General features: G+C 67.8%; 54 protein-coding genes and 1 pseudogene (2 of these 55 cut by a window edge). 28 read left to right on the top strand and 27 right to left on the bottom strand.

Annotated elements, in window-relative coordinates; genetic code table 11:
• Window positions 1-513: the 5' portion of a DUF6023 family protein gene (locus tag AC1DNG_RS09905; protein ID WP_476872256.1), read on the bottom strand. The gene continues 33 nt to the left of window position 1, outside the view; 513 of the gene's 546 nt are visible here — the first part of the coding sequence; the start codon lies at window positions 511-513; its stop codon lies beyond the left edge, outside the window.
• Window positions 514-624: 111 nt separating this feature from the next.
• Window positions 625-1,083 carry a hypothetical protein gene (locus tag AC1DNG_RS09910; protein WP_223913613.1) on the bottom strand — a complete coding sequence of 153 codons (459 nt, stop codon included), beginning with the start codon at window positions 1,081-1,083 and terminating at the stop codon, window positions 625-627.
• Between the two features lie 230 nt (window positions 1,084-1,313).
• On the opposite strand from AC1DNG_RS09910, the gene AC1DNG_RS09915 reads away from it, so the two are divergent.
• On the top strand, window positions 1,314-2,093 hold the full coding sequence (locus AC1DNG_RS09915) for a MerR family transcriptional regulator (protein ID WP_476887256.1): 780 nt from the start codon (window positions 1,314-1,316) through the stop codon (window positions 2,091-2,093).
• 91 nt (window positions 2,094-2,184) lie between these two features.
• Complete coding sequence (locus tag AC1DNG_RS09920; RefSeq protein WP_476872259.1) at window positions 2,185-3,864, top strand: DUF7059 domain-containing protein; 1,680 nt, start codon at window positions 2,185-2,187, stop codon at window positions 3,862-3,864.
• Window positions 3,865-3,978: 114 nt separating this feature from the next.
• On the opposite strand, the pseudogene AC1DNG_RS09925 reads toward AC1DNG_RS09920, so the two are convergent.
• Window positions 3,979-5,241: pseudogene (locus AC1DNG_RS09925) on the bottom strand (MFS transporter); the annotation flags it as partial.
• A gap of 79 nt (window positions 5,242-5,320) precedes the next feature.
• Here AC1DNG_RS09925 and AC1DNG_RS09930 point away from each other — a divergent pair.
• The 7 genes from AC1DNG_RS09930 (at window position 5,321) to proC (ending at window position 13,755) form a co-directional block, all read left to right on the top strand.
• Entirely contained in the window at window positions 5,321-6,022 is a 702-nt protein-coding gene (locus AC1DNG_RS09930) for an ArsR/SmtB family transcription factor (protein ID WP_476855533.1), read from the top strand.
• Window positions 6,023-6,258: 236 nt separating this feature from the next.
• Entirely contained in the window at window positions 6,259-8,997 is a 2,739-nt protein-coding gene (gene topA, locus AC1DNG_RS09935) for a type I DNA topoisomerase (protein ID WP_476855534.1), read from the top strand.
• Window positions 8,998-9,112: 115 nt separating this feature from the next.
• Window positions 9,113-9,556 carry an SseB family protein gene (locus AC1DNG_RS09940; protein WP_028277718.1) on the top strand — a complete coding sequence of 148 codons (444 nt, stop codon included), beginning with the start codon at window positions 9,113-9,115 and terminating at the stop codon, window positions 9,554-9,556.
• Between the two features lie 92 nt (window positions 9,557-9,648).
• Entirely contained in the window at window positions 9,649-10,653 is a 1,005-nt protein-coding gene (locus AC1DNG_RS09945) for a Ppx/GppA family phosphatase (protein ID WP_476850226.1), read from the top strand.
• A 114-nt stretch (window positions 10,654-10,767) separates the two neighbouring features.
• Entirely contained in the window at window positions 10,768-11,109 is a 342-nt protein-coding gene (locus AC1DNG_RS09950) for a YciI family protein (RefSeq protein WP_028277719.1), read from the top strand.
• 21 nt (window positions 11,110-11,130) lie between these two features.
• Window positions 11,131-12,432 carry an RNA polymerase sigma factor gene (locus AC1DNG_RS09955; RefSeq protein WP_476887257.1) on the top strand — a complete coding sequence of 434 codons (1,302 nt, stop codon included), beginning with the start codon at window positions 11,131-11,133 and terminating at the stop codon, window positions 12,430-12,432.
• A 489-nt stretch (window positions 12,433-12,921) separates the two neighbouring features.
• Window positions 12,922-13,755, top strand: coding sequence for a pyrroline-5-carboxylate reductase (gene proC / locus AC1DNG_RS09960; protein WP_476850224.1), 834 nt, complete (start codon window positions 12,922-12,924; stop codon window positions 13,753-13,755).
• 72 nt (window positions 13,756-13,827) lie between these two features.
• Here proC and AC1DNG_RS09965 read toward each other — a convergent pair whose 3' ends face one another.
• Window positions 13,828-14,466 carry a potassium channel family protein gene (locus tag AC1DNG_RS09965; RefSeq protein WP_374208249.1) on the bottom strand — a complete coding sequence of 213 codons (639 nt, stop codon included), beginning with the start codon at window positions 14,464-14,466 and terminating at the stop codon, window positions 13,828-13,830.
• Window positions 14,467-14,506: 40 nt separating this feature from the next.
• Window positions 14,507-15,937 carry a TrkH family potassium uptake protein gene (locus tag AC1DNG_RS09970; protein ID WP_476887258.1) on the bottom strand — a complete coding sequence of 477 codons (1,431 nt, stop codon included), beginning with the start codon at window positions 15,935-15,937 and terminating at the stop codon, window positions 14,507-14,509.
• Between the two features lie 118 nt (window positions 15,938-16,055).
• Here AC1DNG_RS09970 and AC1DNG_RS09975 point away from each other — a divergent pair, with 118 nt between their 5' ends.
• Window positions 16,056-17,279, top strand: a complete 1,224-nt coding sequence (locus AC1DNG_RS09975; RefSeq protein ID WP_476887259.1) for an acetoin utilization protein AcuC — start codon at window positions 16,056-16,058, stop codon at window positions 17,277-17,279.
• Window positions 17,280-17,360: 81 nt separating this feature from the next.
• Entirely contained in the window at window positions 17,361-17,924 is a 564-nt protein-coding gene (locus tag AC1DNG_RS09980) for an ArsR/SmtB family transcription factor (RefSeq protein WP_476887260.1), read from the top strand.
• Between the two features lie 103 nt (window positions 17,925-18,027).
• Here AC1DNG_RS09980 and AC1DNG_RS09985 read toward each other — a convergent pair whose 3' ends face one another.
• On the bottom strand, window positions 18,028-19,374 hold the full coding sequence (locus AC1DNG_RS09985; RefSeq protein WP_476887261.1) for an alpha-hydroxy acid oxidase: 1,347 nt from the start codon (window positions 19,372-19,374) through the stop codon (window positions 18,028-18,030).
• Window positions 19,375-19,771: 397 nt separating this feature from the next.
• Here AC1DNG_RS09985 and AC1DNG_RS09990 point away from each other — a divergent pair, with 397 nt between their 5' ends.
• The 3 genes from AC1DNG_RS09990 (at window position 19,772) to AC1DNG_RS10000 (ending at window position 21,612) form a co-directional block, all read left to right on the top strand.
• Window positions 19,772-20,887: a 3-deoxy-7-phosphoheptulonate synthase gene (locus tag AC1DNG_RS09990; RefSeq protein WP_476887262.1), complete on the top strand. Its 1,116-nt coding sequence runs from the start codon at window positions 19,772-19,774 to the stop codon at window positions 20,885-20,887.
• A 199-nt stretch (window positions 20,888-21,086) separates the two neighbouring features.
• Entirely contained in the window at window positions 21,087-21,308 is a 222-nt protein-coding gene (locus tag AC1DNG_RS09995) for a helix-turn-helix domain-containing protein (protein WP_018775046.1), read from the top strand.
• Window positions 21,309-21,513: 205 nt separating this feature from the next.
• A complete protein-coding gene (locus AC1DNG_RS10000) occupies window positions 21,514-21,612 on the top strand; it encodes a 30S ribosomal protein bS22 (RefSeq protein WP_003792170.1) in 99 nt (32 codons plus the stop codon).
• Between the two features lie 225 nt (window positions 21,613-21,837).
• Here the strand turns inward: AC1DNG_RS10000 and AC1DNG_RS10005 are convergent, their stop codons facing one another.
• A complete protein-coding gene (locus AC1DNG_RS10005) occupies window positions 21,838-22,656 on the bottom strand; it encodes an HAD family hydrolase (RefSeq protein WP_018775047.1) in 819 nt (272 codons plus the stop codon).
• A 131-nt stretch (window positions 22,657-22,787) separates the two neighbouring features.
• Between AC1DNG_RS10005 and AC1DNG_RS10010 the strand changes: the two genes are divergently transcribed.
• Entirely contained in the window at window positions 22,788-23,060 is a 273-nt protein-coding gene (locus tag AC1DNG_RS10010) for a glutaredoxin family protein (protein ID WP_476855540.1), read from the top strand.
• A gap of 74 nt (window positions 23,061-23,134) precedes the next feature.
• Window positions 23,135-23,830, top strand: coding sequence for a redox-sensing transcriptional repressor Rex (locus tag AC1DNG_RS10015; protein WP_079555510.1), 696 nt, complete (start codon window positions 23,135-23,137; stop codon window positions 23,828-23,830).
• 66 nt (window positions 23,831-23,896) lie between these two features.
• On the opposite strand, the gene AC1DNG_RS10020 is transcribed toward AC1DNG_RS10015, so the two are convergent.
• The 3 genes from AC1DNG_RS10020 to AC1DNG_RS10030 all read right to left on the bottom strand — a co-directional run bounded on the left by AC1DNG_RS10020 (window position 23,897) and on the right by AC1DNG_RS10030 (window position 26,372).
• Window positions 23,897-24,721: a hypothetical protein gene (locus tag AC1DNG_RS10020; RefSeq protein WP_476887263.1), complete on the bottom strand. Its 825-nt coding sequence runs from the start codon at window positions 24,719-24,721 to the stop codon at window positions 23,897-23,899.
• Window positions 24,722-24,933: 212 nt separating this feature from the next.
• Entirely contained in the window at window positions 24,934-25,608 is a 675-nt protein-coding gene (locus tag AC1DNG_RS10025) for a hypothetical protein (RefSeq protein ID WP_476887264.1), read from the bottom strand.
• A 215-nt stretch (window positions 25,609-25,823) separates the two neighbouring features.
• Window positions 25,824-26,372 carry a YceI family protein gene (locus tag AC1DNG_RS10030; protein WP_476887265.1) on the bottom strand — a complete coding sequence of 183 codons (549 nt, stop codon included), beginning with the start codon at window positions 26,370-26,372 and terminating at the stop codon, window positions 25,824-25,826.
• Window positions 26,373-26,585: 213 nt separating this feature from the next.
• On the opposite strand from AC1DNG_RS10030, the gene AC1DNG_RS10035 reads away from it, so the two are divergent.
• From AC1DNG_RS10035 to ccsB, 5 genes are read left to right on the top strand one after another with little or no spacing between them, the layout of a single operon-like run.
• The gene (locus tag AC1DNG_RS10035; RefSeq protein ID WP_230010601.1) at window positions 26,586-27,251 is read left to right on the top strand and encodes a histidine phosphatase family protein; all 666 of its coding nucleotides are present in this window, start codon (window positions 26,586-26,588) and stop codon (window positions 27,249-27,251) included.
• A gap of 2 nt (window positions 27,252-27,253) precedes the next feature.
• Window positions 27,254-27,874 carry a TlpA family protein disulfide reductase gene (locus tag AC1DNG_RS10040; protein ID WP_476850216.1) on the top strand — a complete coding sequence of 207 codons (621 nt, stop codon included), beginning with the start codon at window positions 27,254-27,256 and terminating at the stop codon, window positions 27,872-27,874.
• Between the two features lie 12 nt (window positions 27,875-27,886).
• Window positions 27,887-28,642, top strand: coding sequence for a cytochrome c biogenesis CcdA family protein (locus AC1DNG_RS10045; RefSeq protein ID WP_028278104.1), 756 nt, complete (start codon window positions 27,887-27,889; stop codon window positions 28,640-28,642).
• On the top strand, window positions 28,642-30,414 hold the full coding sequence (gene resB / locus AC1DNG_RS10050) for a cytochrome c biogenesis protein ResB (protein WP_476887266.1): 1,773 nt from the start codon (window positions 28,642-28,644) through the stop codon (window positions 30,412-30,414). The genes AC1DNG_RS10045 and resB overlap by 1 nt, the downstream gene beginning before the upstream one ends.
• Window positions 30,414-31,532 (top strand): c-type cytochrome biogenesis protein CcsB, encoded by a 1,119-nt coding sequence (ccsB, locus tag AC1DNG_RS10055; RefSeq protein ID WP_476855544.1) that lies wholly within the window; start codon window positions 30,414-30,416, stop codon window positions 31,530-31,532. Before resB ends, ccsB begins: the two co-directional genes overlap by 1 nt.
• 326 nt (window positions 31,533-31,858) lie before the next feature.
• On the opposite strand, the gene AC1DNG_RS10060 is transcribed toward ccsB, so the two are convergent.
• Window positions 31,859-32,722 (bottom strand): hypothetical protein, encoded by an 864-nt coding sequence (locus AC1DNG_RS10060; RefSeq protein ID WP_476887267.1) that lies wholly within the window; start codon window positions 32,720-32,722, stop codon window positions 31,859-31,861.
• A gap of 539 nt (window positions 32,723-33,261) precedes the next feature.
• On the bottom strand, window positions 33,262-33,690 hold the full coding sequence (locus AC1DNG_RS10065; protein ID WP_223913634.1) for a PLD nuclease N-terminal domain-containing protein: 429 nt from the start codon (window positions 33,688-33,690) through the stop codon (window positions 33,262-33,264).
• Window positions 33,691-33,819: 129 nt separating this feature from the next.
• On the opposite strand from AC1DNG_RS10065, the gene AC1DNG_RS10070 reads away from it, so the two are divergent.
• A complete protein-coding gene (locus tag AC1DNG_RS10070; protein ID WP_476887268.1) occupies window positions 33,820-34,143 on the top strand; it encodes a DUF4229 domain-containing protein in 324 nt (107 codons plus the stop codon).
• A gap of 122 nt (window positions 34,144-34,265) precedes the next feature.
• Here the strand turns inward: AC1DNG_RS10070 and AC1DNG_RS10075 are convergent, their stop codons facing one another.
• The 6 genes from AC1DNG_RS10075 to AC1DNG_RS10100 all read right to left on the bottom strand — a co-directional run bounded on the left by AC1DNG_RS10075 (window position 34,266) and on the right by AC1DNG_RS10100 (window position 40,029).
• Window positions 34,266-35,147 (bottom strand): 1,4-dihydroxy-2-naphthoate polyprenyltransferase, encoded by an 882-nt coding sequence (locus AC1DNG_RS10075; protein ID WP_028276409.1) that lies wholly within the window; start codon window positions 35,145-35,147, stop codon window positions 34,266-34,268.
• Window positions 35,148-35,220: 73 nt separating this feature from the next.
• Window positions 35,221-36,366 (bottom strand): AMP-binding protein, encoded by a 1,146-nt coding sequence (locus AC1DNG_RS10080; protein ID WP_476850271.1) that lies wholly within the window; start codon window positions 36,364-36,366, stop codon window positions 35,221-35,223.
• A 23-nt stretch (window positions 36,367-36,389) separates the two neighbouring features.
• Window positions 36,390-37,358: a 1,4-dihydroxy-2-naphthoyl-CoA synthase gene (locus AC1DNG_RS10085; protein WP_476850211.1), complete on the bottom strand. Its 969-nt coding sequence runs from the start codon at window positions 37,356-37,358 to the stop codon at window positions 36,390-36,392.
• 21 nt (window positions 37,359-37,379) lie between these two features.
• On the bottom strand, window positions 37,380-37,820 hold the full coding sequence (locus tag AC1DNG_RS10090) for a VOC family protein (protein ID WP_476850210.1): 441 nt from the start codon (window positions 37,818-37,820) through the stop codon (window positions 37,380-37,382).
• 39 nt (window positions 37,821-37,859) lie between these two features.
• Entirely contained in the window at window positions 37,860-39,089 is a 1,230-nt protein-coding gene (locus tag AC1DNG_RS10095) for a S1C family serine protease (protein WP_476887269.1), read from the bottom strand.
• A gap of 178 nt (window positions 39,090-39,267) precedes the next feature.
• A complete protein-coding gene (locus AC1DNG_RS10100; RefSeq protein WP_223913638.1) occupies window positions 39,268-40,029 on the bottom strand; it encodes a CPBP family intramembrane glutamic endopeptidase in 762 nt (253 codons plus the stop codon).
• A gap of 169 nt (window positions 40,030-40,198) precedes the next feature.
• Between AC1DNG_RS10100 and AC1DNG_RS10105 the strand changes: the two genes are divergently transcribed.
• Entirely contained in the window at window positions 40,199-41,881 is a 1,683-nt protein-coding gene (locus AC1DNG_RS10105) for an ABC-F family ATP-binding cassette domain-containing protein (RefSeq protein ID WP_476887270.1), read from the top strand.
• Window positions 41,882-42,150: 269 nt separating this feature from the next.
• On the top strand, window positions 42,151-43,608 hold the full coding sequence (locus AC1DNG_RS10110) for an amino acid permease (RefSeq protein WP_476887271.1): 1,458 nt from the start codon (window positions 42,151-42,153) through the stop codon (window positions 43,606-43,608).
• Window positions 43,609-43,710: 102 nt separating this feature from the next.
• Here AC1DNG_RS10110 and AC1DNG_RS10115 read toward each other — a convergent pair whose 3' ends face one another.
• The 6 genes from AC1DNG_RS10115 to AC1DNG_RS10140 are packed head-to-tail and all read right to left on the bottom strand — an operon-like array spanning window position 43,711 to window position 50,223.
• The gene (locus AC1DNG_RS10115) at window positions 43,711-44,544 is read right to left on the bottom strand and encodes an aldolase/citrate lyase family protein (protein ID WP_476887272.1); all 834 of its coding nucleotides are present in this window, start codon (window positions 44,542-44,544) and stop codon (window positions 43,711-43,713) included.
• Complete coding sequence (gene hpaH / locus AC1DNG_RS10120; RefSeq protein WP_476887273.1) at window positions 44,529-45,314, bottom strand: 2-oxo-hept-4-ene-1,7-dioate hydratase; 786 nt, start codon at window positions 45,312-45,314, stop codon at window positions 44,529-44,531. The genes AC1DNG_RS10115 and hpaH overlap by 16 nt, the downstream gene beginning before the upstream one ends.
• A 1-nt stretch (window position 45,315) precedes the next feature.
• Window positions 45,316-46,404, bottom strand: coding sequence for a 3,4-dihydroxyphenylacetate 2,3-dioxygenase (gene hpaD, locus AC1DNG_RS10125; RefSeq protein WP_476887274.1), 1,089 nt, complete (start codon window positions 46,402-46,404; stop codon window positions 45,316-45,318).
• A 48-nt stretch (window positions 46,405-46,452) separates the two neighbouring features.
• Window positions 46,453-47,967, bottom strand: a complete 1,515-nt coding sequence (gene hpaE, locus AC1DNG_RS10130) for a 5-carboxymethyl-2-hydroxymuconate semialdehyde dehydrogenase (protein WP_476887275.1) — start codon at window positions 47,965-47,967, stop codon at window positions 46,453-46,455.
• Window positions 47,968-48,023: 56 nt separating this feature from the next.
• Complete coding sequence (locus AC1DNG_RS10135; protein WP_476887276.1) at window positions 48,024-48,725, bottom strand: GntR family transcriptional regulator; 702 nt, start codon at window positions 48,723-48,725, stop codon at window positions 48,024-48,026.
• Window positions 48,718-50,223, bottom strand: a complete 1,506-nt coding sequence (locus AC1DNG_RS10140) for a fumarylacetoacetate hydrolase family protein (protein WP_476887277.1) — start codon at window positions 50,221-50,223, stop codon at window positions 48,718-48,720. Before AC1DNG_RS10140 ends, AC1DNG_RS10135 begins: the two co-directional genes overlap by 8 nt.
• A 248-nt stretch (window positions 50,224-50,471) precedes the next feature.
• Here AC1DNG_RS10140 and AC1DNG_RS10145 point away from each other — a divergent pair, with 248 nt between their 5' ends.
• Window positions 50,472-52,385, top strand: coding sequence for an FAD-binding monooxygenase (locus AC1DNG_RS10145; protein WP_476887278.1), 1,914 nt, complete (start codon window positions 50,472-50,474; stop codon window positions 52,383-52,385).
• Window positions 52,386-52,430: 45 nt separating this feature from the next.
• Here the strand turns inward: AC1DNG_RS10145 and AC1DNG_RS10150 are convergent, their stop codons facing one another.
• The 3 genes from AC1DNG_RS10150 to AC1DNG_RS10160 all read right to left on the bottom strand — a co-directional run bounded on the left by AC1DNG_RS10150 (window position 52,431) and on the right by AC1DNG_RS10160 (window position 54,429).
• Window positions 52,431-53,288, bottom strand: coding sequence for a prephenate dehydratase (locus AC1DNG_RS10150; RefSeq protein ID WP_223913646.1), 858 nt, complete (start codon window positions 53,286-53,288; stop codon window positions 52,431-52,433).
• A gap of 88 nt (window positions 53,289-53,376) precedes the next feature.
• Window positions 53,377-54,150 carry a dienelactone hydrolase family protein gene (locus AC1DNG_RS10155; RefSeq protein ID WP_476859286.1) on the bottom strand — a complete coding sequence of 258 codons (774 nt, stop codon included), beginning with the start codon at window positions 54,148-54,150 and terminating at the stop codon, window positions 53,377-53,379.
• A 102-nt stretch (window positions 54,151-54,252) separates the two neighbouring features.
• Entirely contained in the window at window positions 54,253-54,429 is a 177-nt protein-coding gene (locus AC1DNG_RS10160) for a CsbD family protein (RefSeq protein ID WP_043435744.1), read from the bottom strand.
• A gap of 175 nt (window positions 54,430-54,604) precedes the next feature.
• Between AC1DNG_RS10160 and AC1DNG_RS10165 the strand changes: the two genes are divergently transcribed.
• The 3 genes from AC1DNG_RS10165 to AC1DNG_RS10175 form a co-directional block, all read left to right on the top strand.
• Window positions 54,605-55,078, top strand: coding sequence for an SRPBCC family protein (locus tag AC1DNG_RS10165; protein ID WP_476887279.1), 474 nt, complete (start codon window positions 54,605-54,607; stop codon window positions 55,076-55,078).
• The gene (locus AC1DNG_RS10170) at window positions 55,078-55,755 is read left to right on the top strand and encodes a pentapeptide repeat-containing protein (RefSeq protein WP_476887280.1); all 678 of its coding nucleotides are present in this window, start codon (window positions 55,078-55,080) and stop codon (window positions 55,753-55,755) included. Before AC1DNG_RS10165 ends, AC1DNG_RS10170 begins: the two co-directional genes overlap by 1 nt.
• 109 nt (window positions 55,756-55,864) lie before the next feature.
• Window positions 55,865-56,155: the 5' end (the start) of a thiolase family protein gene (locus AC1DNG_RS10175; RefSeq protein WP_079554859.1), read on the top strand. Its footprint extends 921 nt past the window's final position; the window shows 291 of its 1,212 coding nt (coding positions 1-291); it begins with the start codon at window positions 55,865-55,867; its stop codon lies off the right edge, out of view.

The following is a 56,155-nucleotide window of genomic DNA, read 5'->3' on the forward strand; positions in this document are numbered from 1 at the left end:
CGGTGCGTTCGCATCCACTTTGATGGAGAGCGACGCATCTGCGGCCAGTTGCACCACGTTCACCCTGGACGTCCCGCACCGGAGGCTCAGGTCCACGAGTTCGTTCTCACCGTTCTCGATGGAAAAGGACACGCGGCGGGTGCTCCGGCAGGCCAGGGTCAGGGCGTAAGTACCCTTGGGCAGCTGGGCTGTAGTCTCTTTGCGCTCCTCGTCCGCCTCCAGCGTCCCGAAACCCGTCTGGAAGACCTGCCCCTCGGCGTCGGGCAGTACGGCATCGACCCAGTCATCCAGTTCCTCGCCCGTCACCGGCTCGTTGAGATGGGGGTCCTGGGGCAGGGCGGCGTCAGTGGTCGGCGGAGGGGCAGCGGAGGTCGATTCATCGTCCCAGTGGTCGGCACTGTATTCATAGGCGCAGCCGGACAGGGCTGCCCCGAGAAATACCGCAACTGAAAGCACCACGGCGGCCGCCGGGGTGCGCCGTCGCGGCACCCTGCTCGCCGGCACAGTTGGCATACCCTGAGATTAGGGCGGCCCGGAATCAAACGCCAGAGGCCAAAGGTCCGGGTCGGACAGGCCTTCAGGGGGGCGCCGGGCCGGACGCCACGAACCGGGCTGCGGCGGGTGCTACTCGGACGACGCCAGGTGGTACGCGTAGAGAAGCGGGGCATCCACACTGGACGTGCTGAGCGTGACCTTGCCCGCGGCGGGCACTTTGATGCGGGCGGTTTCGCGGCTGCCGTTGCAGGCGGCTCCGGCTTCGGCGAGCTGGCTGCCGTCCAGGCTGACGGCGAAGAACGCCTTCCCGCCGCCGTCGCAGGTCATGGTCAAGGTGTAGGTGCCGGCGGGCACGCCGGACGCGGTCCGGACGATCGGATCCCGGTTCAGGATTTTTCCGGCATCCTCCAGCACTGTTCCCGGGGCGGAGGGCAGCGCGGTGGCCTTCCACGCCGGGACATCGGCGCCCTCAATCGAACCGGCCGGGGAACATGCCGCTGCAGCCAGTACGACGACGGCGGCGGCCACGCCGCTGAGCGTCCGCCGGGCCAGACGGGCGGCCGGGACGTGGGAGGAAGGGAAAACCATGCCTCAAACTTACCGTCTCGCAGGCTCCCCTCCGGCCGCGCCGACGTCCCGGGCGCCCTCTCCCTGCGGGCCCTTGACTTTGACGCTGCGTCAAAGTTTAGAGTCGAAGCGACGGCCGGCAGCGACGGCCGGCAGCGACGGCCGGCAGCGATGGCCGGCAGCAGCCGGTCGGCACGGTAACAGCGGGGGTCCGAGGAACGCGGGCCTCGAAGGAGCAGAAGGGTGGAGGCATGGACTGGTCCGTTCAGCAGATCGCGAAATTGGCCGGCACCACCGGCCGGACTTTGCGTCACTACGACGACATTGGCCTGCTCAGGCCGAGCCGCACCGGCAACAACGGCTACCGGTACTACGGCCAGGAATCCCTGGTCCGTCTGCAACGGATCCTGCTCCTGCGCGACCTGGGGCTCGGGCTGCCGGCGATCGCGGACGTGCTCGGCAACGAGGCGGACGCGGAGCATGCACTGGGCCGGCACCTGGCGTGGCTGCTGCAGGAACAGGACAGGCTGGGGCGGCAGATTGCCGCGGTCCGTCACACCATTGAGGCATTGCAAACGGGAGGAAAGATCATGGCGGAGGAAATGTTCGACGGTTTCGACCACACCAAGTACCAGGAGGAAGTCCAGCAGCGGTGGGGCAAGGACGCCTATGCAAAGTCCGACACCTGGTGGCGCAGCATGGGGGCCGGGGAGAAGGCTGCCTGGACGGAACAGTCCCGGCAGCTCGGTGCCGAGTGGACGGCTGCTGCGGCGTCGGGAGTCCCGGCGGACAGCGCGCAGGCGCAGGACCTGGCCCGGCGCCACGTCGAATGGCTCAGGGGAATCCCCGGCACGCCGGCGTCACCCGCAGCGGGCGGCAGCCCGGCGGCAGGTGGTGGCATCAAGGGGTACGTGACGGGGCTCGGCGAGATGTACGTGGCCGATCCCAGGTTCGCCGCCAACTACGGCGGTGAGGACGGCGCCGCCTTCGTCCGGGACGCGCTGAAAATCTATGCCGAGAACGAGCTCTAGCCGGACCCGCACGCCCCAAGCCCAGCCCCGGCGCTGACGGGGCCAACCCAGGTCCCACCCCCGGGCCCGGCCCCCGGACTAAACTTGTCCGGTGACTTCCTCAGCGCAAGGCCCCGCCGCACCCTCCCGTTCAACGCAGGCTCCCGCAGCCCCGTTCACGGCCGGCAACACCCCGGACGCTCCGCGCAGCGACCTCGCCGGCCTCCTCGAGGCCCTGGCCGCGGACCTGCGTGCGATTGGCTACACCGTGGACGGGGTTGCGGAGCTGCTCGGCGAGGCCGCGCACTCGGCCCTGGGCCGGGACCAGCTCATCCCGGCCCTGATCGTCACCGGGCGTTCCCTCGGGGAGCCGGCGACGGCGGCGCTCGCCGTCGTCGTGCGTCTCTGGCTTCTGTCCGAGCCGCAGCCCGCGGCGACGCTCGACGCCGCCCTCCCCGGCATCCGTACCAAGGGGCTGGTGGAACTTGGGCTCGTGGAGCCTGCGGGCGGGGACCTGGTCCAGGCCAGGGTGGACCTCAGGCCGTACGGCTGGGACCCGACAGTGGGGGAAGACGGGACCAGCGCCGGCGGAGCAGACCTCTGGGTGGCCAGCGACCTCGCGGCCCACCAGCGCGCCGGCGTTCTTCGTCACGACCATGTCCTGGGGATTGGGCAGGCCTCCACCACCCTGGTCCAGGTCACCGCCCGCCGCCATGTTGCCAAGGCCCTCGATCTCGGCACCGGCTGCGGGATCCAGACCTTCCACCTGCTGCACCACGCCGAGCACGTGACAGCCACGGACATCTCCGAACGCGCCTTGGCGTTTACCCGGTTCAACCTGCTGCTCAACGCCGCCGAGCTGCACCTGGACCCGGCCGACCTTGACGCCCGCGTCAGCCTGAGGCTCGGATCCCTGCTGGACCCCGTCGCGGGGCAGGAGTTCGAGCTGGTGGTCTCCAACCCGCCCTTCGTCATCACCCCCCGCAGCCTGGGCGAGACCGCCACGGACCAGTTCACGTACCGCGACGGCGGCCTGCCGGGGGACGAGATTGTGTCCTCGCTGGTCCGTGTGCTGCCCTCGGTCCTTGCCCCGGGCGGAACGGCCCAGCTTCTGGGCAACTGGGAGATCACGGCCGGCGCCGGCTGGGCCGACCGGCCCCAGAGCTGGGCCGGCCCGGCCACCGACGTCTGGTTCATCCAGCGCGAGCAGGTGGGCCCCGAGCAGTACGCCGAGACCTGGCTGCAGGACGCCTCGGAAAGCCGCGACCGCCGGCTCTACGCGGACTCGTACGCGGCCTACCTGGACGACTTCGCCTCGCGCAATGTGGCCGGAATCGGCTTCGGCATGATCTGGCTGCGGAGGCCTGCCGACGGCGCGGGGCGGGTGCTGTCGCGCTTCGAGGAGATCACCTACCCGATCGAGCAGCCGGTAGGGCCACACCTGGGCGCCGCCGTCGAGCGTGCCGACTGGCTGGCCGGCCATGATCTGGCCGCCGCCCACCTGCTGGTCGCGGAGGACGTCACCGAAGAACGGCACCAGCGCCCCGGTGCGGAACACCCCGGCGTCATCCTGCTGCGGCAGGGTGCCGGGCTGCGCCGCACCAACCTGCTCAGTACCGAGCTGGCGGGCCTGGTCTCAGCGTGCGACGGCGACCTGTCCGTCGGGCAGATCATCGGCGCCCTCGAGGCGCTGCTGGGCGGCTACGAGGGGTTTGACAGCGCGGAGTTCCGTGCCGGCCTGCTCGAGGAAGTCGGGAACCTCGTCCGCGACGGCTTCCTGCTGCCTGCCTGATACCGTCGCGGCCGTGCCCGCCAACAACGGTTCGGCCGCGGCCTTGGCCGGCAACGCCGCGTACGCCGCTGCCCCGGCCGCCGCCTTGGCCGCCGCTGGAGTGTTGGCGGCGGAGTCCTCCCGGCCGAACCGCGGCAGGACGTACGCCGTGAGGGCGAGGGCCACCAGGGCCCCGACGGCGCCGGTGAGCACGAAGCTGACGCGGACCGGCACCAGGGCGCCCAGGAGACCGCCCAGGGCCAGCGCGCCAATGGAGACGGCACGCGTCATCCCGCCGACAATCGCCATCGCCTGGCCGCGCCCGCTTTCCGGAATCCGCAGGATCGCGATGGCCCCGAAACAGGCGTTCAGGACGCCGCAGGCCACTCCCGTCCCTGTGTAGGCCGCAAAAAGCAGTTCCACGCTCGGGACCATCCCGGTGAGGACCAGGCACGCCGAGGCTCCGGTCATGGCGGCCAGCAGCACGCGCAGGCGGACCCGCGGCGTCCTGATCCTGCCGGCCATCGCGGCCCCGGCCGCCATGCCGAGGCCGAAGGCTGCGGACAGGAGGCCGTACTGGATTTCGGTGGCGCCAAGCTCGTTGCGGGCCAGGAACACCTCGAGCACGTTGGTGGCTTCGCCGACGACGATGAAGAACATCGCCCCCAGGACCAGGGCCCAGACCAGGCTGTCCCGGCGGATCAGGCGCAGCCCGTCCAGCAGCGCGGGCTTCGCCTGGCCGGCACGTTCGGCCGCCGTGCCGCGCCGGGTCCGGATCAGCAGCGCGCCCAGCCCCATAGCGACGTAGCAGCCGCTGGCCACGGTGAACACCAGCCCGGTCCCGCCCCAGCCGCTGAGCAGGCCGCCCGCGGCGGGTCCTGCCATCCCCGCGATCATGATGGTCGCCTGCATGGTCCCCATGGCCCGGGGGGTGCGGTCCTCTCCGACGATCCGCGGCAGCAGGGCCTGCCAGGTGGGGCTGGCCACGGACTGGGCCGCGTCGAGCAGGAACGTCATGGCAAACAGCACGGGCAGATAGTTCTCCAGGTACTGCATGCCAAGCCCCATGCCGGCGACGGCGGCGGCGCTGACCGCCGAACTCGCCGTCGCCAGCGTGCGCGAATCCATGGTGTCGGCGAGCCGGCCGGCCCACGGGGCCAGGAGGACCAGCGGCAGCGCTGAGCACAGCAGGTACGCGGCCACGAGCCAGGGCCCGGCGACAGGAGTTTCGCCGGCGGCGGCCGCGTTCTGCAAATGCAGCATCACGCTGACGACGACGGCGCCCATCCCCGCCGTCGCCACGAACCGGGCGGTGCCGGCAATCAGGAAGTCGCGGTTGCGCCACAGGGGCGGCACGCCGGCTGCGGATGCCGGCAATTTATGAAGTGTATGTTTCATAAAAAGGAACCTAGTCCGGCGGCAAAACAAATGTCAAGCATTTCTTTCATAGTTTGGCGGGGCTGGATACACTGGAGGAGTGAACGCAGAAACCCCGACGGCGGAGTCAATGGCTCCGCCGGCCACCAGGCGCCGGCACCGTCCGGAGAAGCAAGTGGAAATCACCGACCCGAAGGCGATCCGTGCCTTGGCCCACGCCGCCCGGCTGGAGGTCATTTCCGAGCTGTATTCCACGCAGGTGAGCCGGACGGCCACCGAGCTTGCCGCGCAGACCGGGCTGACTCCCAGTGCCATGAGCTACCACCTGCGGGCACTGCAGAAGTGGGGCATCGTGATTCCCGCCGCCACCGCGGGGGATGCCCGGGAGCGGCGCTGGCAGGCCGCCGGTACAGATTTCACCATCCACTCGCTGGGGGGAGTGGCCAGCCCCGAGCTCGCCGTCCTGGACCTCGAGCTCGACGCCTACCGCCGCCGGGTCCGTGCCTACGCCACGGCCCGCAACGCCCGGCGCGAGAGCGGCGACACCGCCGACGGGCCGTCCTCGGTAGTACTGGCCAGCAATCTGCTGTACCTGACGCCGGACCAGCGGGCCGAACTGACGCGGCGGATCTTCGACCTGCTGCGGGACTACGAACTGGAGGATCCGGACCACCTGCCCGAAGGTGCCGAACGCATGGCCACGATGTGGTCGATGATTCCGGACGACCGCGGCCCGGCGGCCGCCGCAAAACCCGCCGCCGCAAAACCCGCCCCCGTCAAGCCCGCCGCCGGCAAGGGCTGAGCCGCCGCCGGGGAGGGCTGAGCCCGCCGCCGGGAAGGCCTGAACCGGTCGCGGGCACGGCGCTGAACCGCTTCCGGAGTGCGCTCAGGGGCCGGCCGGCACGTGGCCCTATTGCGGCCGGAAGCCGCATCCGCCGGGCCGTCATTTCCGGCCGGATGCGCGGGATTCTGCAAAATATGGTGAACTAGGCGGGTATGGGCGCATCTGCCCGAGCCACCTTTTTCTGTAGGAGCACCGTGCCAAGCAAGGCCAAAACCGGCAAGAAACTCGTGATTGTGGAGTCTCCCGCCAAGAGCAAGACCATCGCCAAGTACCTCGGCGAAGGCTTCATTGTGGAGGCCTCCATCGGTCACATCCGCGACCTCCCGCAGCCCTCGGAGCTCCCCGCGGAACTGAAGAAGACCCCGCTGGGCAAGTTCGCCGTCGACATCGACAACGACTTCAAGCCTTACTACGTGGTGTCCTCGGACAAGAAGAAGAAGGTCGCCGAGCTCAAGGCGCAGCTCAAAGACGCCGACGCTCTCTATCTCGCAACCGATGGGGACCGCGAGGGCGAGGCCATCGCGTGGCACCTGCTCGAAGTGCTCAAGCCCAAGGTTCCCGTCTACCGGATGACCTTCGGTGAAATCACCAAGGAAGCCATCCACCGCGCCATGGACAACCTGCGCGATGTCGACCAGGACCTGGTGGACGCCCAGGAGACCCGGCGCGTCCTGGACCGGCTCTACGGTTATGAGATCTCCCCGGTGCTGTGGCGCAAGGTGGCCCGTGGCCTCTCCGCCGGCCGTGTGCAGTCCGTTGTCACCCGCATGGTGGTGGACCGCGAACGCGAGCGGATGGCCTTCAAGGCCGCCTCCTACTGGGACCTCACCGGCCAGTTCGGCGCCGGCGCCGGCTCCTTCAAAGCCAAGCTCGCCGCCGTCGACGGCGCCAAGGTCGCCAGCGGCCGGGACTTCAACGACAACGGCGAGCTCACCTCCCGCAACGCCGTCCACCTCAACGAGGAACTCGCCACCTCGCTCGCGGCGGGGCTGCAGGACGCCGACTTCCGCGTCCGCTCCGTCGACACCAAGCCGTACACCCGCCGCCCGGCGGCACCGTTCACCACCTCCACCCTGCAGCAGGAGGCCGGCCGCAAGCTGCGCTTCTCCTCGAAGAGCACGATGCAGGTGGCCCAGCGGCTCTACGAAAACGGCTACATCACCTATATGCGTACGGACTCGTCCGCGCTGAGCAACGAGGCCGTCACGGCCGCCCGGCGCCAGGCCTCCGAGCTGTACGGCCCCGAGTACGTGCCGCAGTCGCCGCGGGTCTACAGCGGCAAGGCAGCGAACGCGCAGGAAGCCCACGAGGCCATCCGTCCCGCCGGCGACTCCTTCCGCACCCCGGCCCAGGTGGCCCAGCAGCTCTCCGGCGACGAATTCCGCCTCTATGAGCTCATCTGGAAGCGCACGGTCGCCTCGCAGATGGCTGATGCCAAGGGCTCCACCGCCACGATCCGTCTCGGCGCCGTCACCGTTGGTGACCCGGCCGACCGCCGCGACGCCGAGTTCTCGGCGTCGGGCACCGTCATCACCTTCCCCGGCTTCCTCGCCGCGTACGAAGAAGGCAAGGACGAAAGCCGCGGCGACGACGAGTCCGAGGAAGCACGCCGGCTGCCCAACGTGGCCAAGGACGACGCGCTCACTGCCAGCGACATTGTCGCCGTCGGCCACGAAACCTCGCCGCCGCCGCGCTACACCGAAGCCTCGCTGACTGCGGAGCTGGAAAAGAAGGGCATCGGCCGCCCGTCGACCTATGCCTCCACCATCTCCACGATCCAGGACCGCGGCTACGTCCGGAAGCAGGGCTCCGCGCTGGTCCCGAGCTGGATCGCGTTCTCCGTGATCCGGCTCCTCGAACAGCACTTCCACGACTACGTGGACTACGAGTTCACGGCCGACATGGAAGCGGACCTGGACAAGATCGCCAACGGCCAGGCGGCCGGACCCGCGTGGCTCAAGCACTTCTACTTCGGGGAGGACTCCGAGCCCGGCCTGCTGAGCATCGTGAACAACCTCGGCGAGATCGATGCCCGCGAGATCAACTCCATCCCCATCACGGACGCGATCACCCTCCGGGTCGGCAAGTTCGGCCCGTACCTGGAAAGCTCCACCGCGACGGTGGATCCCGAGACCGGCGAAGTGGTTGAGGCGGCCCGCGCCAACGTCCCCGAGGACCTGGCCCCGGACGAGCTCACGGCCGCCAAAGCCGTTGAACTCATGGAGACCGCTGCCCCGGAGGAGCGCGTCCTCGGCGCGGACCCGCACACCGGGCACACGATCGTGGCCAAGAATGGCCGCTACGGCGCCTACGTCACCGAGATCATCCCGGAGATGACCGAGGAACAGCTGGCCAACCAGCCCGTTGAGTACTACAAGAACGGCAAGCCCAAGCCGCCGAAGAAGCCCGTCAAGGCCAAGCCGCGCACCGGGTCCCTGTTCGCGTCCATGAGCGTGGACACCATCACGCTGGACGAGGCGTTGCAGCTCATGAGCCTGCCCCGCGTGCTTGGCCAGGACGCCGACGGCAACCCGATCACGGTGCAGAACGGCCGGTTCGGCCCGTACCTGAAGAAGGGCACGGACTCCCGCTCCATCGGCTCCGAAGAGGAGATCTTCACGATCACGCTTGAGGCGGCGCTGGAGATCTACTCGCAGCCCAAGCAGCGCGGCGCCCGTGCCGCCGTGCCGCCGCTGGCCGAATTCGGACCGGACCCGGTCTCGGAGAAGAACATCGTGGTGAAGGAAGGCCGGTTCGGCCCGTACATCACCGACGGCATCACCAACATCACCGTGCCGCGCACCACCTCGATCGAGGAGCTGACCCGGGAACGCGCCGTCGAACTCCTCGCGGAGAAGCGGGCCAAGGGCCCGGTCAAGCGCACGACGACGGCCCGCAAGGCGCCCGCACGGAAGGCCCCGGCCAAGAAGTAGGCAGCACGCCGAAATCGCCGGAAACCTGCCGATTCGCCGGAAAATACCGGCGAATCCGCAGGTTTCCGGCGATTTTGCGTTTGCGGACGGGCCGTGGACGTGATCGAGTAGGAATATGACTGAACAGCCCGCACACCTGGACAACCAGCCGCTGAACGAACTCGAGGAGCAGCTCGCCCGGGGGGAGCAGCCGGACGCCAACCCGGTGGACGTGATCCTGGCCTTCCTCAACAACGAGGTCTATGTGGTCAGCTCCGACGCCCTCGAGGGCCCCGACTCGCAGGTGGAGCCGCTGGTCCTCGCCAACTCCTCCGGCAAGCCCGTTCTGGCCGTTTTCTCGCACCCGAGCCGCGTCACCGAGCAGTATCTCGCCGCCGCCCCGAACGTGCTGGGCACGCAGGGCGCCGCGATCATCGGTAACCTCGGCGCCGAGCTCGGCATGGTGATCAACCCCGGCGCCGCCTACGGTTTTGAAATCGACCCGGAGGGCGTGGCCAACATCCGCCGCGACTTCAAGCCAACGGACGAGCCCGCTGACGGCACTGCCGACCCGGCTTAGGCCCGTCATCGGCCAGACTGCGACGGCGTTATTCTTCGCGAATACCGCCGTCGCAGCTAGGCCGGCCGCTCCGTGGGGGGAATAATGGCAGCATGCGTCTAGGCGTCCTCGACATCGGGTCCAACACTGTCCATCTCCTGCTGGTCGACGCCCATCCCGGCGCCCGCCCGGTCCCCTACGCCTCGCATAAGCGGCGGCTGTCGCTCGTGCAGTACCTCGACGACGACGGCAACATCGACGACGACGGGCAGCATGAACTGGTCGAGTTCGTCCTCGAGGCGTGGGAATTCGCGGCCAAGCACAAAGCCGACGACCTCCTCGCGTTCTGCACCTCGGCCATCCGCGAGGCCACCAACGGCGCTGACGTCCTGGCCCGCGTCAAACATGAAACCACCGTCACCCTCCGGGAACTCACGGGCAGCGAAGAGGCGTCCATGACCTTCTTCGCCGTCCGGCGCTGGTACGGCTGGGGTGCCGGGCCCATCCTGAACCTGGACATCGGCGGCGGCTCCTTCGAGATGGCCCTCGGACAGGACGAGCTGCCCGAGCTGGCGATGTCCGTTCCGCTCGGCGCCAGCCGGCTGACGCGCGACTGGCTGCCCGAGGACCCGCCCTCGGCCAAGAGCATCAAGGAGCTGCGCCGCTACATCCGCTCCACGCTCAAGCCCGCGGTGCGCAAATTCGAGAAGCTGGGCCCGCCCAACCTCGTCGCGGGCACGTCCAAGACATTCCGGTCCCTCGCCAGGATTGCCGGGGCCGCCCCCAGCGGCGCCGGGCCCTACGTCAAGCGGGAGCTGCTGGCCCTCGACCTCGGGCTCTGGGCGCAGCGGATCTCGGCCATGGAGATAGGGGACAGGCTCCACCTGCCCGGCGTCTCCGAGGCCCGCGCGCCGCAGGTCCTCGCCGGCGCCCTCGTCGCGGAAGCGGCACTGGAAATGTTCAAGTTCGACAGCATGGTGACCTGCCCGTGGGCCCTGCGTGAAGGACTCATCCTCCGCCGCCTGGACCAGCTGGTGTTTGAGGGGCCGATCGATCCCCCGCCGCATGTGGCAGAGCAACCGCCGGCGCGGCTTCAGTCGCCGGAAAAGGCTCTCTGAGACGGCTTGGGCCAGCGGCGGGTGTCGAGACTGTGTCGATCCGGAGCGTCCTCGATCGTGTAAGTGCTGAGAGGCCGGCACGGCGCCGGCCGATTCGACAAGGAGGCACCCGAAATGACGCAGTACCTGCTCAGCATTTACCAGCCGGACGGCCCTGCCCCGGACCCTGAGTTCCTCGAACCCATCATGCGTGACCTGGCGGCCCTGAACCATGAAATGCAGGCGGCGGGGGCCTGGGTGTTCGCCGCGGGTCTCCACCCGGCGGAGTCCGCGACAGTCCTGCGGCCCAACGGTGGCGAGATCCTGGTGACCGACGGGCCGTTCACCGAAGGCAAGGAGCACCTCGGCGGATTCACCGTGATCGAGGCCGAGGATCTGGACGCGGCCCTTGGCTGGGCAAGGAAGCTGGCCGGCGCCACCACACTTCCCGTCGAAGTCCGTCCGTTCCAGCACTAGCCGCCGGTCGGGGGTGCTGGTGTGGGTGAGCGCCGTGGACATGAGGCAGCGACCGAGGCGGACATCGCCCGGGTGTTCCGGCGCGAGTACGGCCGCGCCGTAGCCGTTCTGACGCGGACGTTCGGGAACATCGATATTGCCGAGGACGCCGTCCAGGATGCCTTTGCCTCGGCGGTCCAGCACTGGCCCTCGGCCGGCATCCCGCCCAGCCCGGCTGGCTGGATCATCACGACGGCACGGCACCGGGCGATTGACCGGCTGCGGCGGGAAGCCTCACGCGAGGACAAGCACGCACAGGCGGCCCTGCTCGCGGCGGTGCGGTCCGGGGCCGGACCCGCGCCGGCCGCCGAAGAGCAGTTCCTGGCGGAACAGTCAGGGGTCGAGGACGTGGACGACGATACTTTGCGGCTGATTTTCACGTGCTGCCATCCTGCCCTGGCCGGGTCCGCCCAGGTGGCGCTGACGCTGCGGCTTCTGGGTGGATTGACGACGGCGGAAATCGCCAGGGCCTTCCTGGTTCCGGAAGCGACCACGGCGCAGCGGCTGGTCCGGGCCAAAGCGAAAATCCGGGATGCCAAGGTCCCATACCGGGTCCCGCAGGGCGCCGACCTGCCCGAACGGCTGCAATCGGTGCTGGCGGTGGTCTACCTCATCTTCAACGAGGGCTACACCGCGGGCCCCGCCGACGGCCCGGAACGTACGGAGCTCTGCACGGAAGCCATCCGGCTCGGCAGGCTGTTGGCGTCGCTGATGCCGGACGAACCGGAAGCGGCGGGACTGCTGGCGCTGATGCTGCTCATCGAGTCCCGCCGCGCCGCGCGATTCACGCCCGACGGGGGACTGGTGCTGCTCGCGGCCCAGGACCGGGGGCACTGGGACAGCGCCCTGGCCGCCGAAGGCCGTGAGCTGGTGCGCCGGTGCCTGCGCCGGAACCAGCCGGGACCGTATCAGCTCCAGGCGGCGATCAACGCCGTCCACAGCGACGCCGCGGCCGCCGGGGACACCGACTGGGCGCAGATCCTGCAGTTGTATGACCAGCTTCTGGCCGTCGCGCCGGGTCCTGTCGTGGCGCTGAACCGCGCCGTGGCCCTGGCAGAGCTCCACGGGCCCGTTGCCGGGCTGGCGGCGGTCGAGGGCCTGGGACTGGACACCTACTACCTCTTCCACGCCGTCCGCGCCGACTTCCTGGTGCGTCTGCGCCGCTATCCGGAGGCCGCCGAAGGCTACAGGCGGGCGCTGGCGCTTGCCGGCAGCGCCGCGGAACGCCGGTTCCTGGAAGGCAAGCTCCGCAGCCCGGTGTTCGGCGGGGCCGCAGACGGGTAGAAAGCAGACGGTTGGAAACCTGGGCCGGGCCGCGCCCCGTGGCGGGCCCGTTCGCGCCGGTTAAAAGAGTGGGGCCGGGCGATCTGGAGCAGGACTTGGGGGAACTCTGCTGCAAATCGCCCGGCGCACCGCCGGCTCCGGGGGAACCGGCTATCATCACTCGCACCTGTTGAGGCACTTTTAAAGTTAGTGGCCGATCATGGGTGCGCAGCGAGTTTTCCCTGTGTGTTCGCTGGCAATCCGACGGCGTCCCCGGGGGTGGTGGCCGGCTCCGCCGCGGGGGCTTTTAACGGCAAAGGCACCGGCGGTCCGCCGCGGGAAAATGGGAAAACCCGCTGCAACCACCGGTGCCGTGCAGGCATCCGCATGCCTGCTGCATCACTCGCACCCTCAATGAGGTAGTTACAACGTTAGGTTCCAAAGTTGTGCGCTGACTGCGCTGAAGGTGGGAGCTGGCTGGGAATCACGTCAGACTGCAATGATGGGGACATGAGCAACCGAATCGCATTCCTGGGCTGTGGGTCAATGAACGAGGCAATTATGGCGGGGCTGATCGACGGCGGCGTCGACCCGGGCGACATTGTCGCAACCGTCCGCCGGGCCGGGCGCGCGGCCGAGCTGGCCCAGCGCCACCCCGGGATCACCGCCATCGCGGGCGAAGAAGAGCCGGACAACAATAAACAGGCCGCCACCGGCTCCGCCGTCGTGATCCTGGGCGTCAAACCCGTGGGGATCGCGGACCTGGCCCGGGAAATCAGCGGGTCCCTTTCTCCGGGCACGATCGTCATCAGCGTTGCGGCCGCCGTGTCACTGGAGCAGCTGGAGGCGGCGCTGCCGGCCGGCCAGCCCGTCATCCGCACGATGCCGAACACGCCGGCGAAGCTGGGCCGCGGCGTGGTCTCCGTCTCGCCCGGGACCAGCTGCTCCGCCGGGCAGCTCCAGCGCGCCAAGGACATCCTCGCCGCCGCCGGCACGGTCGTGGAGATCCCGGAAGAGCAGGTGGACGCCCTCTCCGCGATCAGCGGCTCGGGCCCGGCCTACGCCTTCTACCTGGCGGAGGCCATGGCCGAGGCCGGGGCACGACTGGGCCTGGACCCGGAGCTGTCGCTGTTGCTGGCCCGCGAGACCGTCGCCGGGGCGGGCTTCATGCTGGCTGAGCCCGGCGCGGATCCTGCCGCATTGCGCAAGGCGGTCACGAGCCCGAACGGCACCACGGAACGGGCCATCGCCACCTTTGACGAGCGCGGACTGCCGGCCATCATTGCCGACGGCGCCCGCGCGGCGGCTGAGCGCGCCGCAGAAATCACCCGACAGCTCGCCTGAGCCGGCCCGGGCAGGCCCTGGAGCCGCGGCCCTGGAGCCGCAGCCCTGGGAGCCGCAGGCTCCGGCTGTGGCCTAGGGGCGGGCAGCGAACCGTTCGAGCAGGTCCACGTGGCCCGAAACGATGAGCATGTCCCGCGAAGAAACCTTGGTTTCCGGCCGCGCGTAGGTGAAGTCCTCGCCCGGGGACTTCACGCCCACAATCGTGACGCCGTACTTGGACCGGACCTTGGACTCGTCCAGGGTGAAGCCCACGGTCTCGCGCGGCGGATACATCTTGACGATCGCGAAGTCGTCGTCAAACTCGATGAAGTCCAGCATGCGCCCGGAGACCAGGTGCGCGGCGCGGACGCCGGCGTCGGCCTCCGGGTAGATGACGTGGTTGGCGCCGATGCGGGTGAGGATCTTGCCGTGCGAGGGCGTGATCGCCTTGACCCAGAGGTGTTCGATTCCCAGGTCCACGAGGTTCACCGTGATCAGCACCGAGGATTCGATCGAGGTGCCCACGCCCACGACGGCGGAACTGAATTCCTGGGCGCCGAGCTGGCGGAGGGCATCGATGTTGGTGGCGTCGGCTTCCACCACGTGCGTCAGGACGCTCGCCCACTTCTGGACGAGGGCGCGGTCGCGTTCAATGGCCAGGACCTCCCGGCCCTGCTTGACCAGCTGTTCTGCGGTGGATGCACCAAAACGGCCCAGCCCGATCACCAGCACGGGGGCGTTGTGGGCGGGGCGGTTGACGGCGCCTGAGGAACTAGCCAATGATCGGTCTCTCTTCCGGGTAGTGGTACAGCTGGCTGCGCTGGCGCAGGGCCAGGCCGGCGGCAAGGGTGACCGTCCCGACGCGCCCGGCGAACATGAGCAAAGCGAGGACGTAGACCCCCTCCGGCGGCAACTCTGCACTGAGGTTGGTGCTGAGGCCCACCGTGGCGAAGGCGGAAATGGTTTCAAACAGGACCCGGTCCAGGGATGCATGGCTGATATGCAGGAGCAGGAGGGCCGAGACCGAGACGAGGGTGGCGCCGGCGACGATCACCGAGATGGCTACGCGCATGGTGCCCTCGGGGATGGTGCGGCCGTAGATCTTCACGTCCGCGTCGCCGCGGGCCTCGGCGGTGATCGCCAGGAACATTACGGCGATGGTGGTGACCTTGATGCCGCCGGCCGTGGATGCGGAACCTCCGCCGGCGAACATGAGGGCATCGGAGAGCAACATGGTGGTGGACTCCATGTGGTTCTGGTCCACGAGGTTGAAGCCGCCGGAGCGCAACATGACTGAGGCAAAGAGCGCATGCGTGATCTTGTCGCCGAGGTCCATGTCCCCGATGGTGCGCAGGTTGTCCCACTCCAGGAAGCCCCAGAGGACCGTGCCGGCGGCCAGGAGAATGAAGGACACCTGGATGGTCAGCTTGGTGTGGAGGTTCCATTTCTTCCACCGGAACCCGTTCTGGTGCAGCACCATGACCACAGGGAAGCCCAGGCTGCCCAGGAATACCCCGAGCATCAACGGGACGAGGATCCAGAGATCGGTTTCGTACGGCACGATTCCGTCCGAATGCGGCGTGAATCCGGCGTTGTTGAACGATGAAATGGCATAGAAGACCCCGTGCCAGACGGCCTGCGGGAAGCTCTCCCCGAGGACCAGGAAGCGGGGGATCAGGGTCACGGCCAGGGCGGCCTCGATCACCACGGAGGTCACGATCACGATCCGGAGCAGCGTACCGACTTCGCCAAGCCGGCCGGCATTCATGGCCTCCTGGGCGATCAGCTTGCCGCGGACACCGAGTCTCTTGCTGACCATGAGCGCCAGCAGCGACGCGAGGGTCAAGGTGCCCAGGCCGCCCACGAAAATGCCGACCAGGATCACGAGCTGGCCGAAGAAGGACCAGTGCACAGCCGTGGAGACCACGGTCAGTCCCGTGACGCAGACAGCGGACGCCGCGGTGAAGAACGCCTGATGCAGTGGTGTGACTTGTCCGGTCGCGGAAGCCATGGGCAGCGAGAGCAAAGCGGTGAAGACCAGAATCACGACGCCGAACGCCGAGAGCGCCAGGCGGGCGGGCGAGCTGTTCGCGATGCTGTCAATGAAGTCGCGCAGGCGTGTGAAGATCCACAGGCCTTCCCGCTCCGGCATGCCTGGCTGCCAGCTGGCCGGGCTCGTGGACCTCGACTGGCTTTGCGTCATGTTCTTCCTCGGTTGAAACTTCTTCCCCAAGTAGTAAACCACTAAACACCGGGTAATGGCCGGGGGAACGCCCGTGCGCGCGCGGGAAGCCGGGGACGGCTCGGGTAGCCTGTGATTGATGACATTCCTGCCCGGACTCGCTCAGACCGCGCTGCCAACGACGGTGGTGTGGGCCCCAGCCATGACTGCCTACAACTTTGGCCACTCCCACCCGATGGCGCCGGAGCGCATGGAGCTCACAGCGAAGCTGGCCGGCAGCCTTGGACTGCTGGATCTGGACCACGTCACGGTAGCGGCTCCTGACGTCGCCACCGACGCGGAGCTGTGCGCGGTCCACAGCCCGGAGTTTGTGGCCGCCGTGCGGCGCGTGAGCGCAAACCCGGACACGTCCGACCACGCCAGGGGTCTCGGAACCGAGGATGACCCCGCCTTTGCCGGCATGCACGAAGCCAGTGCCCGGCTGGCCGGCGGCTCCCTGCTGGCGGCCGCAGCTGTCCTGGACGGCAGCGCCGTGCGGGCCGTGAACTTCGGCGGCGGGATGCACCACGCCTCCCGGGACCGCGCCAGCGGTTTTTGCATCTACAACGACGCCGCCCTCGCGGTCCAGCGGCTGCTCGACGGCGGCGTCCGGCGGGTGGCCTACGTCGACGTCGATGCGCACCACGGCGACGGCACGCAAAGCATCTTCTGGGACGATCCGCGCGTCCTGACCATTTCGCTGCACGAATCCGGACTGACCCTCTTCCCGGGCACCGGGTTTGCCAACGAGATCGGCGGACCGAACGCGCAGGGCAGCGCCGTGAACGTCGCCCTCCCGGCCGGCACCGTCGACGCCGGGTGGCTGCGGGCCTTCCACGCCGTCGTGCCCCAGCTCATTGGCGCGTTCGAACCGGAAGTGATCGTCAGCCAGCACGGCTGCGACTCGCACCGGCTTGACCCGCTCACCCACCTGAACATCAGCGTGGACGGCCAGCGCGAGGCCGCCACGGCGATAGGAAACCTCGCCGCACGCTACTGCGAGAACCGGTGGATTTCCACCGGGGGCGGCGGCTACAACGTGGTCAGCGTGGTGCCGCGGTCCTGGAGCCACCTCATAGCCATCGCCGCCGGCCGCCCGGTGCCGCTGCGCACCCCGGTTCCGGAGGATTGGCGCAACTACGTCAAAGACAAATATGGCGCCAGGTTCGGCGTGGAGCCCCCCGAGACGATGGGCGACGACGTGGACCTCTGGTGGCGGTCCTGGGAAGTGGGTTTTGACCCCAACGACGAGGTGGACCGCACCATCATGGCCACCCGCAAGGAAGTGTTTCCCCTGCACGGACTGGACCCCTGGTTCGACTGAATCCGGGCCGGGCTTGGGGGCTTGCACCAACGCAACAATTCGTGGATGCCATCTGGCGTATATGTCGCTAGTGTGGAGGGCATGGTGACAGACGACGTATTTGCCGTCATTGCTGAGGCAACCAGGCGTGACATTCTGATAGCCCTCCGCAAGGGGGACAAAGCGGTGGGGGAACTGGTCCAGGAGCTTGAAGCAAGCCAGCCCACCATTTCCAAACATCTCAAAGTCCTCCGGGAAGCGGACCTGGTGAGCATGCGCGCCCAGGGCCAGAAGCGGTATTACACGCTCAACCCCAAGCCGCTCACCGGGATCGCCACCTGGCTGCAGGCGTTCGACGTCGGCCCCGCCGCGACGGCGGACGCGGCCGCCGCCCTCCACGCCGAAGCCGGCCCCGCAGCCGTCCCGGAAGGTCTGGCCGCCGCCGCTGTTCCGCAACCAGCCGTCCCACAACCGGTCGCCGCGCAACCCGCCGCAGCACTGGCGGGCCGCCCTGCCGGCAGCCCGCTGAGCCCCGCCGTCGTCATCCCGGTGGGAACGGCGGGGGAAGACAAGATGCCCCAGCAGATCGGGCGGACCGTGGGCCGGGCCGCCACCAGAGCCGCCGATCTCCTGGCCAACCTGCCCAAATTCGGCCGCAAGAAGTAGGCTTTCCTGCCCCGCGTATGCCGCCCTGGGTATGCGCGCGGCCATCCGCTCCACCCAAAGGCACCTGGCCGATCTTTCGGGCGCCAGGGGCTTGTCAGAGGTGCTAGGTGCGGAGAATCCGCACGTGCTCGGGGGTGAGGTCCGCGACCCGGCTGACGCCCAGCAGTGCCATGGTGCGTTCCATGTCCTTCTCCAGGATTTGGAGCGCACGGTCCACACCGGCCCGACCGCCGGCCATGAGCCCGTACAGGTAGGCACGGCCGATCAGCGTGAAGTCGGCGCCCAGGGCGAGGGCGGCGATAATGTCCGCGCCGTTCATGATGCCGGTGTCCAGGATGATCGCTGCGTCGCTGTGGTCGGCCTTTAGTGCCGCGGAGACCTCCGGGAGCAGGTGGAACGGGATCGGTGCCCGGTCCAGCTGGCGGCCGCCGTGGTTGGAGAGCACAATCCCGTCCGCGCCATGGTCCACCACCTTGCGGGCGTCGTCGACCGTCTGGATGCCCTTGACCACGAGCTTGCCCTTCCACGTCTCGCGCAGCCAGTCGAGGTCGGCAAAGGTCAGGGTGGGATCGAACATGGAGTTGATGAGGTCCGCGACCGTGCCCGTGTAGCGGGAGAGCGACGCGAAGGTCAGCGGCTCGTGGGTGAGGAAGTTGAACCACCACGCGGGCCGGTAGGACGCATCCAGGACGGTCTTGAGGGTCAGGGCGGGCGGGATGGTCATGCCGTTGCGGACGTCGCGGAGCCTGGCGCCGGCGACGGCGGTGTCGACAGTGACCATGAGGGTGTCGTTGCCCGCCGCGGCGGCGCGTTGGATCAGTTCCAGGGAACGTTCCCGGTCCGTCCACAGGTACAGCTGGAACCAGTTGCGGCCCGTGGGTGCGGCGGCGGCCACGTCCTCGAGCGACGCCGTGCCCATGGTGGAGAGGGTGTACGGAATGCCGGCGGCTGCGGCGGCCTGGGAACCGGCGTATTCGCCCTCGGACTGCATCATCCGGGTGAAGCCGGTGGGCGCGATCCCCACCGGGAGGCGGGACGGCCCGCCCAGGATGTCAGTGCTGAGGTCGATGCTGGAGACGTCCCGCAGGACCCCGGGCCGGAATTCGATGTCCACGAACGCCTGGCGGGCGCGGCGGAGGGAGATTTCGGCCTCGGCGGCGCCATCCGTGTAGTCGAAGGGCGCCTGGGGTGTGCGGCGCTTGGCCATGTCCCGCAGGTCCCAGATGGTGCTGGCACGGCGCAGCCTGGCGGACCGGCTGAATTCCGGCTTCTTGAACTGCATCAGGGGAGCAAGGTCGGCGTACTTGGGCACGCGGCGCTTCAGCGCGGCAGGGAGCCCGCCGGCGGCCGCGGCTGTGTGGTGCCCGGATGCGGAGACCGCAGGGCCAGGGGCCGTGGCCGCGGGAGTGGTCGGAGCCTCGGGGTTGCCGGGCGGGACGGTGTGCGTCATGGCTGCCTCCATTTGCGGATCGGATGCTGTGCTGGGTTTCCCCACACTCTAGGTGGTGCCGGTGTGCGTCGAGATGTCATTTCGCGGCAGTTCCGGCGAACACCGCCGCGACGTGCCTGCCCGGCGACCACGGACCTGGTCCTGGCCGCCCGGAACTGGCCGCCCGTGGATTGTTACGTCCGGCGTTTGCTCCGGCCGCGGCTCCAGGGCTATGGTCAACGCTATGACTAACCGTTGGTATGCGTATTTTTCGTTGGCTCTGGAGGGGCCCGCGTCTAACTGACACGCATCCAACTTTCCTTCAGAGCCAACAGGGCAGAGATTATTCTCTGCCCTTCGCCATTTCTTCGGCGGGTTCTGACCAGGGCCCGCTCCGCACCCGGAACAGGACCCGAATATGAGCATCGAAGCAGCCACCGGCCCCCAACACTCCACCTCGAACCTGCGCGTCAGCGAGTTCACCCCGCTGCCCACCCCGCAGGACCTCATGGCGGAACTGCCCCTGGAGGCCCGCCTGGCCGAGGTGGTCGGGCGGGGCCGGGACGAGGTCCGGGCCATCATGGACGGTGTGGACGACAGGCTGCTCGTCATCGTCGGCCCCTGCTCCATCCACGACCCCAAGGCGGGCCTGGAATACGCCCGCCGGCTGGTCAGCCAGGCAGAGAAGCACCGCGAAGACCTGCTGATCGTCATGCGCACCTACTTCGAAAAGCCGCGCACCACGGTGGGCTGGAAGGGCCTGATCAACGACCCCCGGCTGGACGGCAGCCACGACATCGCCGCGGGCCTGCGCGCGGCCCGGTCCTTCCTGCGCCAGGTCACCGCCCTCGGCCTGCCCACCGCCACCGAGTTCCTTGAGCCAATCAGCCCCCAGTACGTCGCGGACCTGGTCGCCTGGGGCGCGATCGGCGCCCGCACCACGGAGAGCCAGATCCACCGCCAGCTGGCCTCCGGGCTGTCGATGCCGATCGGCTTCAAGAACGGGACCGACGGCGATCTCCAGGTGGCGCTGGACGCGTGCAGCGCCGCCGCTGCCGCCCAGGCGTTCCTCGGGATCGACGACGGCGGCCGGGCGGCGCTTGTGGCTACCGCCGGCAACCCGGACACCCACGTCATCCTCCGCGGCGGACGCAAGGGCCCCAACTACTCAGCCGCCGATGTTGAAGCGGCCTCAGCGAAACTCGCCGCGAAGCAGCTCAACCCCCGTCTGATCGTCGACGCCAGCCACGCCAACAGCGGCAAAAACCACCACCGCCAGGCCGAGGTCGCCCTCGAAATCGGTGCGCAGCTGGAAAATGCCGGAGCCGCCGCCGGGGCCATCGCCGGCGTCATGCTCGAGAGCTTCCTGGTGGGCGGGGCCCAGAACCTTGATGTCAACGCCGTTACCGGCTCCGGACGGGACGGGCTGGTCTACGGTCAGAGCGTCACTGATGCCTGCATGGACTGGGACGTGACGGCGTCGGTACTGGGCCAGCTGGCCGCCTCGGCCCGCACGCGGCGGACCCGTGCCTGAGGGAGGAGCAGGGGGAGGAGCGTGCCGCGGGATTTTCGAGATTCCTGCGGAAATCGTGTGGGGATTCCTGAGGAAGTCTTTCACTTTGGCACCATGAGCAACTAGTGTTGCTATCACATGGTTGTTTGATGGCTCAGCATCGGCACACCGCCATGTCAACAGGTGGGGCTGCCGTTCGCTTGAGCAAAGGAATAGGGAAATGTCTACGGAGGCCAACTTCTCCAAGGCCCGTTTTTTGACCGTGGCCGAAGTCGCGGAACTTATGCGGGTATCGAAAATGACTGTGTACCGTCTTGTGCATTCGGGGGAGATGCCGGCCGTGCGGTTCGGCCGCTCCTACCGCGTGCCGGAAAACGCCGTCGAGCAGTACCTCAAAGGTGCCGTCGTCGACCGGAATGACGGCCACGCCGGAACTGGCTGATCAGTCAGCGGCAACAATCACAGCGTGAATCGACCGCTTTGGGCCCCGCACGGGGCCCGCGGTCGTGGGGTGCCTCGCGGAGGCGGTACCCTGTTAAGGAACGTTTTACGTCATTGTAAGAACCTGTCAGTTGTTTCAGTCTGCTGCTTAGCCCGCGGACCCTTCCCAACAGGCAGGTACTGCATCTAGCCGGTAAGGAACTTTCGTGGGTTCAGTTATTAAGAAGCGTCGCAAGCGTATGGCCAAGAAGAAGCACCGCAAGCTGCTTCGCAAGACGCGCCACCAGCGTCGCAATAAGAAGTAGCAATACTTCGAAATGCATGAAATGCCCGTTGCCTTCCAGGCGACGGGCATTTTTCTTGCCTTCGGCGGTTGATTTGCGGTGGGGCGGGCCGGGGCGAACCGGGGAGACGCCGAGGAGGTGGCGCGTAAATTCGCACCGGATTCGGACGCGGGCTGCGAAACCAGAGGACGGCGGCCCTGATCCGCGCCGCGCCTGTCCGAATCCGCAGCGGAAGCCGCGGGCGGCCTAGCGGCTGGGGCCGCGGAAGCGGGAGAACCCCCGCCACAGGCCGTAGATGGCCCCTCCGACCGTTGCGGCCTTGAAGCCCAGAGTGGCGGCGCGCCGGCCGGCACGGAAGTCGTAGACCGGCCAGTTGTGCTCGCGGGCGTAGCGGCGCAGCTTGGAGTCGGGATTGATGGCAACGGGGTGCCCCACCATGCTCAGCAACGGGATGTCGTTGTGGGAATCGCTGTACGCCCAGCAGCGGCTCAGGTCCAGGCCCTGCTCCTCGGCAATTTGCTGGACTGCGACCGCTTTGGCCGGTCCATGGAGGATCTCGCCCACAAGCCGTCCCGTGTACGAGCCGTCCATGATCTCGCCAACTGTGCCCAGCGCCCCGGTCAGGCCCAGCCGGGCGGCAATGACAGTGGCCACCTCGATCGGCGTCGCAGTGACGAGCCATACCTTGCGCCCGACCCGAAGATGCTGCTCGGCCAAGGCCTTTGCCCCCGGCCAGATCCGCGACTCAATCATTTCGTCGTAGACCTCTTCGCCCAACGCCTCGATGTCCTTGGCCGTGATGCCGGCGGCCAGGGTCAGGGCGGAATCGCGGACGGCATGGACGTCATCCATGTTTTCGCCGCGCAGCACGAACATGAACTGCTTCCAGGCGAACCCGGCAGCCTGCGGCAGGGTGAAGGCGCCACGCTGGTGAAGCTTGCGGGCGACATGGAAAAGGCTTGCGCCCTTCATGAGGGTGTTGTCGACGTCGAAAAATGCGGCCTCGCCGTGCTGCGTCGATGCAGCAGGCTCATTGGCCACAATGACGTATTTCTCCTCGGGCATGCCACGAGTCTAGTCAATGACGGGCCCCCGGCCGCCCGCGGGACGCGCGACGCGACGGCAGGACGGCCCCGGACCCGGGCGGACTGCTCCGCGCGTCGACGCCGAAGTGGCCGCCGGGCTACGGTGGATGCATGGCCAAACCCGCACACTTACCTGCTGTAGTTCTGATCACCAAGGCTGACTGTCACCTGTGCACCGAGGCGCGTGCCGCCGTCGGCCGGGTCACCGCTGCGCTCGGACTAGATTGGTCGGAAAAATCGGTGGACGACGACGCCGGGCTGCGGGAACGCTTCGCCGAGGAGATCCCGGTGGTGCTGGTCGACGGCGTCCAGCGGGATTTCTGGAAGATCGACGAGGCCCGCCTGACCCGGACCCTGCAACGGATCCTCGACCAGCCCTCCTGACGGCGGGGTGCTTTGTTGCGTGATGCGCGGGGGCTCTAGAGTGGGAAGCACAACGCGACGCAATGGAGCAGATAGTGACTTCGCTGGATTCATCTCCCGGGCCTGTCCCCGGGGGAGCCGGGACTGCGGCCAAACAGATTCCGCCCGCGGCCGTGGCCCGGCTGACCATCTATCTGCGCGCCCTGACCACGCTGCTGGCTGACGGGGTGGACCGGGTCTCGTCCGAGTCGCTGGCCGAGGCCTCCGGAGTCAGTTCCTCGACGCTGCGCAAGGACCTCTCCTATGTCGGCTCCTACGGAACCCGGGGTGTCGGTTATGAGGTCCAGTACCTCAACCGCAACATCGCCGCTGCCCTCGGGCTGACGCACGACTGGAAAGTCGCGATCGTCGGTGCGGGCAACCTCGGCAAGGCCTTGGCCCGGTACGGCGGATTCGAGTCTCGAGGCTTTGACATTGTGGCGATTTTCGACGCCGACCAGATGGTGGTGGGCAGTGAAGTCGGGTGGCTGCGGGTCAGCGACGCCGCCGACCTTGAGCCGGTACTGCAGCGTACCGGTGCCAACATGGTGGTCCTCGCCTTGCCCGCGGCGGTGGCCCAGGACGTCTGCGACCGGGTGATAGCCGCCGGCGTGCGGAGCATCCTCAGCTTCGCGCCGGTGATGCTGCAGGTCCCCCCGGGAGTCAACCTCCGCAAGGTGGACATGGCAACGGAACTGCAGATTCTGGCCTACCACGCACAGAGGGCGCAGGACCCGGAAGACGCCGACTAAGATCGGCCAGCCCTCCGGTTCCCGCGCCCGCTGAGTGGTACCCCACTGGGTGGGTTCCTGGCGAAGCTACTTCCCGAAGGGGGCTCCGGGCTGGCCATAGGGGTTGGCAAAGGGCTGCCGCTTCTGGAAATACGGCGCTGCCGCGGGCAGGTAAAGCAGCACGATAGCCGCAATGCCCACGAGTGCCGCCAGGGTGGCGAGGCTGAGCGGGATGATGTTGAAGACCGACAATGCCGCGAACACGGTGCCCAGGATGCGGGCCCAGTTCTTGCCCTTGCGGACATTGAATGCCACGAGGGCGTACAGCCCGGCGCTGATGGCGGCAAACACCACGATGGTGCCGATCAGGACACCCTTAATGGATTCGAAGTCGACGCTCGTGCCGCTCGCTGCCATCTGCTGCTCGAACATGTCCCTGACGGCAGGGGTGTCCAGGGTTCCCAGGGATACCAGCATGGAGATGACCCACAAGGCTCCGGCTGCGATGATCAGCCAGAACGACGTATTGACCAACTGGGGAACCGCGCCCGGAGCCTGCGGCTGTTGGGACGGGTACTGGGCGTAGGGGGACTGGCCGTACGGCGACTGCGGGGCGTTCTGGCCGTACTGCGGCGTCTGGGGGGCGTTCTGGCCGTAGGCGGGGGGTGTCTGCTGGCCGTACTGCGGTGCCTGGGGGGCGTTCTGGCCGTAGGCGGGGGGTGTCTGCTGGCCGTACTGCGGTGCCTGGGGGGCGTTCTGGCCGTAGGCGGGGGGTGTCTGCTCGCCGTACTGCGGTGCCTGCGGTGCCTGCGGGGCGTTCTGGCCGTACTGCGGTGCCTGCGGCGCCGGAGTGGATTCCCCGCCCGGCTCGGAGCCGTTGGGAGGCGGGGGCTGGACTGGGGGATTGCTCATGAGGCGGTCCTTTGCGTGTCGATCGAATCGGCCACCGGGATCAGAGATCCTGCCCTGCCCCCAGCATGGTTTAGCTCAACCGTACCGCGGGCCGGCCGCCGTGTGGATCATTCCGGAGAGGTATTCTCAAGCCTCATTCGATGGCCGGCGCGTGGCGGCGGGGGAGCCCTGGCGCTGCCACGATTCCGCGGGTGCCCTGTGCGGCGGCAGGCCTAGATTCGGCCCCGGTTGGCGGCAAACCAGGCCTGTGCGTTCGGCAGCCACATGAGCACGGTCGCCACGAGGCTGATGAGGAAGCCCGGCAGGCCTCCGCCCGCCCGGCCGTCGGCGATGCCGGAACTGATGAGTGTCAGCACCAGGGAGATGCCGGCAAGGATGGTGAGGGCGAAGCGGGCCCATTCCCGGCCTTCCTTCATCTTCATGGCCAGGATGATCTGAGCGGTTGCCAGTGCGAGCGCCACGATCACGAGCAGCAGCACCAGGAGCCCGATCGCCGGCGCGAAGGCGACCAGGACGAAGGACCCGAACAACCCGATGACTCCACCGAGGAGGCCCAGGAGCCCGCCGATCAGCCAGATCCAGTAGGAGACCTTCAGCTCGGTGGGCATTGCAGCGACCTTGAACATGCCGGAGAGCCCGCCGGCAGGCAGTGCATCGCCGAAGTTCCTGGGGCGGTCGGTGGGCATCTCGAAGCGGAATCCGCCGGCCGACGCCGGCTGGCCCTGGTACCCCGGCGGCGGTGCCTGGTACCCGGGAGGCGGTGCCTGGTACCCGGGAGGGGGCGGCGGGTTGGCGGGAAGCTGCGGTGGGCCGGCGGGCGGGACGCTGCCCGATGCCGGCGGCTGGGCGCCCGGCTGCTGCGGAGGTACATCACTCGGGTTGCTCATGGCTCTCACTGTAGACCGCCGTTTCCTTGTTATCTAGGGAATCTGCAGCCGCGTCGCGGTGCCCGACGGCGGCGCCCAAGAGGGGCAGGCAGCAGCGGCGAAAAACAACAGCGCCCCGCTTCATCGCGAAGATGAAGCGGGGCGCTGGAGCCGGCTGACCGGCGTCGGCCCTCAGGCGGCGGGAGTGACCGGGCCGCGACCGTACTGGATGCTGGCTATGCTGCGGGAGCGATGAAGGCCAGTTCCAAGTTGATGGCAACCTTGTCGCTGACCAGCACGCCGCCGGCTTCGAGGACGGCGTTCCAGGTCAGCCCGAAGTCCTTGCGGCTGATGGTGGTTTCGGCGCTGAGGCCGGCGCGGGTGTTGCCGAAGGGATCGACGGCCACGCCGTTGAATTCGGTCTCGAGGGCCACGGGGCGGGTGATGCCCTTGATGGTGAGGTCGCCCTGGAGCTCGTAGGCGTCGCCCTTGGGGACGATGGTGTTGGATACAAAGGAGATCTCCGGGAACGTCTCGACGTCGAAGAAATCTTCGCCGCGGACGTGGCCGTCGCGGTTGGCGTCACCGGAGTCGAAGCTTGCGGTCTTGATCGAGGCGTTGACCTTGGAGTCGGTGACGTTCTCGGAGAGGTCCAGGGTGGCGGCGGCGTCGGTGAACTGACCGCGGACCTTGCTGATGCCGGCGTGGCGGACGGTGAAGCCGATCTCGCTGTGCGACGGGTCGAGGGTCCAGGTGCCGGTGGTGACGTTTGCGGGAAGTGCCATGGTGGTTCTCCTTGAGTCGGGTTGGTACTGCGGTGGTTCGTCTGATCGCTAGTTGAAGCATCATTGGTTGAAATCTCAACTAACTGCTTCACCCAGTATAAACATGCATTTGCATCTTTTATTCCAACTCCGGGGAACATTTTTCCAAACTCATCAGTTCTACCTCCCGTAGAAGATTTCAGATCGACCGGCATCTTTGAGAAACTGGTAGACATGCCCCAAGCCACTGTTCATTTGCTCCGCCACGGCGAGGTCCACAATCCCGATGGTGTCCTGTACGGCAGGCTGCCGGAATTCCACCTCTCCGAACTCGGCCGGGAGATGGCCCGCACCCTGGCGGAACACTTCAGGGAGCGGTCCGCGCAAGGGGCCAGGATCGTCCACCTCGCCGCGTCCCCACTGACCCGCGCGCAGGAGACGGCGCAGCCGATCGCCGACGCCCTGGGCCTGGAGATTGCCACCGAATCCCGCATCATCGAGGCCGCCAACTACTTTGAGGGCCTTCGCGTCTCGAAGGCGGAGCTGCTGCGTCCCAAACACTGGGCCCGGCTGTACAACCCGTTGCGGCCCTCCTGGGGTGAGCCGTACAAGGAGCAGGCCGCGCGGGTCATCGCGGCCGTCCAGGACGCACGCATCCGTGCCATCGAGCTGGGCGGCAACGGGGCCGAAGCCATCCTTGTCAGCCACCAGCTGCCCATCTGGGCCACGCGGCTCAGCGCCGAAGGCCGGCCGTTGTGGCACGACCCGCGCAAGCGCGAATGCACCCTGACGTCCCTGACATCCCTGGTGTTCGACGACGCCGGCGGCCTCGTGCGCGTCGACTACAGCGAGCCCGCTGCCGCCCTGCTGCCCGGTGCCGCCAGCACCCCGGGAGCCTGACCATGGCCGCGAACCGCCGCGAATACATGCCTTTGTCCCGCCGCAGCGTCCTGACCGCCGGCGGGGCCGCGCTGGCCGCGGTGTTCGGGCTCTCCGGCTGCGCCCAGGACGACGCCCTCGCCAAACAGGCCAAGGCCGGAGACAACAAGAACTACGTGGCCGGCGACGGGTCCGTGACCGAGTTCGCCGTCGCGGACCGCAAGAGCCCCGTGGCGCTCAAGGGGACGCTGTTCGACGGCACGGCCGTCACGTCGGCGGACTTCCCCGGCAAAGTCACCGTGCTGAACTTCTGGTTTGCCGCCTGCGCCCCCTGCCGGGTCGAGGCGCCCTCCCTCGAGGCGCTGAACCAGGAATTCAAGACCAAGGGCGTACAGTTCTTCGGCGTCAACCTGCGCGATGAGAAGGCCACGGCCGACGCGTTCGACAAGACCTTCAACCTGACGTACCCGAGCTTCAATGACAAGGACGGCGCCGTGCTGCTGGCCGTCTCCGGCCTCGTGCCGCCCGGCGCCGTGCCCACCACCCTCGTGCTGGACAAGCAGGGCCGCGTCGCCTCCCGGGTCCTGGGCGAAATCCAGCAGGGCACCCTGAAATCCCTCATCGCCGCCGCCGTGGCCGAGTAGCGCGGCCCCACCGTGAACAGCCCCTTCGCCGAAGCCATCCTGAACGGATCGCTGCTGCTTGCCATTCCCGTCGCGCTGCTGGCCGGACTGGTCTCCTTCCTCTCGCCCTGCGTCCTCCCGCTGGTGCCCGGATACCTGGGCTACGTCACGGGGCTGACCGGCGTCGACCTGCAGAAGCAAAGGCGCGGGCGCATGCTGGCCGGCATCGGGCTGTTCGTCCTCGGTTTCTCCGTGATCTTCGTGCTGCTCGGCGGCGCCTTCGGGCAGCTGGGCAGCTTCATCACGGGCTCGCAGAACATGTGGATCACCCAGCTGCTGGGCGTCCTGGTGATCGTCATGGGCGTGGTGTTCATGGGCGGCTTCGGCTGGCTCCAGCGCGATGCCAAGATCCATGCCAAACCCCCGGCCGGTCTCTGGGGCGCGCCCTTGCTGGGCATCACCTTCGGGCTGGGCTGGGCACCGTGCATCGGTCCGACGTATTCGGCCGTCCAGCTCCTTAGCCTCTCCGGCGGCTCCTCGGCGGCCAAGGGGGCGTTCCTGGCGTTTGTCTACAGCCTTGGGCTGGGAATCCCGTTCCTGCTGATCGCCCTGGCCGTGCGCCGCGGCATTGGCGTGATGTCCTTCTTCCGCAACCACCGGCTCGCCATCCAGCGCACCGGCGGCGGCATCCTGATCCTGCTTGGGATCCTGATGGCGAGCGGTGTGTGGGGCACCTGGGTCTCCGGGTTGCAGTACTGGTTCCAAACCGATGTGAATTTGCCAATCTGATGAGCGAGCGCGTGAACGAAAAGAAGAAGTCCCCGAAGCCCGAGGCCGTCCTGCCCACGCTGGGTCCGTTGGGCATGCTCCGGTGGGCGTGGACGCAGCTGACCAGCATGCGCACAGCCCTGTTCCTGCTCTTGCTGCTGGCCGTCGCCGCCGTGCCCGGCTCGCTGTTCCCGCAGCGCCCGGCCAACCCGGCGATTGTCACGCAGTACATCAAGGACCACCCGGACTACGGCTCGATCCTGGACTCGGTGCAGCTCTACGACGTCTACTCCTCTGCCTGGTTTTCCGCGATCTACATCCTGCTGTTCGTCTCGCTGATTGGCTGCGTGATCCCGCGCGCCATCGCGCACTACAAAGCGATGCGCTCCCAGCCCCCGCGCACCCCCGCCCGCCTGTCCAGGCTCCCCGAATACGGCACCCTGGTGATTCCGGCCGACGCCGGGATCCCGGCGTCGGCCGCCATCACCGACGCCGCCGAGCTGCTGAAAAAGCGCGGCTACCGCGTCGACGTGCGGGACCACGACGGCGCCCGCCCGTCCTTGGGCGCCGAGCGCGGCTTCCTGAAGGAAGTCGGCAACCTCGTCTTTCACACCGCGCTGATCGGAGTGCTGGTTTCGGTGGCGGCCGGCGGCCTCTTCGGCTACAGCGGGCAGCGCATCCTGGTGGAGGGCGACACGTTCGTCAACACCCTCGTCGGCTACGACCAGTTCACCCCCGGCACCAATTTCCAGAGCAGCCAGCTGCAGCCCTATTCGGTCCAGCTGGACAAGTTCGACATCACCTTCGACCGTGAATCGAAGGGCAAGTTCGGTCAGCCCATCGACTTCACCGCCGCCGTGACCACGAAGGAAAACCCGGACGCACCCGCCAAGAAGGAGGTGCTCAAGGTCAACGACCCCCTCAGCCTCGGCGGCACCAGCGTGTACCTCACCGGCAACGGCTACGCTCCCGTCGTCACGATTCGCGACGGCGCGGGCAATGTTGCCATGCAGGGACCCGTGGTGGCCAAGCTCCAGGGCGAGAACTACTACTCCTCCGTGGTGATCAAGGTTCCGGACGCCAAACCCGAACAGCTCGCCTTCGCCGGGTTCTTCCTGCCGACGGCGTTTGTCACCGACAAGGGCGTGTCCTTCAGCGGTGATCCGGAGCTCATCAACCCGCAGCTGACCCTGAATTCCTACTTCGGCGACCTCGGCCTGGACGCGGGCTCCCCGCAGAACGTCTTCGAGCTCGACGTCAAGAAACTGACGCCGCTCAACGCCCGCAACCTGGACACCAAGGGCATCGTCCTGGCGCCCGGGAGCAGCTACACGCTGCCGAACGGCAAGGGTTCCATCAGCTTCGACGGCGTCAAGCGCTACATCGGCGTGGACATCCACCACAACCCCGGCCAGCTGTACGCCCTGATCTTCGCGCTCCTGGCCGTGGCCGGGCTTGTGACCTCGCTCTATGTGAACCGCCGCCGTGTCTGGGTCCGCACCGGCACCCACGAGGACGGCCGCACCATGGTGGAGTACGGTCTCCTGGCCCGCGGTGAGGACCACCGCCTGGCCGGGGAGGCCGCGGCAATCCGCAAACTCCTTTCGGACGATTGGCTGTTGGGCGATGAGGCCGCGACCGGCTCCCAGCCCGCTCCCAGCGCAACAGCGGATAATGACCGGGCGGATACCGCCGCGAATGGTGCCAGCGGCACGCACGCCGCTCCTGAACAACCCGCAGAAGACTTCATCCAGTCAACAGCCGGCTCTTCCGAGTCGAAGAAGGATCAGTAATGCCGTTCTCGATCAACGAAACCATGGGCCAGTACAGCGAGCTGTTCATGCTGCTGGCCGCGGGCACGTACACGGTGGCGTTCATCGCCTTCGCCTGGGACCTGGCCAAGAGCAGCAAGACGCTGCGCGCGGTGGATCTCAAGGCCGCGGAGCTCTCCGGCGCGGCGGCCGAGGCCAATGCCGCGCGCGTTCCCGTGGGCGTCGGTGCGGGGGCCGCCGGAGCCGACGCCGCCCGCTCCGATGCGGACGTCAGCGGCCCGGCAGGCCGTGCCGAGCGTCCGACGTCGGCCACCTCCCGCCCCGGCACCGCCGCAGGCGCGGGCCAGACCGCCGACGGCAGCATGCGCTACGCCGGCGAGCGGCGTGCCCCCGCCCGCGTCGCCGTCGCGCTGACCGTCCTCGGCGCCGCGATTCATGCGGCCGGCGTGATCACCCGCGCGCTCGGTGCCGGCCGGGTGCCGTGGGGCAACATGTACGAATTCCTCACCACGGGCGCGTTCGTGGCCGTGGCCGTCTTCCTGCTGGTGCTGATCCGCCGCGACCTGCGCTTCCTGGGCACGTTCGTGATCGGCCTGGCCATCATCATGCTGGTTGCCGCCTCCATCGCCTTCTGGACTCCCGTGGGCCACCTCGTGCCGGCGCTCCAGAGCTACTGGCTGATCATCCACGTTTCCATCGCGGTAATGTCCTCGGCCCTGTTCACCCTGACCTTCGCGATGTCCGCGCTGCAGCTCGTGCAGTCGCACCGGCAGAAGACCATCGCCGCCGGCGGAGCCGACAAGCTCGGGTTCATGCGCCTGGTCCCGAACGCCCTGAGCCTGGAGAACCTGTCCTACCGCATCAACGCGATCGCGTTCGTCGGCTGGACGTTTACGCTCATGTTCGGCGCCATCTGGGCGGAGAAAGCCTGGGGCCGGTTCTGGGGCTGGGACACGAAGGAAGTCTGGACGTTCGTGATCTGGGTGGTCTACGCCGGATACCTGCACGCCCGCGCCACCCGCGGCTGGACCGGAACCCGTGCTGCCTGGCTGTCGATCGTCGGCTACCTGTGCGTGGTCTTCAACTTCACGATCGTGAACCAGTTCTTCAACGGCCTGCACTCCTACTCGGGACTGTAAGCCGCACCCCGGTCCATAACCGCACCCCGGCCCATAACCGCACCCGGGCCGGGTGCTTCGGGGTCCTTCCGGGTCCTTCCGGGACTGTGTGGGCCCGCGCTCTCTCGATTTGCCACAGATGGCCGCTAAGCCGATGCGCTTAGCGGCCATTCGCGTCAGATCGGTGCGCCGCACGGGGGTTTGGCAGCGTGGCATGGCATGAGGGTGCCAGGGTGCGGCTGCCACGGCCGCGAGCTTGGGACGGCGCGTCTGGACGCGGGCCCAGAGGGGGCTGCGCGGGCCCGCGCTCCGTCGGTTTGCCGCAGATGGCCGTTCAGCTGATGCGCTTAGCGGCCATTCGTGTCAGATCGGTGCGCCTGGGGGCGGGCACGGTGACGTTGCCCGGGCTTCGGGCCCGGGCCGGGAGTCCAGCCGCGCTCCAACAGCGCCGCGCGCACCCGGGTAATCGCGGCCGGCTCCATCCCAGGGCCGGGCGGGGTCAAGTGCCATTGGGTCAATACGACCACGCGCCACCCGGCGTCCCTGGCGTTCTCATCCCGGAAGATGTCGCTGCGACGCTGGGCCGGACTGGCGTGATGCCCGCCGTCGTACTGAACCGCGATCTTTTCTTCTTCGTAGGCGAGATCCGGGTCCTGGATCCAACCGCCGGTCTCATCGAACATGGGCACGTTGATTGCGGGTTCGGGCAGGCCATGCCGAATCAGGAGCAGCCGGAGTTCGGTCTCCTTGGGGGAGTCCGTGTCGGCGCGTATCAGGGACCGGGCCTGCATAGCCCGCCGGTAGCCCGCCCTGCCTTGCTTCCCGGCCAGGAACACGTCCAGCTCATGGATCGTGGTCAATGGATTTCTCCGCCGCAGCAGGAAATCCCCGGCGATCACCAAGTCATCGAGGCCTAGTATGACTGCGAGATCGAACCACGTCCGCAGCGGGGAAGTGCAGCTAGCCCTTACCCCAGCTACGATCTCGTCCGGTTCGAGTGCCTGCTGATGGCCCACCACATTCTTATGCCGCACCGCCCGCTGGTCCGGCCGACTCGTCAGATGGATGACAGCCAAGTTCTCCAAAGCCTGCGGCAGGGGAAATCCCCACAGCACTGCCGCTGACAGGTGGCTCACGATTGCGCCCGTCACGGCCGTCAGGGCATGCACACGTTTCAGCAAACTGTCCGGGGTGGCGGCGGTGGCGCGCACCCCGTAACAGGGGCTGACGAGATCCCTGGCCCGGGTCCGTCGTCGCCCCACCCCGGCTGTGCGGGCCTCGGCAACGGTGAAGGGCTGGTTTCGAAGATGCGGGGGGAGCTCACTGGGCGGGCGCATACGGGTATTCTGCGCCCGCGCCGATGGGGCTTGGAGGTTATCCACAGCGCGGGCAGGGTGTGGGGGAGAAGTGGGCGGTGTGGGCAGCAGGGGCGGGCGCGGATGCGTGGCGGCCGTTTGCCGGAGGTGGCCGCTTGGAGCGTGGGATTCCGGCCATCTGCGGCCAACGGCCGCAGATGGATGCCCGGGGTGACGGGGGACGGCGGGACGGGGGACCGCCGGAGATGGGAAGGGGAGTCTTGGCCCGGTGCGCGGACGCAATGGCCCGAAGCGGTGTGGGCAGCAGGGGCGGGCGCGGATGCGTGGCGGCCGTTTGCCGGAGGTGGCCGCTTGGAGCGTGGGATTCCGGCCATCTGCGGCGAACGGCCGCAGATGGATGCACGGAACGGTGCTACTGGACTGCTACGTGATTGTTACTTGACCTCGTCGGTGCCGGGCGTTCCGGCGTCGCCGGGTTCGTGGGCACCGCCGGCGCCTTCGCTGCCGCCGGCTTCCGCATTGCCGGCGTCGTTCTTGCGGTCCTTGGCGTCGAGTTCTTCCTTGAGCTTCTTGAGCCTGTCTGCCTCGGCCTGGTTGCGGTGGCGGATCTCAAGGTTGCGCAGGAACTCGGGGTCGTCATCGGGCGCTACCGGGTGGCTGTAGGCGACCGGTGCGGTGTCCGTGGCGCGGGGGCGTCCCATGAGAAACCACAGCGTGGCGCCGACCACGGGGAGGAGGACCTGCACGAAAATCCAGGCGGTCTTGGAGATGCCCCTGGTCAGCCGCGCGTCAGTGCGGATGAGGTCCACCAGTCCATAGACAAACACGGCCAGTATGACGATCGGAACCACTACACGGAGCATACCTTCAGTCTAGCCGTCGGGCGCCTCGACGGCGCCGGTCACTATGCCCGGGTGCAGGCTGCCGGCACCGCGGACGAGGGGAGCGGGATGGCCGAAGCAGCGCGCCGTCCTGGCGGCTAAACTTGAGGCGTGGCTTTCCTCAAATACACCCTTATTCGACTGGCGCTGTTTGCGCCCTTGTTTGCGCTCTTTCTCTACCTGCAGCTGGGGGTGCTCCTGGCCGCCCTGTGCGCCGGAATGATGTCCTTCGCCGTCAGCTTCCTGTTCTTCCAGAAGCAGCGCGACGCGGCCACCGCGACGCTCCACCACCGGTTCTTGGGCAAGGCCAAGCCGATGCGCAGCGCAGGAGAGGTGGCCGACGCCGAGGCGGAAGACCGCCTCGTGGACGAGAACCCCGACATTGCCGTCCGCACGGACAACCGCCCCAAAGATTCCCGGCAACCGGGGGCCTGAGCCCCCGGGCTGGTCCCCTGCAGCCCCTGGAAGCCCCGGCAACCGGGGGCCTGAGCCCCCGGGTTGGTCCCCTGAAGCCCCGGGAGCCCGCGGCCCTGAGCCCGCGGCCTAGAAGCCCCCGCCTAGAACCCGTGGCTGAGGACGAGTCCGATTGAAAACAGCGCGGCGAAGCCGAGGTTGATTAGTCCGGTCTGCTTCAGGACCGGGATCAGGCTCTTGCGGCGCCGCCCGGCGATCATCAGCCAGGACGGCATGAGGCTGGCGGGGATCAGCAGGAGCACGATCAGCATCCAGGGCCGGGCGGGGGCCAGGACGATGACCAGCAGGATCGCGACGGCCAGCATCAGCACATAGCTTTCGCGCGCATGCTTGTCCCCGAGCCGCACGGCCAGGGTCTTCTTCCCCGCCTTCCTGTCGGTCGGGATGTCGCGGACGTTGTTGGCCATCAGCAGGGCGCACGCGATCAGCCCCGTGCCGATCGCCCCAATGATCGCGGCCAGGCTCAACTGCCCCGCCTGCGTGTACGTGGTGCCCAGCGTTGCGACGAGGCCGAAGAACACAAACACGAAGACGTCGCCCAGGCCGAGATAGCCGTACGGGTTCTTGCCGCCGGTATAACCCCAGGCGGCCAGCACGCAGCCGACGCCGACCAGGATCAGCCACCAGGCCTGCGTGATGATCACGAGGATCAGGCCGAACAGCATCGCCAGCCCGAAGGCTGCGAACGCGGCCCGTTTGACGTGCTCCGGGCTGGCCGCCCCCGAGCCCACCAGCCGGAGCGGACCCACCCGGTCCTCATCCGTGCCCCGGATCCCGTCCGAGTAGTCGTTGGCGTAGTTGACGCCGATCTGCAGGAGCAGGGCGACCAGGGCGGCCAGCACGGCGTTCAGCAGGATGAACGAATCCATCTCGTAGGCGGCTGCGCTGCCGATCAGCACCGGTGCGATTGCGGCCGGCAGGGTGCGCAGTCGGGCGCCTTGGATCCATTGTGCGGCTGTGGCCACGGTCAGTACCTCGTTGGTTGGTTGAATGCTCGTTGGTGGTTTGAGTTGCCGGCCGGAAGCCGGAAGCGCTTGTCTATTTTCCCTGATGGAGGGCGTCCAGCCGGACCGTCATGCCCAGCCGGTCCGGTTTCCCGTTGGGCAGCATAAGCAGTTCCGCGGCGGGCAGCACGGTTTTCGGGGCCAGTGCGCCCAGCGACGGTGCCCAGGTCTGGTTCCGGCGGTCGGCGAACGCCGCCAGCCCTTCCGGGGAACTGTCGGCCACTGCGACGTACGCGGCCAGGGCGTGGCCCCACTCCGCGGACGGCACACCGGCGACAAAAGCCGCCCGCACGCCGTCGAGCTTTTCCAGCTCAGCCTGGACATGGGCGGCGGAAACTTTGACGCCGCCGGTGATGACGACGTCGTCGGCCCGGCCGAGCACGGTGAGCCGGCCGTCGGCGTCCAGTTCACCGAGGTCATTGGTCCGGTACCAGCGGACGCCGTCCGCTTCGATGAACGCCGCTGCCGAGAGCTCTGGGGCCTGAAGATAGCCGGCGGCAATGGTTGCCCCGCCCAGCAGGATGCGGCCGTCGTCCTCCACCCTGACCAGGACGTCCTCGAGCGGGAAGCCGTCGTACACGCACCCGCCGCAGGTCTCGGACGAGCCGTAGGTAGTCACCACCCGCACGCCGGCGTCCCGGGCCGCGTCGAGCAGCTGCGCGGACGCGGGTCCGCCGCCGAGCAGGATGGCGTTGAAGCGCCGCAGCACCGCCAGCGTCTCGGCGGAGGGCGCGTCCAGCAGGCGCTGGAGCTGGGTGGGCACCAGCGAGGTGAAACGGATCTTGTCCGTGAGCTCCAGCGCCGCGGCGGTGAAGGCCTCCGGCGTAAAACCGCCGGAGAGGTCCATGGCCCACGGGCGGGTTCCGGCAAAAAGCGAGCGGACCAGCACTTGGACGCCGGCCACATACTGGACGGGAAGGGCCAGCAGCCACTGGCCCTCGCCCTTGAGCGCAAAGGCGGTCGCCACAGACGAGGCCGCCAGGGCCTCGACGGTCAGGACGGTCGCCTTCGGCGTGCCGGTGGACCCGGAGGTCCGGACCACGACGGCCGCGTCCTCGATGCCGGCCGTGTCAGGGAACCCCAGCACCGGCGAGCCGTCCGGCCCGGCGGAGAGTTCGACGGCGGGCCCCTCGCCGTGGAGGGCAGCAGCCAGCGCCTTGAGCGCAGGCTCGATGTTCATGGCTCCGGAAGTCACAGCGCGCCTTAGAAGTAGTACGGGAAAGCGGACCAGTCGGGATCGCGCTTCTCGAGGAAGGCTTCCTTGCCCTCCACGGCCTCGTCCGTCATGTACGCCAGGCGGGTCGCCTCGCCGGCGAAGACCTGCTGGCCGGCCAGGCCGTCGTCGGCGAGGTTGAACGCGAACTTGAGCATGCGGATGGCCTGCGGGGACTGCCGGGCAATGTCAGCGGCGTACTCCAGGGCGACCTCCTCGAGGCGTCCATGGTCCACGGCCTCGTTCACGGCGCCCATCCGGACCATGTCCTCGGCCGAATATTCACGGGCCAGGAAGAAGATTTCCCGGGCGGACTTCTGGCCGATCTGGCGGGCCAGGAGGGCCGAGCCGTAGCCGGCGTCGAAGCTTCCCACGGTGGCGTCGGTCTGCTTGAACTTGCCGTGCTCGCGGGAGGCGATGGTGAGGTCCGAGACCACGTGGAGGGAGTGCCCGCCGCCGGCTGCCCAGCCGTTGACGACGGCGATGACCACCTTGGGCATGGTGCGCATGAGCCGCTGGACTTCCAGGATGTGCAGCCGGCCGGCGCGGGCGGGATCGATGGATTCCTTGGTCTCGCCGTCGGCTGAGTTTTGTACTACGTACCGGTACCCGTCGCGGCCGCGGATCCTCTGGTCCCCGCCCGAGCAGAACGAGTGGCCGCCGTCCTTGGGGGAGGGGCCGTTGCCGGTGAGCAGGACTGTGGCCACGTCCGGGGTCATCCGGGCATGGTCCATGGCGCGGTAGAGCTCGTCCACGGTGCCGGGCCGGAAGGCATTGCGGACCTCGGGGCGGTCGAAGGCGATGCGGACGGTGGGCAGGTCCCGGACCACCTCCCCGTCGGCGGAGCGCTCCACCTGCCGATGGTAGGTCATGTCCTGGAAGTCGTCGAAACCGGACACGGTGCGCCACCGGGAGGGGTCAAAGACGTCGGATACCTTGGCGGGGATTTCGTTGCTCACAGTCCGAGTCTAGTAATCGCGTCAGCTGATGCAGAACTCGTTGCCTTCCGGGTCCGCCATGGTGTGCCAGGAATGCGGTCCCTGACTGGCGGACCAGAGGAACGTGGCGCCGCGCGCTTCAAGGGCGGCCCGCACGGCGTCCTTGTCCCCTCCCGCGAGCCGCACGTCCCAATGGACCCGGTTCTTGACAGTCTTTTCCTCCGGGACAATCTGGAACAAAACGCGGTGGGCGGGCGCCTTGGCGTCGAGTTCCTCGGGCGGGCGGATCGCGGCACCCTCGCGCCACACGAGCTGGCCCCGGTGCGTGGTGGTCTCCGCCTCCGTCGCGAAGCCCCGCTCGATCATGGAGTGGATGAAAACCTCATCCTGCGGCTCCACGGCCCATTCCAGGGTTTCGGCCCACCAATCGGCGAGCTCGTGCGGGTTTTTGCAGTCGACGACTATCTGGATTTTCAGTGTCATGGGAAGAACCTACGACGTCGCGGCCCGCGGCGGTAGGGTTCAGGCGCCGCAAGGCACCGGAGGCCCTTGCGGCGTAAGGGAGTCCGCGATCCGCCAGATCGATCCATCCCAGGTCATCAGGTAGTCGAGCTTCCATTCCGAGCAGGACTGCCCGTCGGGACCGTGCTGCGCGTCCTGAACGGTCCTCAGCCGGACGGACGCCGTGAGATCGGGTCCGGCAGCGGATACGTCCTCGACCTCCAGCGTGCGCCAGAAAGACGAGCCGAGCCCCTCCCGCCATGTCTCGAGCCCACCCATCCGGTCCTGCATCTCGGGTGTCAGTATGGCGAACGCGAGGTCGTATGCGCCGCGGTTGATGGACTGGCCATGAAATACCAGGCTCTGGGTGATGTTGGCGGCCTGCGGGTGATCGGAATTCACCGTAACGTCTATCGCACTGGTGTCTGCCGGTGCCGGCAGGCCGCAGCTTGTCGGGGACAGCGAAGTGGTGCGGTTCTTCCAGCTCTCGACGGCGAGGACAGCCTTGCGGGCATCCACAGCGAAGGCCGTGCCTTCGGCACTGTAGTTACCTTCGCTGCCTGCACCGAAAACCCAGGCCCGCTTGGAGCTCACGACTCCTGCCACCTTGCCGTCCATGGTCAGCAGCGGGCCGCCGCTGTTTCCAGGATTGATGGCGGCGTCGGTCTGGATCAGGTTGCTGACCGTTCTTGTGCCGATTGTCTGCTCCCGGTTCAGTCCGCTGACGCGTCCCGCGGTGAAGGTCAGGTCGGCGTCCAGGGGAAAGCCCAGGGCCGCCACGTCTTCGCCCAGTGCCGGTGGAGCGCTGACGAAGTCGAAGATATGGCCGCTGACCGGGCGGGCGGTGCGCAAAAGGGCAAGGTCGGCCGCCTCATCAATACCGAGTACCTGCGCGCTCGAGATCTCTGTTCCGAGGCTGATGCTGATGGCGGCTTGGTCCTTCACGACGTGTGCGGCGGTGACGATGAGGTCATTCTCGATGAGGAAACCGGTACCGACGCCGCCTGCGTCGCACAGCGTGACGTTGATCTTTGCTACTCCGGAGCGGACACTCGCGACGGTGCCGGCCCACCCGCCCGGCTGTCGGCTTCCGGTAGCGACCGGGTCTGGTGCTGTGACGGCCGCCGGGCTGGTTGGCGGCGGGGTCGCCGGCGCTGCAGACGTGGCTGTTGGGGTGGCCGGTGCCGCCGGTGCAGTCGGTGCGGCGCCGGGAAGGGACACGCAGCCGCTCAGCGCGAGAAGTGTTGTCATCGCCGCAGCTGCCGGGAGTGCGAACATTCGGTGGGCGTGGGCTTTCATGGCAGTCCTCCCCAATATAAGGTTGCCGCTCCAGCCCTCCCAAACCATCGCGAAGTGCCCTCAAGATAGCGCATGCGCCGGCGAACAACCAGAGGGGAGCCGGGTGCCATGCGCCGCCGCGCTGCTTCGGTTACCCCTGCACTTGCTGCAGCTGTTCGAGCACCTCGGGCGGAATGGCGTAGATGAAGATGACCGCCAGGAGGTTCTTGGAGGCGTGGACGAAGTAGGAGAACATCACGTTCTTCCCGGTCCAGACGTACACGAACACCAGGACGGCGCCCATGGCAAGGTACGGCATCAGCACCTGCAGGGTCATTTGCTCCTGGCCCACGATGTGCAGGGCCGCGAAGAGGACCACGGACATGATGCAGCAGACCCAGAGGTTGACCCGGCGGCTCAGTTTGCCGATCAGCAAGTGGCGGAAAATGTACTCCTCGACGAACGGGCCGACCAACACCAGCAGGGGGACCATGAGCCAGACCGGGACCTGCTGCATGAGCGCCTGAAGGCCCGCCTGGTTGGCGGAGGTCTGCACAGGTCCGCTGAGGGCCACGAGAACCGCGGTGAGAATGAGCATCGCCACGACGGTCAGCGGCACCATGAGGGCCGTGAACCAGGGCCTTGTGGCAAGGACGCGGAGATCACGGACCGCAACATGCCGCGCGGCGGTCAGGGCAAGGACGCCGACCGTTGCGTAGAAGATCAGGTTCACCGCGTAGGACGCCACCGCAGGATTGGGCGATATCTGCAGCAGCAGCGGCTCCAGCAGGCTGCCCGCCACGGCGAATAGACCGGCCACGGCAACATAGAGTCCAACAGTGATGAAATCCAGCCGGGAGAACCGGTAAAGCTCCGGCTGCGGCGCGGGTGGTGTACGGAGAGCTGTGCCCATGCCCCCAGCCTAGTGCCGAGGCAGGAGGACGCGGTCCAGCTGATCCCCGGCGCCATCGCAGACCTGACGCCCGACGGCGGCAGGGCCTCAGTGCCCAGTGACGGCCGGCGGTGCCATACTGAGGACGCAAGCCGCCGTCGGGCAGGCTGGCACCTACTGCGAGGACTCCTTGAGCGAACATCTCCGCCTTTCGGGCGTATCACACGGCTATGGGGACCGCCAGCTCTTTGCCGGCGTCGACGTTGCCATCACGGCTGGCGAACATGTGGCGATCGTCGGCGAAAACGGCGCGGGCAAATCCACACTGCTGCGGATCCTGGCCGGTTTCGAGGCCCCGGACGAGGGCACGTCCGTCAGCCACGGCCGCGTGGGCTACCTTGCCCAAACCCACGGCCTGCCGGAGCTGTTCACTGTCAGCGACGCGATCGACGCCGCACTGGAATCGCTCCGCGCGCTGGAGGCCGAGCTGGACCGTCTGGAGGACGGGCTGGCCGGCGCGGAAGCTGACGAACTGGAGCGCTACGGAAACCTGCAGACGCAGTACCAGCTCCGGGAAGGCTACGCCGCGGAATCCCGGGTGGAAGCGGCGCTGGACAGGCTCGGCCTGGGCGGGCTGGACCGGATGCGGACGCTGGGCTCGCTCTCCGGCGGGGAACAGGAACGGGTGGCACTGGCCTGCGTTCTCGCCGATCCCGCGGACATTTTGCTCCTGGACGAACCCACCAACCACCTGGACGCCAGCGGTACGGCCTGGCTGGAGGCGCGGCTGGCCGCGCACCGCGGCACGGTGGTGGTGGTCTCCCACGACCGCGTGCTGCTGCGCAAAGTGGCCTCAACCGTGATTGAGGTCGATGCCGAGCGCCGGTCGGTCAACCGGTATGGCAACGGTTACGAAGGCTACCTGCGGGAGAAGGCTGCCGAGCGCCAGCGCTGGGCACAGCAGTACCACGGGTGGCTGGACGCGATGGCGGCCGAACGGCTCCAGGCGGACACGGTTGCCGGCAAGATGGGCTACGCCCGCCAGCGCGACGGCGACAAGATGGGGTTCGACTTCAAGGCCGGCACGTGGCAGAAGGCGGCCACCAGCAAGGTCCGAAACGCCCAGGAGCGTCTGCGCCGGCTGGAGGCAAACCCCATTGACCGTCCCCCAGTACCCCTGAAACTGGCAACGGACCTGCGGGCGGACGTGGCCGAAGGCCCGGCGCTCGAGGCGAAGGGGGTCGCGGTGCCCGGCCGGCTGGAACCCACGGATTTCCGGGTGGAAGCCGGCCAGAAGATCCTCATTACGGGCCCCAACGGTGCCGGGAAGTCCACGCTACTCTCCGTCCTCGCCGGCACGTTGGAACCGGCCCAGGGCAAAGTGGTGAGGCACGGCCGGATCGGCTATCTGCAGCAGGAGTTGGAACTCCCGCAGCGCCCGGGACTGCGGCTCCTGCCCGCCTTTGCCGCGGGCCTGGGCGGCAATATCGATGAGCACGCCGAGGCGCTGCTGCGCCTGGGGCTCTTCCGGACCAGCGAATTCCACGTGCCGGTGGGCAGCCTTTCCGCGGGGCAGCAACGCCGGCTGGCGCTGGCCCGGCTCCTGCTGGGCGGCTTCGGGACGATGCTGGTGGACGAGCCCACCAACCACCTGGCGCCCGTGCTGGTGGAACAGCTTGAAGCGGCCCTGTCCGAGTTCGCAGGGACACTGGTCATGGTCAGCCACGACCGCGCGCTGGGTGAGTGGTTCAGCAACTGCGCCAGGCGAGGAACGAGCCGAGAAACAAGGCACGGCGCCAGGCAGGAAACCGGGCACGGAAACGGCGCGGGGAACTGGCTCCGGTACTCGATGCGGGACGGCGCCCTGGCGTAGCAGAACGATTCGCCGGAGCCTGCGCGGACCAAATAGAACATTATTCGGCTATTTGGCAGATTTGGTGTCATTAATTAGGCATAGCGCCTGACTGCTGTTGCCCGCGTCACGGCCGGTCCGGGAATTCCAGTACGATGGATGAGCCGCGCGAGGGTTTGACTCCTTGTGAGGTTCGGTACATCTTGCTGTCCCACCGGGCAGAAACCCGAATGGAATGTAACCGAATCCCGGTCCCGTCCCGGCCATAATCCGACCTACAAGGAACCGTTGTGCCATCAATTACCCCCACAGAACTCCAGAGCGCGCCCGCGGAATCCGCCGTCGACTCGACCCTCAGCGCCGAGGGCTATAAGAAGACCCTGAGCGGGCGCCACGTGACGATGATCTCGATGGGCGGCGCAATCGGCGTCGGCCTGTTCATGGGCGCCGGCGGACGCCTGGCCTCCACGGGCCCGGCGCTGATCTTCTCCTACGCCATCGCCGGCGTGATCGCCTACCTGCTCATGCGGGCGCTGGGTGAGCTCATCATGTACCGCCAGACCTCGGGCTCCTTCGTCAGCTACGCCGGCGAAATGTTCGGCAAGAAGGGCGCCTTCCTCTCCGGCTGGATGTACTTCATCAACTGGGGCATGACCGGGATCGCCGAACTGATCGCGATCGGCCTGTACTTCCAGTTCTTCTTCCCCAACGTGCCGGTGGAAGCCTCCGCGATTGCCGCCCTCGCGCTGCTCGTGGCCGTCAACCTGCTCAGCGTCAAGGCGTTCGGCGAGTTTGAATTCTGGGCGTCCTGCCTTAAGGTCGGCGCCATCCTGATCTTCCTGGCCGTGGGCACCTTCATGGTGGTCACCAACGCCAAGGTCGGCACGGGCCACGCCTCAGTCGCCAACCTCTTCGCCGACGACGGCGGGATGTTCCCCAAGGGCGCCCTGGTGATGGTCCTCGTGCTCAACGCCGTGATCTTCGCCTACAACGGCATCGAACTCGTCGGCATCACCGCCGGTGAGATGGAGAACGCCAAGCGCGAAGTGCCCAAGGCAATCCGCGCCGTCGTACTGCGCATTGTGGTGTTCTACGTCGGTTCCGTGCTGCTGCTGGCCATGCTGCTGCCCTCGGACCAGTACAAGGCCGGCGTGTCCCCGTTCGTCACCGTGTTTGGCCAGATGGGCCTCGGCTGGGTGGGCGACGTCATGAACATGATCGTCATCACCGCCGCACTGTCCTCCTGCAACTCGGGCCTGTACTCGATCGGCCGTGTCTTCCGCACCATGGCCAACAACGGGCACGCCCCGCAGTGGCTGACCAGGATGTCCAAGCGCCACGTGCCGTACGCGGCCATCCTGGCGATCGCCGCCTTCTACCTCGTGGGCATCCTGCTGAACATCTGGCTCGGCGGCTCGCACGCCTTCGACCTCGCGCTGAACACCGCCTCGATCGGCGTGATCTTCACGTGGGGCGCCATCTTCGCCAGCCAGATCGCGCTGCGCCACCAGAAGGGCCGCGTCTCCAGCCTGCCCATGCCGGGCTCGCCGTGGACCAGCTGGGCCGGGCTGGTCGCGCTGCTGGCCATCACCGTGCTGATCGGCTTCGACACCATGACCAGCAAGGCCGGCGAGGTCTTCCACCTGGGCCTGTGGACCCTGGCGACCGTCCCGTTCTTCGCCCTGGTGCTGTGGCTGGGCTGGCAGAAGGTCAAGAACAACGCGCCCAAGAGCGAGCTCTACAGCTAGGACCCACCGGTTCGACGTGTAGCGTAGCGCGGCGACGGCGGCAGCCACCTGGCAAAGGTGGCTGCCGCCGTCGCGTTTAACTGCGTTTAAAGCGGAGGGCCCTCAGTAGCTGGCGGGGGTGCCGCCGGGCTCAGCCACCGCATCCGGTGGGATGTAGTCGGCGGCAAGGGCCTCGGAGCCGCGGGCCAGGATGGACACATCGGCCCCGACCAGCACGAACGCGGCGCCGGCGGCCAGGTAAGCGCGGGCCGTTGCCGGGTTGAAGGCGTTTACGCCGGCAGGTTTGCCGGCCGCTGTGGCGGCGGCGAGGCAGCGTTCGACGGCGGCGCGTACCCGGGGGTGTTCCTGCTGGCCCAGCAGCCCCATGGAGGCGGCGAGGTCGGAGGGCCCGAGGAAGATCGCGTCCACGCCCTCCACTTCGAGGATCTCCCCGACGGCGGCCACTGCGGCAACGGATTCAATCTGGACGGTGACGCTGACGGTGCCGGAGGCGCGGGCGAGGTAATCCGGGATACGGTTCCAGCGCGCGGCCCGGGCAAGGGCCGAGCCCACCCCGCGGACGCCGTGGGGCGGGTAGCGGGTGGCGGCCACGGCGGCCTCCGCCTCGGCTGACGAGTTCACCATGGGGATCAGCAGGTTCTGGACGCCCAGGTCGAGATACTGCTTGATGAGCACGGTGTCGTTCACCGGCGGCCGGACCACCGGATGGACCGGGTAGCCGTGCACGGCCTGCAGTTGGGCCAGGATGGATTCGAGGCCGTTGGGGCTGTGCTCGGCGTCGATCAGGAGCCAGTCCAGGCCGGACCCGGCGCAAAGCTCGGCCACCAGGGGGCTGCCGGAGCAGACCCACATCCCAGCCAGCGGCCGTCCGGCAGCGCCGGTCTGGTTGCGCAGGGCGTGCTTGAAAGTGGCGTCGGGTTCTACTCGAAGCGGCATGTCACAACTCCCAGGGGTCCGTAATCGGCGTGCACGGTGTCACCCTTGTAGACCCAGAGGGGCCGGGTGAAGGAGCCGGCGAGGATGATGTCGCCCGCCTTCATCCCGTCGCCGTGGGCGGCGATCTTGTTGGCCAGCCAGTGCACGCCGTTGGCCGGGTGGTCCAGGACGCCGGCGGCCACGCCGGTTTCCTCCACGGTCTGGTTCTTGTAGAGGATGGCGGAGACCCAGCGCAGGTCCACGGCGTCGGGACGCACGGGGTTGCCGCCGATCACCATGGCGCCCATCGCCGCGTTGTCCGCGATGGTGTCCACGATGGTCCGGCCCTCCATTTCGATCCGGGAGTCCAGGATCTCCAGGGCCGGGACCACGTAGTCCGTGGCGTTCAGGACGTCGAAGATGGTGCAGCCGGGACCGGCGAGGTCCTTCTTCAACACGAACGCGAGCTCCACCTCCACCCGGGGATGGGTGTACCGGTCCCAGTCCACGGAGCAGCCGGTTTCCAGCACCATGTCATCGAAGATCGCGCCGTAGTCCGGCTCGGTGATGCCGGTGGCGGCCTGCATCGCCTTGGACGTGAGGCCGATCTTGCGGCCCACGAGGGTCCGTCCGGCATCCTCATGGCGCCGCCGCCACAGCCGCTGGACTGCGTAGGAGTCCTCCACCGTCATCCCCGGGTAACGGGTGGTCAGGCGGGGGACCGGAGTACGGCTGCGGCCGGCTTCCAGCAGTTCGTCTGCGATGGCCTCGATCGTCGCGGGATCAAGCACGCTAAACCTGCGCCCCGAGCTTGAAGCCCGTCGCTTCTCCGGCGGAGCCGTCCTCTTCCTTGCGGGTGTAGGAGAAGCCGTCGGCGCCCACGGTCACGGCCATCTCGCTCTTTTCCTCACGGACGATCACGGGCTGCGGGTTGCCGTCGAGGCCCAGGACCAGGGAAGCCTCGGTGTACCAGGAGGGGACCACGGGGTTGCCCCACCAGTCGCGGCGCTGGTTGTCGTGAACGTCCCAGGTGATGGTGGGGTTGTCCGGGTCGCCGGTGTAGTAGTCCTGGGTGTAGATCTCGATGCGGTGGCCGTCCGGGTCCAGGATGTAGAGGTAGAAGGCGTTGGAGACGCCGTGCCTGCCAGGGCCGCGTTCGATCCGGTCCGAGATGCGCAGGGCGCCCATCTTGTCGCAGATCTGGATGATGTTGTGCTTCTCGTGCGTGGCGAAGGCAATGTGGTGCAGCCGCGGGCCGTTGCCGCCGGTCAGGGCGGTGTCGTGCACGGTCTGCTTGCGGTGCATCCACGCGGCGTACGTGACGCCGTCGGAGTCCTTGATGTCCTCGGAGACGCGGAAGCCCAGGTCCTCGAGGTACGCCCGGCCGCGCGGGACGTCCGGGGTGACCTGGTTGAAGTGGTCCAGCCGGACCAGTTCGCCGGCGGAGTAGAGGTCGTAGCGCTGGGTAAGGCGCTCGACGTGTTCGGTCTCGTAGAAGAATTCGTAGGGGAAGCCCAGCGGATCCTCGACGCGGACGGCGTCGCCGATGCCCTTGGTGAAGCCTTCCTTGCGGCGCTCGGTGCGGCAGCCCAGTTCCTTGTAATAGGCCTCGGCCGCGTCCACCTCGGCCGGCGACTTCACCCGGTAGGCGAAGGCGGCCGCAGCGGCCACGGGCCCCTTGCGCAGCACCAGGTTGTGGTGGATGAACTCCTCGAGGGAGCGCAGGTAGATGGTGTTCTCGTCTTCCTCGGTGACGTGCAGGCCCAGCAGGTCCACATAGAACTGGCGGGACTTGGCGAGGTCCGTGACCACGAGTTCCAGGTAGGCGCAGCGGACGATGTCCGGGGCCGGGACAGTGGGGGTGGGGACGAAGTTGGTCATGGTGCTCTCTCTTCTTTGAAAGGGGTCTGGGTGGCGCCGGCGGGAAACTTAGGCGCCGAATTTGGGCGTATGAACGGTGCCCAGGGTGATGTGGACAGCCTGCTGGTCGGTGTAGAAGTCGATCGAGCGGTACCCGCCCTCGTGACCCAGGCCGGAGGCCTTGACGCCGCCGAAAGGGGTGCGGAGGTCGCGGACGTTGTGGCTGTTGAGCCAGACCATGCCGGCCTCGACGTTTTGGGAGAAGTTGTGCGCGCGGGTCAGGTTCTGGGTCCAGATGTACGCCGCGAGCCCGTACCTGGTGTTGTTCGCCAGGGCGAGGGCTTCGTCGTCGGTATCGAACGGGGTGATGGCGACGACGGGGCCGAAGATCTCCTCCTGGAAGATCCGCGCGTCCGGGGCGACGTCGGCGAACACCGTGGGTGCGATGTAGTTGCCCTCGGGCAGGTGGTCAGGGCGGCCGCCGCCGGCCAGCAGCCGGCCCTCGGACTTGCCGATTTCCACGTAGGAGGCCACCTTGGCGTAGTGCTCGGGGTGGACCAGCGCGCCGACCTCGGTCTTGGGGTCGTGCGGGTCACCGACCACGATGTTCCTGGCCCGGGCGGCGTACTTGTCGCAGAATTCCTCGTACACGGCGCGCTCCACCAGGATTCGGGAGCCGGCGGTGCAGCGCTCGCCGTTGAGCGAGAAGACGCCGAACAGGGCGGAGTCGATCGCGGCCTCAAGGTCGGCGTCGGCGAACACGACGCACGGTGACTTGCCGCCGAGCTCCATGGAGAGGCCCTTGAGGTTGGCCGCGGCGTTGCGGAAGATGGTCTGGCCGGTGGTGGTTTCGCCGGTGAAGGAGATCAGCGGCACATCCGGGTGCTTGACCAGGGCGTCGCCGGCTTCCTCACCGAGGCCGTTGACCAGGTTGAACACGCCGTCGGGGAGCCCGGCGTCCTTGAAGATCGTCGCCCAGAGCGAGGCCGAGAGCGGGGTGAATTCGGCCGGCTTGAGGACCACGGTGTTGCCGGTGGCCAGGGCCGGGGCGAGTTTCCAGGACTCGAGCATGAACGGGGTGTTCCACGGCGTGATGAGCCCGGCGACGCCGATCGGCTTGCGGTTGACGTAGTTGATCTGGGCGCCGGGGACCTTCATGGCGTCGTCGAACTGGGCCACGATCAGGTCCGCGAAGAAGCGGAAGTTCTCGGCCGCGCGCAGCGCCTGGCCCTTGGCCTGGGTGATGGGCAGGCCGGTGTCGAAGGTTTCGAGCTCGGCCAGGCGGGCCTCCTGGGCTTCGACGGCGTCGGCGATCCTGTTCAGGACCCGGGCCCTCTCACGGGGCTTCATCTTCGGCCACGGGCCGTTGGTGAACGCCTCGCGGGCCGCGGCGACGGCGAGGTCGATGTCTTCCTTCTGGCCGGCGGCGGCGGTGGCGTAGTTGGTGTTGGACACCGGGTCCAGGACATCGAAGGTCGCCCCGCCCACCGAATCAACGAATTCGCCGTTGATGTAGTGCTGGATGTGGTTGGGAAGGCCCTGCGGAACGTAGTGGGCGGTGGTTTCTGCGGCAGTAAACGTCATTGTTTTTCCTTACTGATAGTGCAACGCGGGGTCACTTACGGCCCATGCCGGGCGCCTTAATGGGCGCTAAGTGACCCCGCGTTGGTTTGGGCGAGGTACGCGTCCAGGGTGGCGCTGCGGTGGCGGCGGGCGGCCTTTTCGATGTCATCCGGGCTGGCGCCGGACTCGATGAGCTGCAGCAGCGCCTCGTGCTCGTCGACGGATTCGTGGGCCCGGCCCGGGACGAAGCGGAACGTGGAGGAGCGCAGTGACGCCAGCCGGTTCCAGCCCCGGTGGACGAGGTCCAGGATGTGCGGGTTGGGGCAGTGCTCGAACAGGACGCTGTGGAAGTCCTGGTTCAGCCGGGTGAACCGGACGGGGTCGAAGTGCTGCAGGCATTCGCGCATCTCGGCGTTGACTGCCCGGGCGCGGGCCACGTCCGCCGTCCCGATCAGCGGGGCCGAGAGTGCCGTTGCGGCGCCCTCAACGATGCTGAGGGTCTGCATCGTGTAGAGGTATTCGGTGGGGTCGATTCCGGACACAGTGGCGCCGACATTCCGCTCGAACTTGACCAGGCCCTCGGCCTCGAGCCGGCGGATCGCTTCGCGGACCGGCACCACGCTGACGCCCAGGTCCTCGGCTATCTTGGCCAGCACCAGCCGGTAGCCGGGGGAGTAGGTCCCGTCCACGATCCGGGCCTTGACGGCCGCATAGGCCTGCTCGGATTTGCTGCCGGAAGTCGCGGCCGGCGTGGCTGCGGCCCTGGCTGTCTCAGTCATTGGTCTTGCCTGCTTCCCATTCCTGGTACCGGGTCCGCCAGGCGGCGTTGAGCGGGTAGAGGCCGTCGACGCTGTGGCCCTGCTGCACCATCTCGGCGATGAAGGTTTCCTCGCGTTCCTGCGCGATGGAGTCGTCCGCGAGCTCGTCGGCGAGGGCCGGCGGGATCACCAGGATCCCGTCGGCGTCCGCGACGATGATGTCCCCGGGCTGCACGGTGGTGCCGCCACAGGCGATGGTGATGTCCGTGTCCCAGGGGATGTGCCGGCGGCCCAGGACGGCCGGGTGCGGGTTGGCATAGTACGTAGGCATGTCCATGGCGGCCACGGCGGTGAAGTCGCGCACGCCGCCGTCGGTGATGATGGCGGCGGCGCCGCGGACCTGGGCGCGCAGGGCCAGGATATCGCCGATCGTGCCGGTGCCCTTTTCGCCGCGGGCTTCCATCACCAGGATCTCGCCCTCGTTGACGGAATCGATGGCCTTCTTCTGGGCATTGAAGCCGCCGCCGTGGGTCGTGAACAGGTCCTCGCGGTTGGGCACGTAGCGCAGGGTCCGGGCCGGGCCCACGATCCGCCGCTCCGGGCGGGTGGAGGACAGGCCGTCGATGCTGACGTTGTTCAGGCCGCGCTTGCGCAGCTGGGAGGACAGGGTGGCCGTGCAGACGGACTCCAGTTTGGCCTTCAGCTCCGGGGACAGGCCCGGCGTCCCTGCCGGCTGGGCGGCGGCGAGGCCGGCCGCTTCACGGGAACCGTAGGCTTCCTCCCGCTGGAGATCATCGGTCTTGGGCCGGGCGCCGAAGTCCGCGAACGGCGTCGTGCCTTCCTCCACCCGGGTGACCAGCCGGCCGGTGGTGAGCCCGCCGCCGGCGGCGCCTCCCGTCGTCGCGCTGACTTCCACCTCGACGACGTCGCCCGGCGTGGCCACCGACGCCCCGGCGGGGGTGCCGGTGAGGATGATGTCGCCCTCTTCGAGGGTGAGCAGTTGGGACAGGTCGGCCACGAGCCGGGCGAACGGGAAGAGCAGGTCCACGGTGGTGTCGTCCTGGACCAGTTCACCGTTGTGCCACGTGCGGATCCGCAGTTTGGCGGGATCGACGGCGTCTGCCGCGATCAGGCCCGGGCCCACGGGTGTGAAGCCGTCGCCGCCCTTGGAGCGGAGGTTGGAGCCCTTGTCCGCGTAGCGGAGGTCGTAGACGCCGAGGTCGTTGCTGGCGGTGACCCATTCGACATGGCTCCACGCATCCTCGAGGCCCACGCGGCGGGCGGTCTTGCCGATGATCAGGGCGATCTCGCCCTCGTAGCCGAGGAGTTCGCAGCCGGCCGGGCGCTCCACGGTTGAAGGCGCTGCTGCAGAACCGAGAGCCAGCGACGAGGACGGCTTCAGGAAGTAGGAGGGCTGCTCGGGTGTGCGGCCGCGCTGGGCTGCCCGGCTGGGGTAGTTGATATGCACCGCGATGACCTTGCGGGCCGCGGCCAGGATGTGGTCGGTGACCTGTTCCAAGTGTTACTCCTCATCGAGTACGAAATCGTATACGAAACACTATGGCCCGGAAGCCGGGGAGCGTCAACCCCTTGCGCGGGGATGTTTGCCGGGGCCTTTGCCGGGGCCTTTGGGGACACTTGTAACCTGCGTCATATCTGACGTACAGTTTTGGATCAGGGACGAAATTCTATTATCGAACGTCACGTTCTAATATCGAACACGCTAGGCCGTTGACAGGCCGCCACACAACGAAGTGAGGAAAGCCCGTGCATTTTCACCACCACGGCTACGTATCCGGTGACCCGCGGGTCCAGCCGGCCGCCGGCGCCGGCATCGACCGGCCCACACACCTTCCCGACGAGGTAGATGTGCTGATCGTGGGCTCCGGCCCCGCCGGCATGCTCGCCGCAGCTCAGCTGTCCCAGTTCCCGGGTGTCACCACCCGGATCGTGGAACGCCGGCCGGGCCGGCTCGCGATCGGCCAGGCCGACGGCATCCAGGCCCGCAGCGTCGAGACCTTCCAGGCCTTCGGTTTCGCCGAGCGGATCATCGCCGAGGCGTACCGCATCACGGAGATGGCGTTCTGGAAGCCGGATCCCGCGGACCCCTCGAACATCGTCCGCAGTGCCCGCACCCTCGATGACCCGGGCGGGATCAGCGAGTTCCCGCATCTCATCGTCAACCAGGCCCGCGTGCTCGACTACTTCGCCGAGTTCATGGCCATGTCCCCGAGCCGCATGAGCCCGGACTACGGGCTGGAGTTCCGCGGCCTGGAGGTCACCGGCGAGGGCGAGTACCCGGTCGCCGTGACGCTGGCGCACACCGCCGGTCCTGACGAGGGCCGGGAGCGCGTCGTGCGGGCCAAGTACGTGGTGGGCGCGGACGGCGCCCGCAGCAAGGTGCGCGACTCGATCGGCTGCACCATGGCGGGCGACCAGGCCAACCACGCGTGGGGCGTCATGGACGTGCTCGCCTCCACGGATTTCCCCGACATTCGGCTCAAATGCGCCATCCAGTCCCACGACGGCGGCAGCATCCTGCTGATCCCGCGCGAGGGCGGGCATCTCTTCCGCATGTATGTCGATCTCGGCGAGGTCGCCGCGGACGACCGCGGTGCGGTCCGCAAGACCACCATCGAGCAGATCATCGCCAAGGCCAACGCGATCATCCACCCCTACACGCTTGACGTGCGCAACGTGGCCTGGCACAGCGTGTACGAGGTGGGCCACCGCCTTACCGACAGGTTCGACGACGTCCTCCTGGAGGAGTTGGGCACCCGCACGCCGCGGGTGTTCATCACCGGCGACGCTTGCCACACGCACAGCGCCAAGGCCGGCCAGGGCATGAACGTCTCCATGCAGGACGGCTTCAATATCGGCTGGAAGCTCGGCCACGTGCTGGAGGGGCGCAGCCCGGAGAGCCTGCTGTCCACGTACTCGGCCGAGCGGCAGGTGGTCGCGAAGAACCTGATCGACTTCGACAAGGTGTGGTCGACGCTCATGGCGAAGAAGCCCGAGGAGTTTGAAAACCCCTCCGAGCTCGAGGACTTCTACGTGCGCACCGCCGAGTTCCCTGCCGGCTTCATGACCGAGTACTCGCCGTCGATGGTCGTCGCCGAGGCCACGCACCAGCAGCTGGCCACCGGCTTTCCCGTCGGCAAGCGCTTCAAGTCCGCGCCGGTTGTGCGGGTCTGCGACACCAACCCGGTCCAGCTCGGCCACCAGGCCACGGCGGACGGCCGCTGGCGCATCTACGTCTTCGCGGACCAGGCGGCGCCAGCACAACAGGCGGGGGCCACGTCGCCCGCCGCGGACCTCGCCGCGTGGCTGGCCAGCGCGCCGGACGCGCCGCTCGCCGCCACCCCCGCGGGGGCCGACCGTGATGCCTGGTTCGACGTGAAGGTGATCTACCAGCAGGATCACACTGGCATCGACATCGGCAACGTCCCCGCGGTGTTCAAACCGGAGGTGGGGCCGTTCAAGCTCCCCTACCTCGAAAAGGTCTACGGCACCGACCCGGCGGCGGACATCTTTGCGTTGCGCGGCATCGACCGCGGCGGCGTCATCGTGGTGGTGCGCCCGGACCAGTACGTGGCCAACGTCCTGCCGCTGACGGCGACGGCGGAGCTTGCCGCGTTCTTCGCACCCCTGTTGCGGGCAGGGCGGCCCGCGGCGGTGTGACCGCGTGGAGTTGGCCTTCTTCGCAAGGTTTGTCCGGGCTGGCGGTCAGAGGCCGGCTGCCTGCCGGGACCTGTATTCCGCGGCGGGGTAGACGCCAAGGATGCGTACCTCTGTGGTGAAGAACTCCAGTTCCTCCAGCGCCAGTCTGAGCGGCAAATCCTCGGGGTGCCCCTCGACGTCGGCCATGAACATCGTGGCCGCAAATTCATTGCCCACCATGTAGCTTTCCAGCCGCGTCATGTTTACCCCGTTCGTGGCGAATCCTCCCAGCGCCTTGTAGAGGGCTGAGGGGACATTCCGGACACGGAATACAAAGCTGGTGACGGCCGGTCCGGACAGGATGTCCCGGGCCGGCAGCGGCTTTTCCCGTGCCAGAACCACGAACCGCGTGGTGTTGGAGGGGTCATCCTCGACGGCGGAGGCGAGCACCTCCAGGCCATAGAGTTGAGCCGCGAGTGGAGGAGCGAGCGAGAGTTTGGTGGGATCGTTCCAGTCGCGCACTTCCCGGGCGGACCCGGCAGTATCGCCGGCGATCACGGGGCGCAGGCTGGCGGAGCGGATCAGACGCCGGCACTGGCCCAACGCGTGGAGGTGGCTGTGGACCTCGGTGGCTGCCTCGATGGTGCTGCCCGGGATGCCCAGCAGGTCGAAGTGAATGGGCAGAAAATACTCGCCGACGATCTGCAGCCCGGACTGGGGCAGCAGCACATGGATATCGGCCACCCGGCCGGCAATGGAGTTTTCGATCGGAATCATGGCCAGGTCGGCGGTGCCGACGGCCACCAGTTCAAAGGCGTCTTCGAAACTCGCGCAGGGAACGCTCTCCAGTTCGGGGAACATCTGCATGCACGCAATATTGGAGTTGGCGCCCGGTTCACCCTGGTACGCAATCTTCTGGGCCATGCTCCGTATGGTTTCACGCCAGGCGCCCGCTCACCCAAGTAAGACGCGACAGGGCCGTTTGAGGACCAAAAACGGTCCCTGCCGCGACTCAGCTGGGGTTCAGATACTTGGCGAAGTGGTCCTCGATCCGCTGCCAGGCTTCCGGGGCCGATTCCGGATCCGGGCCGATGCCCATGACCCGCATGAGCGGCCGCAGCACTTTCGGCCCGGTCTCCACGTCGTTGAGGAAGGCGTGCCCGGCGTGCGGGAACTCCTTCACGTCGTTCTCCACGCCCAGCCCGTCGAGCACAGCCGCGAGTTTCGCTGCTTCGCCGGGCAGGGTGCGGTCCCGGCCGCCGAAGTTGGCCACGATCGGGCAGGCACCGGCGAGGGCCTCCCGGGGGTCTTTTGGGCGCCGCCCGTAGTTGACGGCGGCGGCGTCGAAGCCGTCATTGGCCAGCAGCAGGGCGAAGCCGCCGCCCATGCAGAAGCCGATGACGCCGATCTTGCCGGTGGTCCGGCCGGTTTCGCGCAGCCAGTCCCGTGCGGCGGCCAGATCGGTGAAGGCCCGGCCCTCGCCCGCGGACAGCGCGCGCATGGTGGCGACGAGGCAGCGGCGCGCCCCGCCGTCGCTGTACAGGTCAACGGCCAGTGTCAGGTAGCCGGCCGCCGCCATCCGGTCGGCGTGGCGGACGGTGATGTCGTCCAGGCCAAACGCCTCATGGACCATCAGGACCGCGGGGAACGGCCCTTCGCCCTGCGGCGTCGCCAGGTAGCCGCGCAGCGCCGGCGAACCGCCGGCGGCGGCACCGGACCGGCCGAGGTCAGTATTGCTGAGATCCCGGGCGGCGGGCTTGCCGCGTCCTGCGTGTGTCCGTGCCATGCTGACCCCTCCGTCGGCTGTGGGGCCATTCTTGCACGGGCACAAAAAAGCGGCGCCGGAGATCCCCCAAAGGAAAATCCGGCGCCGCCAACGTCCTAAAGACTAGTCCTTTTTGAAGGCGTCCTTGACGTTTTCGCCGACCTTCTTCGCGTCGGCTACAACCTGGTCCTTCTGGCCCTCGGCGCGCAGCTGGTCGTTGCCAGTGGCGTTTCCGGCAGTTTCCTTGGCCTTGCCGCCGAGGTGCTCCGCTTCGTTCTGAATCTTGTCTCCGACACCCATGGTGTAGGCCACCTTTCGTTCCGGTTGAAAATACTGTCCGATCAGCCTAACACAAAGCATGCTTACTAATTCAAGGGGTCTCGCGGGGCAATTCTCCGCAGCGTCATCCGCGGCAGCGGCGGCGCGGTTCGCGAAAGGATGAAATCCCCCCGGCCCGCGGGCTAGGCTCGAGGTCATGGACCACAAGACCACTCTCACGCAGCACATCAATGCTCCGGCGGACGCGGTCTGGGCGGTGGTGTCGGACATTCCCGGATCTGCGGCGACCCTGTCCGGCGTCGAATCGATCCAGATGCTCACGGGCGGACCCTATGCCGTGGGTACCCGCTGGAAGGAGACCCGCACCATGATGGGGCGCGCGGAAACGGTGGAGATGTGGGTTGCCCAGTCCGAGGCGCCGTCGAACGGCCGGGCCGGCAGCACCACTGTGAAGGCCCTCCAGGGCGGCGCCGACTACACCACCAGGTTCGCGCTCGCGGAGCGCGGCGGGGGAACCGACCTTACGCTGACCTTTGGCGCCGAAGTCATCAAACCGACCCGGTTCAGCAGGATCATGCTCACCGTGTTCGGTCCGCTCGGGATGCGCATCACCCGCAAGGCGCTTGCAAAAGACCTGGCGGACATCGCGGCCAAGGCCGAGTGCCAGTGATGGTCCGGCGCGCTGCGGCTGAGAAAACGCCCAAGGTCACCGCCCCCCGGCTCGCGCCGGTCCGTCCCGGGGATCTGCAGGACGACCCTGCCCCGGAGTTCCGGCGGGGTGTTCGGTACGACGGCGTCCGCTACAGCCGCGCGTCGGCAGACGGTCTGGACCTGGGCGGTACGGACTTTGCCGAGTGCGAATTCACCGGAGTGTCCTTCAATGAGACGCAGCTGCGGGGCGCGACTTTCCGTGACTGCATCCTGGCCGAGACGTACGCCCCGGTGCTGATGGCGGCCCGGACCAGCCTGCGGGATGTCGAGATCGGCAACCCCCGCTGGGGATCGGCGGAGCTCTATGAAAGCGGCTGGCAGTCCGTGCGGATCGACGGCGGCAAACTCGACTACGTGAACCTGCGCGGGTCCAAGCTCACGGACGTGCAGATCAGCGACTGCATCATTAACGAGCTGGATCTGGGCTCCTGCACCGCCACCCGGGTCGCCTTGAAGAACTGCACGATCGGCACCCTCGATTTCACCGGAGCCCGGCTCAAGGACTTCGACCTCCGGGGCACCGACTTCCGCACCATCAGCGGTCTGGGCAGTCTGTCCGGCCTCGTCGTCGACGATCACCAGCTCACCCTGCTCGCTCCATTGCTCGCGGCTCATCTGGGCGTCGTCGTCGCGTAATCCGGCGGCATCCGGTTGACCCCCTTGCCCCGCCGTGTAATCTTTATAGAACGAACGGTCGGTAAATTACTCTGCTGCCGGCCCCGCTTTCTTGGTGAAGGATGTTCTCATGGTCGAGGCTTTTCTTGTTGGCGGCGCCCGCACTCCCGTGGGCCGCTACGGCGGCGCCCTCTCCGCAGTCCGCCCCGATGACCTGGCCGCACTGGTAGTCCGCGAGGCTGTGGCCCGCGCCGGCGTCGATCCGGACACCATCGACGAGGTCATCCTCGGCAACGCCAACGGCGCCGGCGAAGAGAACCGCAACGTGGCCCGCATGGCCACCCTCCTAGCCGGGCTGCCGCTGCACATCTCCGGCATCACCGTGAACCGGCTCTGCGCCTCCGGGCTCAGCGCCATCATT

The organism is Arthrobacter sp. 01T425 (assembly GCF_056398725.1).

What these genes read in the sequence shown, in the direction of transcription:
- AC1DNG_RS10080 (WP_476850271.1), bottom strand. Translation starts at nt 36,366, where the DNA reads ATGAACATCGAGCCTGCGCTCAAGGCGCTGGCTGCTGCCCTCCACGGC.
- AC1DNG_RS09980 (WP_476887260.1), top strand. Translation starts at nt 17,361, where the DNA reads ATGGTGACAGACGACGTATTTGCCGTCATTGCTGAGGCAACCAGGCGT.
- AC1DNG_RS09970 (WP_476887258.1), bottom strand. Translation starts at nt 15,937, where the DNA reads ATGACGCAAAGCCAGTCGAGGTCCACGAGCCCGGCCAGCTGGCAGCCA.
- AC1DNG_RS10025 (WP_476887264.1), bottom strand. Translation starts at nt 25,608, where the DNA reads ATGAGCAACCCGAGTGATGTACCTCCGCAGCAGCCGGGCGCCCAGCCG.
- AC1DNG_RS09985 (WP_476887261.1), bottom strand. Translation starts at nt 19,374, where the DNA reads ATGACGCACACCGTCCCGCCCGGCAACCCCGAGGCTCCGACCACTCCC.
- AC1DNG_RS10150 (WP_223913646.1), bottom strand. Translation starts at nt 53,288, where the DNA reads ATGGCCCAGAAGATTGCGTACCAGGGTGAACCGGGCGCCAACTCCAAT.
- AC1DNG_RS09940 (WP_028277718.1), top strand. Translation starts at nt 9,113, where the DNA reads ATGACTGAACAGCCCGCACACCTGGACAACCAGCCGCTGAACGAACTC.
- AC1DNG_RS10090 (WP_476850210.1), bottom strand. Translation starts at nt 37,820, where the DNA reads ATGACACTGAAAATCCAGATAGTCGTCGACTGCAAAAACCCGCACGAG.
- AC1DNG_RS09945 (WP_476850226.1), top strand. Translation starts at nt 9,649, where the DNA reads ATGCGTCTAGGCGTCCTCGACATCGGGTCCAACACTGTCCATCTCCTG.
- AC1DNG_RS10160 (WP_043435744.1), bottom strand. Translation starts at nt 54,429, where the DNA reads ATGGGTGTCGGAGACAAGATTCAGAACGAAGCGGAGCACCTCGGCGGC.
- AC1DNG_RS09910 (WP_223913613.1), bottom strand. Translation starts at nt 1,083, where the DNA reads ATGGTTTTCCCTTCCTCCCACGTCCCGGCCGCCCGTCTGGCCCGGCGG.
- resB (WP_476887266.1), top strand. Translation starts at nt 28,642, where the DNA reads ATGAGCGAGCGCGTGAACGAAAAGAAGAAGTCCCCGAAGCCCGAGGCC.
- AC1DNG_RS09995 (WP_018775046.1), top strand. Translation starts at nt 21,087, where the DNA reads ATGTCTACGGAGGCCAACTTCTCCAAGGCCCGTTTTTTGACCGTGGCC.
- AC1DNG_RS09990 (WP_476887262.1), top strand. Translation starts at nt 19,772, where the DNA reads ATGAGCATCGAAGCAGCCACCGGCCCCCAACACTCCACCTCGAACCTG.
- ccsB (WP_476855544.1), top strand. Translation starts at nt 30,414, where the DNA reads ATGCCGTTCTCGATCAACGAAACCATGGGCCAGTACAGCGAGCTGTTC.
- AC1DNG_RS10135 (WP_476887276.1), bottom strand. Translation starts at nt 48,725, where the DNA reads ATGACTGAGACAGCCAGGGCCGCAGCCACGCCGGCCGCGACTTCCGGC.
- AC1DNG_RS10005 (WP_018775047.1), bottom strand. Translation starts at nt 22,656, where the DNA reads ATGCCCGAGGAGAAATACGTCATTGTGGCCAATGAGCCTGCTGCATCG.
- AC1DNG_RS10115 (WP_476887272.1), bottom strand. Translation starts at nt 44,544, where the DNA reads ATGCCGCTTCGAGTAGAACCCGACGCCACTTTCAAGCACGCCCTGCGC.
- AC1DNG_RS10065 (WP_223913634.1), bottom strand. Translation starts at nt 33,690, where the DNA reads ATGCTCCGTGTAGTGGTTCCGATCGTCATACTGGCCGTGTTTGTCTAT.
- AC1DNG_RS10010 (WP_476855540.1), top strand. Translation starts at nt 22,788, where the DNA reads ATGGCCAAACCCGCACACTTACCTGCTGTAGTTCTGATCACCAAGGCT.
- AC1DNG_RS10020 (WP_476887263.1), bottom strand. Translation starts at nt 24,721, where the DNA reads ATGAGCAATCCCCCAGTCCAGCCCCCGCCTCCCAACGGCTCCGAGCCG.
- AC1DNG_RS10170 (WP_476887280.1), top strand. Translation starts at nt 55,078, where the DNA reads ATGGTCCGGCGCGCTGCGGCTGAGAAAACGCCCAAGGTCACCGCCCCC.
- AC1DNG_RS10095 (WP_476887269.1), bottom strand. Translation starts at nt 39,089, where the DNA reads ATGACAACACTTCTCGCGCTGAGCGGCTGCGTGTCCCTTCCCGGCGCC.
- AC1DNG_RS10155 (WP_476859286.1), bottom strand. Translation starts at nt 54,150, where the DNA reads ATGGCACGGACACACGCAGGACGCGGCAAGCCCGCCGCCCGGGATCTC.
- AC1DNG_RS10165 (WP_476887279.1), top strand. Translation starts at nt 54,605, where the DNA reads ATGGACCACAAGACCACTCTCACGCAGCACATCAATGCTCCGGCGGAC.
- AC1DNG_RS10030 (WP_476887265.1), bottom strand. Translation starts at nt 26,372, where the DNA reads ATGGCACTTCCCGCAAACGTCACCACCGGCACCTGGACCCTCGACCCG.
- AC1DNG_RS10100 (WP_223913638.1), bottom strand. Translation starts at nt 40,029, where the DNA reads ATGGGCACAGCTCTCCGTACACCACCCGCGCCGCAGCCGGAGCTTTAC.
- AC1DNG_RS09975 (WP_476887259.1), top strand. Translation starts at nt 16,056, where the DNA reads ATGACATTCCTGCCCGGACTCGCTCAGACCGCGCTGCCAACGACGGTG.
- AC1DNG_RS09950 (WP_028277719.1), top strand. Translation starts at nt 10,768, where the DNA reads ATGACGCAGTACCTGCTCAGCATTTACCAGCCGGACGGCCCTGCCCCG.
- AC1DNG_RS09915 (WP_476887256.1), top strand. Translation starts at nt 1,314, where the DNA reads ATGGACTGGTCCGTTCAGCAGATCGCGAAATTGGCCGGCACCACCGGC.
- hpaE (WP_476887275.1), bottom strand. Translation starts at nt 47,967, where the DNA reads ATGACGTTTACTGCCGCAGAAACCACCGCCCACTACGTTCCGCAGGGC.
- hpaD (WP_476887274.1), bottom strand. Translation starts at nt 46,404, where the DNA reads ATGACCAACTTCGTCCCCACCCCCACTGTCCCGGCCCCGGACATCGTC.
- AC1DNG_RS10035 (WP_230010601.1), top strand. Translation starts at nt 26,586, where the DNA reads ATGCCCCAAGCCACTGTTCATTTGCTCCGCCACGGCGAGGTCCACAAT.
- proC (WP_476850224.1), top strand. Translation starts at nt 12,922, where the DNA reads ATGAGCAACCGAATCGCATTCCTGGGCTGTGGGTCAATGAACGAGGCA.
- AC1DNG_RS10040 (WP_476850216.1), top strand. Translation starts at nt 27,254, where the DNA reads ATGGCCGCGAACCGCCGCGAATACATGCCTTTGTCCCGCCGCAGCGTC.